This window comes from Dermabacter sp. Marseille-Q3180, assembly GCF_940792985.1.
GTDB lineage: Bacteria > Actinomycetota > Actinomycetes > Actinomycetales > Dermabacteraceae > Dermabacter > Dermabacter vaginalis.
In genome coordinates, this window is record NZ_CALNWU010000001.1 from 1,210,236 (window position 1) to 1,267,906 (window position 57,671).

General features: G+C 63.1%; 48 protein-coding genes and 1 pseudogene (2 of these 49 cut by a window edge). 22 read left to right on the top strand and 27 right to left on the bottom strand.

All coding sequences use genetic code 11. From position 1 onward, the window contains the following. Nucleotides 1–48 carry the 5' portion of a S8 family serine peptidase gene (locus NBW56_RS05440; protein WP_250258275.1) on the bottom strand. It extends 5,490 nt beyond the left edge of the window, so only the first 48 of its 5,538 coding nucleotides appear in the window; the start codon lies at nt 46–48; its stop codon lies off the left edge, out of view. Nucleotides 49–177: 129 nt separating this feature from the next. Then, nucleotides 178–1,032 carry a hypothetical protein gene (locus tag NBW56_RS05445; protein WP_250258277.1) on the bottom strand — a complete coding sequence of 285 codons (855 nt, stop codon included), beginning with the start codon at nt 1,030–1,032 and terminating at the stop codon, nt 178–180. A gap of 92 nt (nt 1,033–1,124) precedes the next feature. Between NBW56_RS05445 and NBW56_RS05450 the strand changes: the two genes are divergently transcribed. Further along, nucleotides 1,125–1,619: a hypothetical protein gene (locus NBW56_RS05450; protein WP_250258278.1), complete on the top strand. Its 495-nt coding sequence runs from the start codon at nt 1,125–1,127 to the stop codon at nt 1,617–1,619. Between the two features lie 90 nt (nt 1,620–1,709). Beyond that, the gene (locus NBW56_RS05455; protein ID WP_250258280.1) at nt 1,710–2,849 is read left to right on the top strand and encodes a methyltransferase domain-containing protein; all 1,140 of its coding nucleotides are present in this window, start codon (nt 1,710–1,712) and stop codon (nt 2,847–2,849) included. Here the strand turns inward: NBW56_RS05455 and glpK are convergent. Both glpK and NBW56_RS05465 read right to left on the bottom strand, forming a co-directional pair. Continuing rightward, entirely contained in the window at nt 2,846–4,396 is a 1,551-nt protein-coding gene (glpK, locus tag NBW56_RS05460) for a glycerol kinase GlpK (protein WP_250258281.1), read from the bottom strand. The genes NBW56_RS05455 and glpK overlap by 4 nt on opposite strands. Before the next feature lie 71 nt (nt 4,397–4,467). Continuing rightward, the gene (locus tag NBW56_RS05465) at nt 4,468–6,195 is read right to left on the bottom strand and encodes a glycerol-3-phosphate dehydrogenase/oxidase (RefSeq protein ID WP_250258282.1); all 1,728 of its coding nucleotides are present in this window, start codon (nt 6,193–6,195) and stop codon (nt 4,468–4,470) included. A gap of 155 nt (nt 6,196–6,350) precedes the next feature. On the opposite strand from NBW56_RS05465, the gene NBW56_RS05470 reads away from it, so the two are divergent. The 5 genes and pseudogenes from NBW56_RS05470 to NBW56_RS05490 form a co-directional block, all read left to right on the top strand. After that, nucleotides 6,351–7,343 (top strand): asparaginase, encoded by a 993-nt coding sequence (locus NBW56_RS05470; protein WP_250258283.1) that lies wholly within the window; start codon nt 6,351–6,353, stop codon nt 7,341–7,343. A gap of 107 nt (nt 7,344–7,450) precedes the next feature. Beyond that, nucleotides 7,451–8,608: an ATP-binding protein gene (locus NBW56_RS05475; RefSeq protein WP_250258284.1), complete on the top strand. Its 1,158-nt coding sequence runs from the start codon at nt 7,451–7,453 to the stop codon at nt 8,606–8,608. An 84-nt stretch (nt 8,609–8,692) separates the two neighbouring features. Then, entirely contained in the window at nt 8,693–9,598 is a 906-nt protein-coding gene (locus tag NBW56_RS05480; RefSeq protein WP_250258285.1) for a DUF2268 domain-containing putative Zn-dependent protease, read from the top strand. Between the two features lie 14 nt (nt 9,599–9,612). Next, complete coding sequence (locus NBW56_RS05485; protein ID WP_250258286.1) at nt 9,613–10,380, top strand: MerR family transcriptional regulator; 768 nt, start codon at nt 9,613–9,615, stop codon at nt 10,378–10,380. A 79-nt stretch (nt 10,381–10,459) separates the two neighbouring features. Next, nucleotides 10,460–10,947: pseudogene (locus NBW56_RS05490) on the top strand (integrase core domain-containing protein); the annotation flags it as partial. Here the strand turns inward: NBW56_RS05490 and NBW56_RS05495 are convergent. Next, entirely contained in the window at nt 10,944–12,392 is a 1,449-nt protein-coding gene (locus NBW56_RS05495) for a multidrug effflux MFS transporter (protein ID WP_250258288.1), read from the bottom strand. The pseudogene NBW56_RS05490 and the gene NBW56_RS05495 sit on opposite strands and share 4 nt — an antisense overlap. A gap of 105 nt (nt 12,393–12,497) precedes the next feature. Beyond that, nucleotides 12,498–14,012: an ATP-binding protein gene (locus NBW56_RS05500; RefSeq protein WP_250258289.1), complete on the bottom strand. Its 1,515-nt coding sequence runs from the start codon at nt 14,010–14,012 to the stop codon at nt 12,498–12,500. Between the two features lie 310 nt (nt 14,013–14,322). Between NBW56_RS05500 and NBW56_RS05505 the strand changes: the two genes are divergently transcribed. After that, entirely contained in the window at nt 14,323–15,723 is a 1,401-nt protein-coding gene (locus tag NBW56_RS05505) for a glycoside hydrolase family 15 protein (RefSeq protein WP_250258290.1), read from the top strand. Here NBW56_RS05505 and NBW56_RS05510 read toward each other — a convergent pair. The 3 genes from NBW56_RS05510 to NBW56_RS05520 all read right to left on the bottom strand — a co-directional run bounded on the left by NBW56_RS05510 (nt 15,720) and on the right by NBW56_RS05520 (nt 18,628). Further along, entirely contained in the window at nt 15,720–16,379 is a 660-nt protein-coding gene (locus NBW56_RS05510; protein WP_034371140.1) for an ABC transporter ATP-binding protein, read from the bottom strand. The two genes, NBW56_RS05505 and NBW56_RS05510, sit on opposite strands and share 4 nt — an antisense overlap. 15 nt (nt 16,380–16,394) lie before the next feature. Beyond that, a complete protein-coding gene (locus NBW56_RS05515; protein ID WP_250258291.1) occupies nt 16,395–17,783 on the bottom strand; it encodes a hypothetical protein in 1,389 nt (462 codons plus the stop codon). Between the two features lie 74 nt (nt 17,784–17,857). After that, complete coding sequence (locus tag NBW56_RS05520; protein WP_250258292.1) at nt 17,858–18,628, bottom strand: hypothetical protein; 771 nt, start codon at nt 18,626–18,628, stop codon at nt 17,858–17,860. Between the two features lie 467 nt (nt 18,629–19,095). Between NBW56_RS05520 and pdxH the strand changes: the two genes are divergently transcribed. After that, nucleotides 19,096–19,779, top strand: a complete 684-nt coding sequence (pdxH, locus tag NBW56_RS05525) for a pyridoxamine 5'-phosphate oxidase (protein ID WP_250258294.1) — start codon at nt 19,096–19,098, stop codon at nt 19,777–19,779. A gap of 63 nt (nt 19,780–19,842) precedes the next feature. On the opposite strand, the gene NBW56_RS05530 is transcribed toward pdxH, so the two are convergent. The 6 genes from NBW56_RS05530 to NBW56_RS05555 are packed head-to-tail and all read right to left on the bottom strand — an operon-like array spanning nt 19,843 to nt 25,292. After that, the gene (locus NBW56_RS05530; RefSeq protein ID WP_250258295.1) at nt 19,843–20,574 is read right to left on the bottom strand and encodes a DUF4097 family beta strand repeat-containing protein; all 732 of its coding nucleotides are present in this window, start codon (nt 20,572–20,574) and stop codon (nt 19,843–19,845) included. Nucleotides 20,575–20,588: 14 nt separating this feature from the next. Continuing rightward, entirely contained in the window at nt 20,589–21,098 is a 510-nt protein-coding gene (locus tag NBW56_RS05535) for an Arc family DNA-binding protein (RefSeq protein WP_250258297.1), read from the bottom strand. Between the two features lie 59 nt (nt 21,099–21,157). Then, the gene (locus NBW56_RS05540; protein ID WP_239378958.1) at nt 21,158–21,991 is read right to left on the bottom strand and encodes an energy-coupling factor transporter transmembrane component T family protein; all 834 of its coding nucleotides are present in this window, start codon (nt 21,989–21,991) and stop codon (nt 21,158–21,160) included. Continuing rightward, nucleotides 21,981–23,816, bottom strand: coding sequence for an ABC transporter ATP-binding protein (locus NBW56_RS05545; protein ID WP_250258298.1), 1,836 nt, complete (start codon nt 23,814–23,816; stop codon nt 21,981–21,983). Before NBW56_RS05545 ends, NBW56_RS05540 begins: the two co-directional genes overlap by 11 nt. 9 nt (nt 23,817–23,825) lie before the next feature. Next, nucleotides 23,826–24,422, bottom strand: coding sequence for an ECF-type riboflavin transporter substrate-binding protein (locus tag NBW56_RS05550; RefSeq protein ID WP_126846822.1), 597 nt, complete (start codon nt 24,420–24,422; stop codon nt 23,826–23,828). Nucleotides 24,423–24,434: 12 nt separating this feature from the next. Next, nucleotides 24,435–25,292 carry an SAM hydrolase/SAM-dependent halogenase family protein gene (locus tag NBW56_RS05555; RefSeq protein ID WP_250258299.1) on the bottom strand — a complete coding sequence of 286 codons (858 nt, stop codon included), beginning with the start codon at nt 25,290–25,292 and terminating at the stop codon, nt 24,435–24,437. A gap of 187 nt (nt 25,293–25,479) precedes the next feature. On the opposite strand from NBW56_RS05555, the gene NBW56_RS05560 reads away from it, so the two are divergent. The 4 genes from NBW56_RS05560 to NBW56_RS05575 all read left to right on the top strand — a co-directional run bounded on the left by NBW56_RS05560 (nt 25,480) and on the right by NBW56_RS05575 (nt 29,216). Next, complete coding sequence (locus tag NBW56_RS05560) at nt 25,480–26,427, top strand: ABC transporter ATP-binding protein (protein ID WP_250258300.1); 948 nt, start codon at nt 25,480–25,482, stop codon at nt 26,425–26,427. A 47-nt stretch (nt 26,428–26,474) separates the two neighbouring features. Further along, the gene (locus NBW56_RS05565; protein WP_250258301.1) at nt 26,475–27,293 is read left to right on the top strand and encodes an ABC transporter permease; all 819 of its coding nucleotides are present in this window, start codon (nt 26,475–26,477) and stop codon (nt 27,291–27,293) included. Between the two features lie 88 nt (nt 27,294–27,381). Then, the gene (locus tag NBW56_RS05570) at nt 27,382–28,602 is read left to right on the top strand and encodes a sensor histidine kinase (RefSeq protein ID WP_250258302.1); all 1,221 of its coding nucleotides are present in this window, start codon (nt 27,382–27,384) and stop codon (nt 28,600–28,602) included. Further along, a complete protein-coding gene (locus NBW56_RS05575) occupies nt 28,599–29,216 on the top strand; it encodes a response regulator transcription factor (RefSeq protein ID WP_250258304.1) in 618 nt (205 codons plus the stop codon). Before NBW56_RS05570 ends, NBW56_RS05575 begins: the two co-directional genes overlap by 4 nt. A gap of 91 nt (nt 29,217–29,307) precedes the next feature. Here the strand turns inward: NBW56_RS05575 and NBW56_RS05580 are convergent, their stop codons facing one another. Continuing rightward, nucleotides 29,308–30,168, bottom strand: a complete 861-nt coding sequence (locus tag NBW56_RS05580; RefSeq protein WP_250258305.1) for an ABC transporter ATP-binding protein — start codon at nt 30,166–30,168, stop codon at nt 29,308–29,310. Continuing rightward, nucleotides 30,161–31,087, bottom strand: a complete 927-nt coding sequence (locus NBW56_RS05585) for an ABC transporter permease (protein WP_250258306.1) — start codon at nt 31,085–31,087, stop codon at nt 30,161–30,163. The genes NBW56_RS05580 and NBW56_RS05585 overlap by 8 nt, the downstream gene beginning before the upstream one ends. Nucleotides 31,088–31,186: 99 nt before the next feature. On the opposite strand from NBW56_RS05585, the gene NBW56_RS05590 reads away from it, so the two are divergent. The 4 genes from NBW56_RS05590 to pseI are packed head-to-tail and all read left to right on the top strand — an operon-like array spanning nt 31,187 to nt 37,555. Continuing rightward, the gene (locus NBW56_RS05590; RefSeq protein WP_502799329.1) at nt 31,187–31,951 is read left to right on the top strand and encodes a glycosyltransferase family 2 protein; all 765 of its coding nucleotides are present in this window, start codon (nt 31,187–31,189) and stop codon (nt 31,949–31,951) included. A 26-nt stretch (nt 31,952–31,977) separates the two neighbouring features. After that, nucleotides 31,978–35,415, top strand: coding sequence for a glycosyltransferase family 4 protein (locus tag NBW56_RS05595; RefSeq protein ID WP_250258309.1), 3,438 nt, complete (start codon nt 31,978–31,980; stop codon nt 35,413–35,415). A 5-nt stretch (nt 35,416–35,420) separates the two neighbouring features. Next, the gene (locus NBW56_RS05600; protein WP_250258311.1) at nt 35,421–36,449 is read left to right on the top strand and encodes a hypothetical protein; all 1,029 of its coding nucleotides are present in this window, start codon (nt 35,421–35,423) and stop codon (nt 36,447–36,449) included. Nucleotides 36,450–36,484: 35 nt separating this feature from the next. After that, nucleotides 36,485–37,555, top strand: a complete 1,071-nt coding sequence (gene pseI / locus NBW56_RS05605) for a pseudaminic acid synthase (RefSeq protein ID WP_250258313.1) — start codon at nt 36,485–36,487, stop codon at nt 37,553–37,555. On the opposite strand, the gene NBW56_RS05610 is transcribed toward pseI, so the two are convergent. Beyond that, the gene (locus NBW56_RS05610) at nt 37,536–39,041 is read right to left on the bottom strand and encodes a bifunctional UDP-2,4-diacetamido-2,4,6-trideoxy-beta-L-altropyranose hydrolase/GNAT family N-acetyltransferase (protein WP_250258314.1); all 1,506 of its coding nucleotides are present in this window, start codon (nt 39,039–39,041) and stop codon (nt 37,536–37,538) included. The genes pseI and NBW56_RS05610 overlap by 20 nt on opposite strands. Further along, the gene (locus tag NBW56_RS05615; RefSeq protein WP_349815706.1) at nt 39,041–39,823 is read right to left on the bottom strand and encodes a cytidylyltransferase domain-containing protein; all 783 of its coding nucleotides are present in this window, start codon (nt 39,821–39,823) and stop codon (nt 39,041–39,043) included. Before NBW56_RS05615 ends, NBW56_RS05610 begins: the two co-directional genes overlap by 1 nt. Before the next feature lie 81 nt (nt 39,824–39,904). Here NBW56_RS05615 and pseB point away from each other — a divergent pair, with 81 nt between their 5' ends. Beyond that, nucleotides 39,905–40,894: a UDP-N-acetylglucosamine 4,6-dehydratase (inverting) gene (pseB, locus tag NBW56_RS05620; protein ID WP_250258318.1), complete on the top strand. Its 990-nt coding sequence runs from the start codon at nt 39,905–39,907 to the stop codon at nt 40,892–40,894. A 1-nt stretch (nt 40,895) separates the two neighbouring features. Beyond that, the gene (gene pseC / locus NBW56_RS05625; protein WP_250258323.1) at nt 40,896–42,026 is read left to right on the top strand and encodes a UDP-4-amino-4,6-dideoxy-N-acetyl-beta-L-altrosamine transaminase; all 1,131 of its coding nucleotides are present in this window, start codon (nt 40,896–40,898) and stop codon (nt 42,024–42,026) included. Nucleotides 42,027–42,078: 52 nt separating this feature from the next. Here pseC and NBW56_RS05630 read toward each other — a convergent pair whose 3' ends face one another. The 5 genes from NBW56_RS05630 to NBW56_RS05650 form a co-directional block, all read right to left on the bottom strand. Then, nucleotides 42,079–44,061: a DUF6541 family protein gene (locus tag NBW56_RS05630; protein ID WP_250258325.1), complete on the bottom strand. Its 1,983-nt coding sequence runs from the start codon at nt 44,059–44,061 to the stop codon at nt 42,079–42,081. A gap of 372 nt (nt 44,062–44,433) precedes the next feature. Then, on the bottom strand, nt 44,434–46,851 hold the full coding sequence (locus tag NBW56_RS05635) for a PhoX family protein (RefSeq protein ID WP_250258327.1): 2,418 nt from the start codon (nt 46,849–46,851) through the stop codon (nt 44,434–44,436). Between the two features lie 169 nt (nt 46,852–47,020). Then, nucleotides 47,021–47,692 (bottom strand): NifU family protein, encoded by a 672-nt coding sequence (locus NBW56_RS05640; protein ID WP_250258328.1) that lies wholly within the window; start codon nt 47,690–47,692, stop codon nt 47,021–47,023. Beyond that, nucleotides 47,689–49,635, bottom strand: a complete 1,947-nt coding sequence (feoB, locus tag NBW56_RS05645; protein WP_250258329.1) for a ferrous iron transporter B — start codon at nt 49,633–49,635, stop codon at nt 47,689–47,691. The genes NBW56_RS05640 and feoB overlap by 4 nt, the downstream gene beginning before the upstream one ends. Beyond that, a complete protein-coding gene (locus NBW56_RS05650; RefSeq protein WP_223845736.1) occupies nt 49,632–49,991 on the bottom strand; it encodes a FeoA family protein in 360 nt (119 codons plus the stop codon). Before NBW56_RS05650 ends, feoB begins: the two co-directional genes overlap by 4 nt. Nucleotides 49,992–50,225: 234 nt before the next feature. On the opposite strand from NBW56_RS05650, the gene NBW56_RS05655 reads away from it, so the two are divergent. After that, nucleotides 50,226–51,542 (top strand): ABC transporter substrate-binding protein, encoded by a 1,317-nt coding sequence (locus NBW56_RS05655; protein ID WP_250258331.1) that lies wholly within the window; start codon nt 50,226–50,228, stop codon nt 51,540–51,542. Between the two features lie 133 nt (nt 51,543–51,675). Here NBW56_RS05655 and NBW56_RS05660 read toward each other — a convergent pair whose 3' ends face one another. From NBW56_RS05660 to NBW56_RS05670, 3 genes are read right to left on the bottom strand one after another with little or no spacing between them, the layout of a single operon-like run. Next, entirely contained in the window at nt 51,676–52,614 is a 939-nt protein-coding gene (locus NBW56_RS05660) for a carbohydrate ABC transporter permease (protein WP_250258332.1), read from the bottom strand. Next, on the bottom strand, nt 52,611–53,495 hold the full coding sequence (locus NBW56_RS05665) for a carbohydrate ABC transporter permease (protein WP_250258334.1): 885 nt from the start codon (nt 53,493–53,495) through the stop codon (nt 52,611–52,613). The genes NBW56_RS05660 and NBW56_RS05665 overlap by 4 nt, the downstream gene beginning before the upstream one ends. Beyond that, nucleotides 53,492–54,817, bottom strand: coding sequence for an ABC transporter substrate-binding protein (locus NBW56_RS05670; RefSeq protein WP_250258336.1), 1,326 nt, complete (start codon nt 54,815–54,817; stop codon nt 53,492–53,494). The genes NBW56_RS05665 and NBW56_RS05670 overlap by 4 nt, the downstream gene beginning before the upstream one ends. Nucleotides 54,818–55,047: 230 nt before the next feature. Between NBW56_RS05670 and NBW56_RS05675 the strand changes: the two genes are divergently transcribed. Continuing rightward, a complete protein-coding gene (locus NBW56_RS05675) occupies nt 55,048–55,896 on the top strand; it encodes an MBL fold metallo-hydrolase (RefSeq protein WP_250258338.1) in 849 nt (282 codons plus the stop codon). Between the two features lie 621 nt (nt 55,897–56,517). Continuing rightward, on the top strand, nt 56,518–57,671 hold the 5' portion of the coding sequence (locus NBW56_RS05680; protein ID WP_250258340.1) for a pyruvate dehydrogenase. It continues 604 nt past the right edge of the window; the window shows 1,154 of its 1,758 coding nt (coding positions 1–1,154); it begins with the start codon at nt 56,518–56,520; the stop codon falls past the right edge of the window.

Sequence of the window (57,671 nt, forward strand, 5' to 3'; positions counted from 1 at the left end):
CGCTGCGACGCATGCGGCGGCGGCGCGCTTGAGTACTGGGAATCTCACCCGACACCTCTTCGGTAGTGACGATCCCGCGCCACGACTGTGACGCGCAGCCCAGTTAAGGGTTGCGCTTGATCATAAGCATGTAACGCGCAACACGCAGCCGAATCTCAGAATGTGTACAAAGATGACTCAGGGTTCCGACGGCGCCTCGCGAATATCGATCCCAAAGATCCGTTTCACCTGGGCCGTCACGAGTTGCGGGTGGCGCCTGTCGCTCGGGGTCGAGGCCCACGGGGCGAACAATCCCGGGAGGTCGGGATGGGTGATTTTGCCGTGAGTCGCGCCCGAGGTGGTGACCACGAAACCGTGCTCTTCGAGTCGGCGTTTGAGCGTGGCGCGATCGCCGGGATGGCGCGTGCCCTGCTTTTTACGATTACTCGGCCCCGCAAAATCCGCAGGATCGAACGAGTCGACGTCCTCGGGTCGAACCGAGAGGGCGTAGGCCGTGGGAAACGCGCCGATGATGTGATTATCGGAGCGCCTCACCTGCACGGTCCAGTCGCCGCGTTGGAAGTGGTCGCTCGCGCCGTTGTCGCTCGTCCACGCATCCTCGGGATCAGCAACGGTGAGCACGATGATGTCGTGGGTGATGCGCGCGAGGCTCGCTCCTGACACTGTGCGAACCTCCTCTTCGCGCACGGTCAGCGGGCGCGTAAAGGGGCGCGGGTCAGTGGGGTTGAGAGTCACGACGGCGCCTGCGGGAGGCGCACTGAAGCCTCGATCGATCTCGAGTGTCTCCGTTTCATCCGCGCTTGCGCGCGGCGCTCGTGCCGCCTCCTCGGCCTGGTGGCGCTGTGCCTCGCACCTCTGTTCGGCTTCGGCGAGAAGATCCGCGAGATCCTCCCCCGCTGCTCTGCGCCGCGCGAGCTCGGGGACAGCGTCGTAGTCCACCGCGCGTACTTCTCGCTTTGCGCGCGTACGCCCTGCGAGGGTCGCGGGGCTCGGTGCACCCGGGCGGGTCGTGTCTCGCGGTGAGTCTGCCATGTCCACCACCGTACCGCGGTGAGACGTCCACCTCGCGCGGAGCCGAGGCGGTTAACCTGGTACTCGTCTCATTTCACCCTAGGAGGACATTCGTGCGTGTTTCCACCTCGCTGCGGGCACTCGCGGCATGCAGCTGCCTTGCCCTTGCTCTCGCGGGCTGCGGTTCTTCCAACGAACCGGAGGCTTCGCCCTCCACGTCGAGTGCCCCCGCGGCGAGCGACGGTGGCGGCCCGAGCGTCGTGATCAATGAGTCCGAGGGCGACGGGGACGCGCCACCGGTCCCCGAGATCACCGCCGGAGGCCTCGATCATGCCGAGCTCGGCGATTCCTGCAGCGACGAGGGCATGGTGAAGATCCCGCTGCACGGTGCCCCTGATCCAGCGCTCGAGGGTTTCGACGGCTCGTTCACGTACAACGGGTGGAAGGAAAACGGCGGCTCCTCGGAAGCGACGTTCACGATTAACCAGGGCGGCGGCAAGCAGCAGTTCGGTCCGCTCCAGGTTGGGGATCAATTCGAACTCGGTGGCGCCATGTATTCCGTGACGAGCATTTGTAAGGACAACGCCCAGCTCGACGTCATCGGCTAGTTCATGGCCACACGACCGCACCCTCGGATCACCCCCGATAGCGGGATCTGCGAGTACTTTTCTGCCGGGCAATGCGAATCGTGCAGCCTCATGCGCACCCCGCACGATGTCCAGGTTCGCGAGGCGCATGCACAGCTCACAGAACTCCTCGCCGATGTGGCGACGCCTTCCACCGTGTGGGACGAGCCGCTCGTGAGCGCACCGTGGGGGTTTCGCACGAAGGCGAAGATGATGGTGCGTGGCACGGCGGCGGCCCCAGTCTTCTCCTTTCCAGGTTCACACGAGGGCGTTGACCTCGCCGATTGCCCGCTGTACCCCACGCTTGTCACCGAGGTTCTTGAAAGTGCCCGCGCGCTCATTCGCCGCGCCCAGGTGCCGCCCTACAATCTCGACAAACGTCGCGGCGAGATCAAATACGTGCTCGTCACCGCAACACCAACGGAAGCCATGGTGCGCCTCGTCCTGCGCAGCACTTCCGCACTCGAAAGGCTCCGCGAACACCTCACGCTCCTTGATCCTCGCGTGAGCGTTGTGAGCGCCAACATCCATCCCGAGCACGAGGCCCTCATCGAGGGACCTGAAGAGATTCACCTCGCGGGGGCCGATCGTCTACGCCTCCCACTTGGCAATATCGACGTTGACGTGCTCCCCCGCTCCTTCACGCAAACGAACACCGCCGTCGCGAGCGAACTCTACGCCCAGGTCGCACGCTGGATTCTCGACGCGGACGCCCGCACCGCATGGGACCTCTACTGCGGCGTGGGCGGCTTCGCCCTCGGCATCGCCCACGAAGCACGCGCCCGCGGCGCGCACATGGACATTACGGGCATCGAAATCACGGATGAGGCGATCGAAAGCGCACAAGGTTCGGCGAAGCGGCAGGGTTTCGCGGGCGCCGTCGGACCCCACACCGCCCCCGAAGCTCACGTTCGCGTGCGCTTCGAGACCGCCGACGCAACCGAGTGGGCAAGGCATCAGCCGAACCTGCCCGAAGCGGTCGTCGTGAACCCGCCGAGGCGCGGCATCGGCGAGGCACTCGCGACCTTCCTCAACGGCTCGGGGGTTCACACCATCGCGTATTCGAGCTGCAACCCGGAAACGCTCGCCGCGGATCTCGCGCGCATGCCGAACTACCGCATCGCACGCGCACGTCTCATCGACATGTTCCCGCACAGCACCCACAACGAGGCCCTCGTTCTTCTTTCACGCGTCGCGCCCGAGAACGATTAGCCTTCGTGGTCGAAGGCGTCCTCGACGTCGTCATCGACCCAGTCGAAGGTGCGCTCCACGGCCTTGCGCCACAGGCGCATGCTCCGCTCGCGCGTCTTGTCGTCCATCGACGGGCTCCAACGGACGTCCTCTTCCCAATATTTCTCGAGGTCATCGGTCGAATCCCAAAAGCCCACGGCGAGACCGGCGGCATACGCGGCCCCGAGCGCTGTCGTCTCGATAATCTTCGGGCGAATCACGTCCACGCCGAGAATATCGGCCTGGAACTGCATGAGGGTCTCGTTCACGGTCATGCCCCCATCGACGCGAAGCTCCTTGAGCGGCACCGTTGAATCCTCATTCATGGCGTCGATCAGCTCGGCGCTCTGGTAGGCCGTGGCCTCGAGAACGGCACGCGCAATGTGGTGCTTGTTCACGTAGCGGGTGAGGCCCACGATCGCCCCGCGAGCATCGTCCTTCCAGTAAGGAGCGAACAGACCCGAGAACGCGGGCACGACGAAGCAGCCACCCGAATCGTCGACCTTTGTCGCGAGTTCTTCGACCTCTTTCGCGCTCGAGATCAGGCCGATGCTGTCGCGGATCCACTGCACGAGCGAGCCCGTGACGGCAACCGAACCCTCGAGTGCGTAGACGGGATCGGCGTCGCCGAGCTTGTAGAGCACGGTCGTGAGCAGGCCGTTCTCTGAAGAGAGCGCCTCGGTCCCCGTATTCATGAGGAGGAAGTTACCCGTGCCGTACGTGTTCTTCGCGGTGCCCTTCTCAAAACATGCCTGGCCGAACGTGGCCGCCTGCTGGTCGCCGAGGATGCCCGCGATCGGCACGTTCGTGAGGAGGCCACGCTTGCGGCCCTTCCCGTATACCTCGGACGACGAGCGGATCTCGGGGAGCATCGACATGGGGATTCCCATCTCGCGCGCAATATCCTCGTCCCATTCGAGCGTGTGCACGTTCATGAGGAGGGTTCGCGAGGCATTCGTGACGTCGGTGACGTGAGCGCCGCCCTTCGTTCCGCCCGTCATGTGCCACAAAAGCCACGTGTCGATCGTGCCGAAGAGCAGATCGCCCGCCTCGGCCTTCTCGCGCGCGCCCTCGACGTGGTCGAGGATCCACTTGACCTTCGGGCCCGCGAAATACGTCGTGAGCGGCAGGCCGGTGACCTCTTTGAACCGGTTCACGCCCTCCTCGCCCGCGAGCTCGTGCACGATTCGCGCCGTGCGCGTGTCTTGCCACACGATCGCGTTATACACGGGCTTGCCGGTGTTTTTATCCCACACGACCGCGGTCTCGCGCTGGTTGGTAATGCCGACGGCTGCCAGGTCATCCCGGTTCACTTCAGCCCTGTTCAGTGCGAGCGCGATGACCTCACGGGTGTTGCTCCAGATTTCCATCGGATCATGCTCGACCCACCCTGAGCGCGGGAAGATTTGCTTGTGCTCGAGTTGGGCCTGCGACACCGCATGGCCGTCGTGGTCGAACACCATCGCGCGCGAGCTCGTTGTGCCCTGGTCGATGGCGAGAATGTATTTCTGGTCTGAGGTCTCTGGCATGAGCGGTCCTTTCGGCTCCCGCGGGCACCGCTGCCCGCGCTTAATCGTGGGTGCGCTTTCGCGCGCGATGGTTAGCGTGCGGGAATTTCGCGAACGTTCTCGAGGAGGGCAGCGGCTTCGGCATCGCTCGTCGTGTGCTCTGCCTCGAGGCGGGCGGCGATAAACGCCGAGTACGCCTCGATCTCGGCCTCGCGCCGCGCCTCGTCCCAGCCGAGTTCGTCCGCGAGGATCTCCGCGACCTCGCGAGCAGCGCTCACGCCGCGATCACGCGTCTCGTAGTCGAGGCGCGTGCGGCGCATGAGGGCGTCGGCGAGGTGAAGCACGCCCTCGCTCCGGGCGGCGTACACAATTTCGGCGCGAAGGTAGCGAGGGACGTCCGTGAGCGGTGTCGCGAGCTCGGGGTTCTCGTCCATGAGGGCAAACAGTTCCTCGAGTAGCGAGCCGTAACGGAAGAGGAGGCGCTCGAGGCGCACCTCGTCGATTCCGTACTTCCCCGCGAGCGCGGTTGCACGCACCCGCATCTCCTCGTAGCCGGCACCACCGATGACGGGGATGTCGCGAGTTTTGGTCTTCGGGGCATCGGGGGTCCCGCGGAGGGCGAAGTCGACGACGTCCTCGGCCATGACGCGGTAGGTCGTGTACTTGCCACCGGCGATCGCGCTCAGGCCCGGTGCGACCTCCATCACCGTGTGTTCGCGCGACACCTTCGTCGAGGCACCGTCGGACTTTTTCACGGGCTGAAGAAGGGGGCGCAAGCCGGCGTAGACGCCGATGACGTCCTCGCGCGTGAGCGGGCGGCGAAGCACGTCGTTGGCCTTTTCGAGTACGTAGTCGATGTCGCTGCTTGTCGCGGTGGGCACCGAGACGTCCTCTTTCCACGGGGTGTCGGTCGTGCCGATCAGCCAGTATTCGTCCCACGGGATGATGAACAGCACCGATTTCTCGGTTTGCGTGATGATGCCCGTATTGTCCTTCGCTTCAATCGCCTCGCGCGGAACCGTGATGTGGATGCCTTTCGAGGCGAGCACCTGAAGCCCTGAATCGGCGCCGGCGCGATCCTGTTCTTCACCGGTCCACACGCCACCAGCAAGAATGACCTCGCGCGCGTGCACCTCGTATTCGTTGCCGGTCTCGAGGTCCGTGATGGCAGCGCCCACGACGCGACCACCGTCTTTGAGGTAGCGCGTAACCTTCGTGTAGTTCGCGGCGGCGGCGCCGAGGTTTACGGCGGAGCGCACGAGCATCGCGACGAAGCGCGCGTCGTCCATGCGCGAATCGTAGAACTCGATCGCGCCCGAATTCTTTTCGGGGTCGAGTCCCGCGAAATCCTTCGCGAGGCCCTTGGAAAAGACGTGCTTGTGGATCGGGACCTCGCGGTGGCCGATCTGCATCGCGTCGTAGAGGGCAATGCCCGAGCCAATGAACCCGCGCTCAAAGAAGTTCTTCATGGGGAACATGAAGCTGATGGGCTTCACGAGGTGCGGGGCGGTCTTTGAGATGAGCAGATCGCGCTCGCGAAGGGCCTCGGCAACGAGCGTGAAATCGAGCATTTGCAGGTAGCGGAGGCCGCCGTGCATGAGCTTCGACGAGCGCGAGCTCGTGCCGCTTGCCCAGTCGTTCATCTCGACGATGCCAACGCTGAGGCCGCGGGTTGCCGCATCAAAGGCGGCACCGGCACCGTTAACGCCGCCACCAACGATGAAGATATCGAGGGGGTTGTTGGCGCTCGTCGCGGCAAGCTTCTCGAGGTGTGCGGCACGCGAGCTGGGATTGAGTGCGGAGCGGGCGGATGAGGACATAACCACTTCCTTCGTCGGGTGTGCTCGGTTCGCCGTTGAACCACATTTCGCAAGCTCCGGTGAGGCTAACACCGCTACATCACCGTTCACGGAGAGTCACCGGCCGGCTCGGTTCTACACTGATCTCACGCGCACCGGCACGCATAGGAGCACCCATGACCGCGACCACCCGCATTCTTGTTCTCGGCCTCGGCGGCACGATCGCCATGAGCCAAAACCAGCCGGGTGGGCACGCCTCACCCGCGGCACAGCCAGATGCGAGCATGTTCCCCATCCCCGGCATCGAGTTGGAGTTTCGGGAAATCGCGAACGTGGGTTCGCCCTCGGTCACGTTCGCGCACGTGCGGGAGGTTCTGCGGGTGGCACGGGAAGGGTCCGACGCCGGCTTTCGCGGCATCGTGCTCACTCACGGCACCGACACTCTCGAAGAGACGGCGTTCTTGCTCAATCGCTATTGGAACCTCGATACGCCCCTTGTTGTCACAGGCGCGATGCGCCCCGCGAATGCCCCCGGCGCGGATGGGCCCGCGAACCTTCACGACGCGATCGTTACCGCCGCGAGCGAGCAGGCGCGCGGCCTCGGCGTTCTCGCGGTTTTCGATGCGCTCGTGCACGCCGCCGATCGCGTCACGAAGGTCAGCTCTCGAAGCATCGACGCGTTCGATTCGGAGCCTTCAGGTCCCCTTGCGCTCGTGAGCGAGGAGGGGATCCGCGCGATGTATGCGCTGGAAGCGTCGGACTGCGTGATGCCCACCGTGCCCGCCGAGCTTCCCTCCGTGCCTCTCATTGGGACGGGCCTTTTTGATCGCGGCGAGGCGCTCGGGGCGCTCGTGCATCAGCCTGAGCCACCGGCGGGGATCGTGATCAATGGCGTGGGGATGGGGCACGTGCCCGAGGCTGTTATGCCGCTCGTGCGCGAAGCCCGCGAGCGCGGCATCCAGATCGTTGTCGCGACGCGAATCCCCGAGGGCGGCACGTCGACCTACCACTACTCCTACCCGGGTGCGGAAGTGGATCTCATCAATTCGGGCGCGTGCATGGCCGGCATGTTGAGCGCGCACAAGGCACGGCTGTTGCTCCAGGTTCTGCTCGCCGCCGGCGCGAGTCGCGAGGAGATCAGCGGCGCGTTCGCGGGCTTCGCCTACTGATGCTCTGTGGCCGCCACCCCGGCCCTACTTTTCATAAATTTCATAAATTTCAAAGCAATTCATAAAACTCATAGATCTTCATAGGCGCCGCGGCCTACTCTTGAGGTATGACCGGTGCACGCAACCCCTTCCGCGCAACCCTCGGCGCTACTCCCCCGCTTCTTGTCGGTCGCAACGAAGCGGTACAGAACTTTGCCTTCGCGCTCGATGACGGTCCCGGAGCTCACGAACGCATCTCGCTCATTGTGGGTCCAAGGGGCATCGGGAAGACCGTGCTTCTCAACGCATTCGAGGACACAGCCCAGGAGCGCGGGTGGTTCGTCATAAGTGAGACGGCAACACAGGGCTTTGTGGAGCGCATCCGCAGCGAGATCATTCGCCGTTTGGCACGTCAGCGCTCGCAACTCAAGGGCCTAGGGCTCTCTATCTTCGGCGTTGGCGGCTCTGTCACCTGGGACTCCTCCTCAATCTCGGAAACGTCGTATTCCTTGCGCAATGCCCTCGATGACTACCTCGCGTACAAGGCCGATCTCGATCGCTCTGCGGGACAGCCCGCGAGCGGCGTGCTCATTACCCTCGACGAAATGCACCACCAACGCACCGATGAACTGATCGAGTTCGGTGCGACCGTTCAGCACCTTGTGCGCGAGGGAAAAGACATCGCTGTCGCGATGGCCGGGACCCCCTCGGCGATCAAACCGTTGCTCTCCAGCCGAACGAGCGAGAGTGAAGGTCCAAACCCCATCACGTTCTTGCGCCGTGCCGAAAGAATTGAACTCGACCGGGTATCGGACGATGACGTGCGCCTGGCGCTCGAGAGTCCGCTAGCCGAAGCAGAGATCACCTGGACGGAAGAAGCACTCCAGACCGCGGTCAACTCGTGCCAGGGCTACCCCTTTATGATCCAGCTCGTCGGGCAGTGGGCGTTTCGCGAAGCTCAGGGGAGGAGTATCACGCGAGAAGCTGCCGAACGAGGGGCAGAGAAGGCCCGACGAAAACTCGGCCAACTCGTTCACGAGCCGGCGTTGGCAGACCTTTCCGATGTTGATCGCTCGTTTCTCATCTTTATGGCTCGAGACGACGGCCCTACGGAAATCGCCGATCTCAAGGCACGGTTCGGTCGCTCAGACTCCTACGTCAGCAACTACCGCAGGCGTCTTATCGATGCCGAAATGATCGTCGAAGCTGGGCGTGGTCGCGTTGATTTTGCGCTGCCGTACCTGCGCGAATATCTGCGCGAGCACGCCGCCAGTCTCGTGGACTAGGTGTACTAAGTGTACTGACCGGAAACGTTGATCGGCGGTCAGGAGCTTGACCTTGACGCAGCGTCAATGTTTAGCGTCGTGGGCATGACAGTGACGATGATTGACAGTGCCGCTGGGATGCGGGAGATGGTGAGCAGTTCTCCGGAGCAGTGGAAGGACGCAGCTCGCAGGCTGTGGGAGCCGATGGCGGGAATGTACTCCTTCATTCCCGGTGGACCTGATCTGGCCGCGGTTCACAGCCAGAACTTCGGTTTCGGACCCTCCGTAGCGGCAGACAAGATCCTCGGCGCGGTCGACGCTTTGGAACGCGCCGATGTTTGGGGCCGTGTCGAGCGAGCGCTCGAAACGGGGCTGCGGGAGCTGAACGCTGCCGATCCGACTGTGACGATGCCTGACCTGACGGTGTTGCTCGTGCTCGGGGATCCCACCAACAAGCACTTCATGGATGAGATCCGCGGCCTGTCGGCCTTCAGTGGGATCAGCGGGTACATCGCCATCACGATCTGGCCCACCGACGAGGTTCTGGCGCGGTTGGAGGGCATCGCCCTGCACGAGCTCCACCACAATGTGCGGTACTCGCCCGGAGGCGTGGTGTGGAACCCGCAGACGGTCACGGTTGGCGAGCACGTAGTGGCTGAGGGTCTCGCGGACCTGTTCGCCGCCGACCTCGTGGGCGAGCAGGGATTCACGCACTTCGTCAGCGACCAGACCCGTACCAGTGACGAGGTGCTGCGCCGCGTCACCGAAGGCCTGGACGTGACTGGCATGCAGGATTTCGCGGCTTGGGTGTTGGGCGATCCGAGCGCTTGCCTGTTCGGCGCAACACCGGTCGGGCTGCCCACCGGGGCCGGTTACGCTGCCGGGGCACGCTTCGTATCCGCCTATCGGGAGGTCACCGGACAGTCACCCGCCAGGGCCGTGGCCACGCCCGCCTCCGAGATCCTGGCCGTGGCACTGCCACAGTTGGGTCTGACAATGCCAGCCCGCTGACGAGAGAGGCCGAGATGGTGGAGTGGACCGTTCAAGAACTCGCTGACCGCGCCGGCATCAGCGCCAGGACATTGCGTTACTATCACCAGATCGGCCTGCTCGTCCCGGACCGGATCGGCGCGAACGGCTATCGCTACTACGGACCTGTCGCCGTGGCACGCCTGCAACGCATCCTGCTCCTGCGTGAAGCCGGCCTGGCCCTGGGTGCGATCGGCGAAGCGCTGGCAAGCGACGCGAACCCAGACGAGGAGATCACCGCCCTCGAGGCGCACCTGGTACACCTCGAGCACGAGCGGGAAGCGCTGGAACGTCGTATCGCGTCCGTCGAGCACACCGTGACGATGCGACGCGAGGGACGCCAACCGCGGATGGACATGGTACTCGAAGGCTTCAACGACCGCTATGAGGCCGAGGTGACCCAACGATGGGGACGCGTGGTCTTCGAGCAGTCCAACCGGTGGTGGCATAGCAAGAACCTCACCCAGCAACGTCAGTTCCAGGCCGACGCCGAACAGCTCCTGGCGCGGTGGGGCGAACTCCACCAGTCGGGTATCTCCCCATTAAGCGACCGGGCCCAACAGCACGCAGCCGCCCATGCCGCCTGGTTCGCCCAGATCCCCGGGACGCCCGGGCATGCTGGCGACCTGGACAAGACCCGCGCCATGCTCACTGGCATGGCCAACCTCTACGCCACCAACCCAGACTTCCATCCCGCTTTCGGTGGTGCAGAAGCCGCCGGCTTCGCCGCCCAAGCGCTGCGCCACTACACCCAGAGCCACTGAAAAGCACCCTTCGGGATGGTCGCTGCGACCGAAGGGAATGCCGCCATGACTCATGCCAATGCAGCACTCACTCCACGTCACCCCGGACAAGCAGAAGAACAAGTACCGGGACCCGTTGATGGGCAAGACCTACGTCCATACCGTCATTGACGACCATTCCCGTGTCGCCTACGCCGGGATCCACGACTACGAAACCGCCATCGCCGCCACCGCGGTCCTAGTGAGGGCTGTCGAGTGGGTCAACGCCCGCGGTGTGAGCGTCGAGCGAGTCCTGTCCGACAATGGCGGCGCCACCGGTCCCACCTGTGGCGAGACACCTGCACCGAACTCGGGATCACGCACAAGCGCACCCGTCCGTATCGTCCGCAGACCAACGGGAAGATCGAACGCTTCCACCGCACCTTGGCCGACGGCTGGGCCTATGCCCGCTGCTACACCTCAGAGGCCGAACGCCGGGGCGAGCTCGACGGCTGGCTGCACTACTACAACCATCACCGGCCACACACCGCCTGCGGCAACCAGCCGCCGTTCTCGCGATTGACCAACGTCCCCGGTCAGTACAACTAGGCCTGCGCGCGGCGGGCGATGAGCACGTGCGCGAACCAGAAGACGGCACCGCCGGCCGAAAGAGCGAGCCCGCCGATACCGAGCTTCACTAGATCGGCGCCGAGCATCGGCACCATGACGCCGGAGGCGATCGCGGCGACGATGAGGTTCACGAACGTCGCGAAGCTCGTCGCTGCGCCGCGCTCCTCGGGGAACATGTCGAGAACCTCGAGCTGCACGGGCGCCATCATGAGCGCCGCCCCCATGCCAAGAAGGCCCGGGCCAATCATGACCAGAAGGTGCCACACGCCGAACTGCGAGGTGAGTTCGGGGGTGAGCATGGGAATGAGCACCGAGAGCACCCCTCCGAGAACCGCGGTGATGAAGGCGATCGTGATGAGGCGCGAACGGCTCATGACGAAGGCGAGGCGCCCCACGAGGTAATTGCCGAGGATCATGCCCGCGATGATCGGGATGAACAGCACCCAGTAGTCCTGTTCGCCGAGGTGCATCACGTCGGGAACAATGATCGGGGCTGCCGAAATAAAGATGAAGTCTGCCTGGCTTGCAAGGCCAAGAGCGAGCGAGAGGCGCCAGATGACCGGCGAGCGCAGCACGCGCCCGAGCGATGTGAGGATGCCCTTCGCGTTGAAGGGCTGGCGCTTCTCGGGAAGGAGCGTCTCGGGGATGACAATAAGCATGATCACGAGCGTGACGAGCGCGTAAAGGAGCATCGCCCCGAAGATCCAGCGCCACGGCCCGAGCAGGAGGATCCAGCCGCCGAAGATCGGCGCCGCCGCGGGCGCGAGGGCGAAGATCATCATGACCTGACTCATGAGCTTTTGCGCTTTGCCGCCTCCGTAGAGGTCGCGAATCACGACGCGAGAGACGATCGTCGCCCCGCCCGCACTGAGCCCCTGGAGCACGCGGAAGGCAAACAGCATTGGGAGATTGACGGCGAGCGCCGCACCGAGCGAGCCGATCGAGAAAACGATGAGCGAAATGCTCATGACGCGCTTGCGCCCGATGGCATCGGAGAGCGGGCCGTGGAACATGCTCATGCACGCGAAGGAGATGAGATACAGGCTCGTCACCTGCTGCATCGCGGCCGCGTCGGTGTGGAAGTCGCCCCTCATCGCTGGGAAACCCGGGAAGATCATGTCGATCGAGAACGGGCCGAGCATCGCGAGCAAGGCCATCGCAAACGTGAAACCGAAGGTGACCTTTTCTGTGCGCCCCAGGTGGAGGCGGAGCGCGGCCGTCTCGGTCGCGACTTCCTCGACCTGCTCGATCGGGCCGGTCACGTGCGAGACGTTGTCGGTGGGGTTGGCGAAAGCGACCTGCGGAATTTCTTCCGTTAGCGGCCGCGGCTCCTCGGTCGCGAGGCTTTCGGCGGCGCGCTCATCGGCAAGCCGCGCAAGTTCGAGTGCGCTGGTGTCGGTTTTCCTCTGAGAATCGTCTGTCACTTGGTCAAGTTTATGGAAGTCTCGCGGCCTTCCAACCCCTCCCGCACAACATCACTCATGACTTCAGTGACACTCTTGCAACACTTCACCGCACAAGCGTGACCGTCAGTCGTTGAGGCGCAGATACTTTCTGTTTCTGCTTTGCGGCGGAGCAGTCGCCTTAACTAACCCCTCATCAACGAGCGTTCGTAGCGCCGGCCTGAGCGAGGCCGCTGGTCGCCCTGTCATGTCTTCGAGTTCACGAATTGAGCGCGCATCTCGCAGGTCAAGTGCGCGAAAGACCTCGCCTTTAACACCTTTCAACGGGAGACCTTCGCACTGTCTAAGCTCCTCGGACTCACGTACGTGTCTCGCGAGCGACACCGTCACGCGAGCGGTGGTGGAAGCGCTGTAGTCCGGCTCGGGGAGTCCACTCTCCCGCATCGCATTGATCATGCGAGGTACTCCCGACCCTTGATTCTCTCCAACGGTGTCCGAGGAATCCGGCAGCGGCACGTCTGTGAGCAGTCGAGAAAGAGCAGCGTTTCGTGAATCGGAACGCCCTTCTCCCACATTTTCTTTGGAGCGATCCCCCCAAAAACCGCCGGGATTCGAGATATCAATTCGATCGGGATATATATCGACCGACACCTGCTGCCCAAGAACGAAAGCGGAGTAGTCACGATGCGTCACGGCGTTAGTGATAGCCTCGCGAACCACTTCCTCGGGAATCTCTGGGACGTCTTCACCTCGCACCCCATTCACAGTCCGCGCGGTGATGAGATTCCGCATGACCGCGTGCACAGCATCGCGAATCGCCACAGGGATTGGGCCGTCGCACACCTGGCGATCCAGGAATCTGACTGCTGAGGAAGCCGACTTATTGCTCCGGGGGTGGGCCGTCACATCAATCGTGAGTTGAGGGAATCGCTGCTGAGGGTATTGCCCCAGCGCGAGGTAGCCCGCAAGAGTCGCACGCCCCTCGTTATCAAGCACGTTCAGTCTCGTTAGCGCCTCAGTCACATCGTCCTCACGGACACCGGCAAGTGCGTTGGAGCGGCTCGAACGTACTCGATCAAGCGTGCGGCGAACGCTAACGGAGTCCAATGAGTCGGCGTTCGTTGCCTCGACTGGTTCACGATCCGTGTAGTCGCGCCGGTGCGAATTTTGCATCGTGTACACCTCGTATGCGGTGAGATGCCTGTCGGCGTCGCCGAGACGTATGTAACTACCGCGCCCGATTCCTTGCGCAGTGACATAGCACGGTCCGATTTCTCCGAGACTCGCATTGAGCGGTTCGACGCGTATTCGCACGATGGGCGCCCCGTCGATCTCGTCGATATCCACATCGCAACTTGGCACCGGAGAGACCTTCGCGTGGACAGATCCATGCCGTTTGTCGACCCCCGAGAGGAATTCGTCACGCACGCGTTTGGCATCGAAACCCGGTGCAGCTTCAAACCTCTTTTGCTCATCTAGCCCGAGAATGATGAGACCACCTTCACCGTTGGCGAACGCTGATACGGTTTCCCACACTGTTTTAGGCAGTTTCCGGGAAGAGGCCTTGATCTCAACGCGCGCATCGTCGGTTCCTAGGCGTCGCGCTCGTTCGACTTCTTCACGCCAGTCACTGTCAGTCATGCCCTCACTGTACATCACTGAAGCAGTCACTTATGTAAGTGAGAATGTCACTCATGTAAGTGAGGATGTTACTGAGTCCTCCTGATATGCCGAAACTCGGGGTGCCCGCGCCAATCCCGAACGCCGAAAACATTGATATCGCCGCACTTCTCAATGCGACTCGTTTTCACGGGCAGGCGAGAGAGGGAGCGCTCTAAGGTCCCGCGAGTGATGCAGCGGACCTCACGGTCGCGCACGAGCGCACTCACGCGTTGCGCGAACAGCTTGTTAAGCTCGAGCCACACATCGCAGCGGAAGAAGGAGGAAAGCCATGCGGCGTCGCGCTCTTCTCGGCGGCGGCCTTCTCGCCGCGCTCGGCGCCTCGGCCCTGTCTGTGGAGCGCGACAGCATCGCGGGCCTCTTCCCGCACGACGCGCACGAGGACCTCTTTTCCCTTGGCGTTGCCTTCTCATCCGTGCCGGATTCACTCGCGCGTGAGGTGGAGGCGCATGGCGCAGCGTCCGTTCTGCACGCCGGGAGCATCGCGGGCGTGAAGCGCACGTTCGTTCAGCCTGATTCACCCCCGCTCATTGCGGGCACGCGCACCCTGAGCACCGCACACGGCGCCGAGACCCTCACCGCGATCACGCAAGCATTCCTCGAGAAAGCTTCACGACCCGCGCCCACTCCCGCGCTCACGAGCCTCGACCGCTCGGCGCTCCTCGATATTTTCACCCTCACGTGGGCGCTTCCCTCCCCCATCGCGGCACTCAGCCCGAACTGGCGTTACACGTGGCCGCGCGATACGGCCCACGTGATCGTGGCCCTCGCCGAGCGCGGCTTCGACGACTGGGCGCTGGGCCTTCTCGAACACCTCGCGCGCATTCAGCGCCCTGACGGCACATTCGAGGCTCGCTACCGCCCCGGCACTGCACGCGCGCCCGATGCCCGCTCGCCGCAGTTCGATGGAATCGGCTGGTTCCTCTGGGCGGCGGCATCGCTCGCCAGGCTTGGGGTGTTGGCCTCCGACGCCTCCCCCGCTTCCTTGAGCCCAACTCTTAAACGAGCACTCGCGCGCTCCGCCCGCGCCGCCGTCGACGCCACGAGCACCCAGAGCAGACTTCCGAAGCCGAGTCCCGACTATTGGGAGGTACCCGAGCGGCGCCTCACCCTCGCAACGGCGGCCATGACGCTCAGCGCGCTCGAGAGCGCGGCGCAACTTTCAAAGCTGGGCTTCCTTGAGGGCGAGGCAGGCGTCGGAACGGAAATGCTCGAGAGACGTGCCCGGGAAACCGAGCGCGCCCTCCTGGAAACTTTCGGCTCCGGCGCCTTCCAGCGGTACGCGCACGGCGGAGGTTTCGACGCGGGGCTGCTCATGCTCCTGCCGCCGTACCAAACGCAGGGGTTTGCCGAGCGCAACCCAGCGATTGCCGGCCACATCGACGAGGCTTTCGAGGCGATGCAGCGCCCCGAGGGCGGTGTCGCTCCGGGCGCGCGCTGGAAACGCGACGGCATCAGTTGGACCCCGCAAACGGCGATGTTCGCCCAGGCCTATGCGCGCCTCGGGGAGCGCGAGCGCGCTCTCGAGATCCTCGAATGGCTCGCCGCCCACCGCACGAGCGCCGGGGCGATCAGCGAAAAAATCCTTGCCGACGGTAGCCCCGCCGCCGTCGCGCCCCTCTCGTGGCCAGCGGCGCTCGCGCTCAGCACGCTCGAGGCGCTGCACAGTTAGGAAGCGCTTGCGGGTGGACGCACACGGTCAAACTGCATGCGATCGAGCTCGTACACGCTTGTGCACAGCTCGTCGATGTCCTCTTGGTTGTGGCTGGTCATCACAATCGTGCGCCCTTCTTCATGGAGCTCATGGAGAAGCGCACGAATATCGCGAACGCTCGTCTTATCGAGTCCGTTGAAAGGCTCGTCTAAAAGTAGAAGCGGTTGCCCTTCCATAAACGCTTGGGCAAGAGCGAGCTTTTGTTTCATGCCGAGAGAATAGTGGCGAACAGACTGGCGTAGGTTCGGCGCAAGGCCCACGCGGTGAAGCGCCTCTTCTATGTGCTCGTCTCCAATGAGCCCGCGAATAGACGCGAGCCGACGCAGGTTGTCGAACCCCGTGAGACCACCGATGAAGCCTGGGCGATCGATAATGATGCCAATTTTGGAGGGGAAGTCCTCGCCCGCACTTTTCAGCTTTGGTGAGACGACGACGCGACCCGAATCCGGCTTGAGGAAGCCGACGATAAGTTTGAACAGCACGGACTTACCCGAACCGTTAGGACCTTGCACTCCCATGAAATCGTGTTCATCGATTGCAAGCGAGGCATGACTCAAGACCGGAGTCGAACCGAAAGCGATCGAAACGTCTTTTACATCAACAAGATTGACCATTCGGCACCTCTACAATCATGAATCAAACTGAGGAATACGGGTATTGCTCTGTACGAACCGGAGAAACACAACACTGGCGACTCCTACTGTCGCCGTTACGATAATGGCACCTGCCGTAGCCGGAAAGGCCCCATAAAAGCCCAGGGCAAATGGGGCCGGCCACAGCGGGTTCAACCACGGCAGCGTGAGCGCCGCGCATACGACCAAAGTTATGGCGGCTACCGCCATCGACCCAAACCTCCACGCAGCGGCCATTGAGAGCAGTGTCGTCACCACTACGGTCACGATCGAGCCCAGCCATACCTGCAGGGCTGGCAAGAGCTCCGTGGGGTGATGAGCCATGCTGCTTGAAACACCACCGAGCAACACAAGCACAAGGGAGAGCGCAGCGATCGCAGTGACAAGCGAACCCCCTATTGTGCGAGTGAAGAGTTTCCACGGGTCTCCCGTGCGGATCGCCACCAGCGATGCTGCGGGTGCCGTCTCACCCGCAAAACGTACGAGCGCGGCATATGAAGACCCGAAGACTAGCACCATGTACATGAACCATGCCGTAAAGGAAAACTCTTCGCGCGCCGAACCGTAAGTGAGATACATGAAAAGGTCGGCACCGTCGGGCCGCAAGAAACTCATGAGAGTCGCCGCACCTACGGTTGCGATACACCAAAATCCGAACGGCCCTGTCCGCACGAAGACTTTCCGAGCGCGCATCAAGACTGACGATCCACTCACACCAATAGTCAGGATCGTCGCGGCGGCGAAGAAAAGCGGAACACACCATAGGGCGCCAAATTCTTTGACACCCGCGAAGGGCAAAAGGGCCACATCGGGATTGCTCCACTGCGGAAACGGCCATACATGGGCGAGCACAAGCGGCACAAAACCTACCCCGACCCCAGGGATCCATGGCTTCACTCGAGTATTCACGATAAGGACCCCTAGTAGGGTCGCCGCAAGCCCAGCGAGCCCGACCTCGAACGCGATTCCGTACGCTATACAGGCCACAGGGCTTAGGTGTCGACTGGCATAGGGCTGCAGAATCCCCTGCCATATTGTCGCCGGCTGCAAAGAGAGCACTTCCGGGGTCCAGGACATGCGCCACGTGTATCCAGACGACGTCGCCAAGACCCCTAACAATTTGCTCGCTCCGAGCAGCGCTGCTATCCCGGCGCCGCGCATCCACAGCGCAAGAAGTCCGTGCCGTTTTGACCCGAAACGAGACAACGCAAGCGGGTTCGCCACAAAGGCACACTGCCGCAAAAGCAGAATAATGAGCAGAGGCCATTGAAAGTAATGGAAGTAGTACGGGTCTTGCCCGAAGGCAAGCTCTCGTTCCCACAGCGAGATGCCGACGACCGCATCGAAATCGACGTCGCCTTTGAGCAGGGGCTGCGACGACGTCACGATAGCGAGCAGTGCGCACATCCCGCAGATGAGCCCCCACCCAGCTACCGGACGCAAACGGTTCACAGCCCCCATCAGCACAAGGCCTTCGGCAGCTTCGCTGAGAACGCGGCATAAGCAGCAACGACTCCAGCGATGAGGAAAACAACAAGACCTACGACCACGGGGATGAGAGGATCTTGTTGGGTGACACCAGTTGGAATGAATGATCGTATAAGGCTGAAGTGGTCAACCCGAAGAGCCCCCGCGACAAACTCGGAGAGAAGCACGACGACAGGAAGCCAGAGGAGTGCAACAAATCGATTCTCAAAGAACATCGCTCCTACCGCTGCCAGCGTCGATAATGCCGCACCGCCGATCCCCACCCATATCGACTGGAATGCAAAGTACAGCACCGGGGAGACGGCATAGAGCTGCGAGAATGTTAGACGTTCTGCTACCGGTTCAAGATCGTCACCGAAAGGGTTGAAGAAATCGACGGGGATGAGGTGCGGGTGGATTCCGTATGACATGACAGCGACGAGAGCGACACTTCCCGCGAAGACGATAAAACCAGCGCACGCAGCGCGAACCGCGTGGCGAACAACGTAGGGGCTGCGCCCTCGCCTTGCCATGATAGGCCCCCACGCACCCCCAGTGCCGGCCTCCTGCATCACCACTGGCGCGTACAGCAGGGCGGCAAAAATTGGCATGAAGAAGGGCAGAAAATCCGATATCCCTAATGTGAATAGGGAGAATTGATCGGCGACCGCACCATTAGCGCGGGAGACCTCCATAAAAACGCTGGGACTCAAGAGGACAACTATTGACATAAGAAACGTGGAGGTTTTGACAGGATTTTTCACGGGTGCCATTCCTGAAGCAAGCCGAATCACAGTTCACATCGCCGTTTCAGTTATTACGCCGCTTCTCGCCAGTGCGCCCAGCATAAGTTTTCCATTGATACGACGCGTACCCCTCGCCACTGAGTGGTGCAGCCGTCGAACTAAACATTGAGAGGAAGATCCCGCATCGGCGGATGTTGCCATAGAACCAAACCCCGTCACGATGGCCCGAAGCAACCTTGCACGTCTACGCATCACAACGATCCTCCTCATCCTGGAACACCACTTAGACAGCAAGGATCCTACCCCCCCCAAGTGGTTTACGCCATACGCCGTGCCCTCCGTCATCCCTTCGGTTGCTGGCCCTCAGCACGCTCGAGGCTCTCGAGCATTGATGCTTCCCTTAGTCCCCGCAAGCGGCCAGAGGGCGGGGCTAGAGTGGTAGATCGGGATCGAGGACGATCCGCATCGAGTTTCGAGGAGAGGTCATGAACGAGAAGGCTGGTGCGCCCGATCTTCGCGCGGAACGCGTGAATTACACGAAGGGCCAACTCACCAAAACGCTCGCGGGCAACGACCCGCACGCGCTGTTTGACGAATGGATGAGAGACGCGATCGAGCGCCGCGACCGCGAGGGCGATGTGCTCGAACCCAACGCCATGGTGGTGTCCACGATTAACCCGGAAACGGATTGGCCGGATTCGCGCGTGCTGCTGCTCAAGGAACACAAGAACAAGAAGTTCGTGTTCTTTGGCAACTACGAGTCTCAAAAAGGGCACGACCTTGACGTGAACCGCAAGGCCGCCCTGAACTTCACGTGGCTGCCGCTTCAACGTCAGGTGCGCATCCAGGGCAAGGTGCGCCGCATCAGCCCCGAGGAATCCGACGCCTACTTCGCGGTGCGCCCGCGTGGTTCGCAGATCGGCGCCTGGGCAAGCTCGCAGTCGGACGTCATCGACTCACGCGAAGACATTCAGCTCGCGAACGAGCGCGCCGAAAAGCGCTTCGAAGGTAAAGACGTTCCTCGCCCGCCGCACTGGGGCGGCTGGGCACTCACCCCGCACGTCATCGAGTTCTGGCAGGGCGGTGCTTCGCGCCTGCACGACCGCATCCGCTTCACGGCCTTGGATTCGGAAGAAGGACGCTGGCAGGTTGACCGCCTCGCTCCGTAAACACTCACGCGAGGTGACTGTGAGGGCCGGGATGATGCTGAGCGTCATCCCGGCCCTCGCGCGTTAGGCGACCTCGTTGAGTTCGAGCGAGGTGCGCTTTCCGCCCACCTTGACGCGGAACACGGGCGCTCCCTCCTGCGGGACCCCGCGCGGAGTAAGGCTCGAATTGAACGACGAGGCAAGGCCGTCAAAATCAGTGTGGACGTGTACGCCGGGCAGAACCGCGATGGTGCACGTGGCCTTGAGGCCCTCGACTTGAAGATCACCGCGGTGGACGCGGGCGATATCGACAGTGATCGAGGCACCCTTCGCGTCGAGCGCGCCCGAGAAATCACCGATGCTCACCTTGGCCGCGGCACCATTCACCTGCACCGGGGAGGAGACGGCATCGAGCTCAGCCTTCACCTTGAACCCCTGGATCGAAAGAGGCGCGGACACGGAAGAGGCTTTTACGGTGCTCGAGACCGCATCGAACTGTGCCTCGCGTGAGACCTCCTCAAGCTCGATCGTGCTCGCGACGCTTGCGCATTCGAGGGCCGTCGTGGTGGGCAGTGACATTCTCACCGTGAGGCGCGGCCGCGTGCGGTGAAGAATGTCGAGCGCCTTTCGGTCAGGACTCTTGATTTCGAGGCGCCCGAAACGATACTTCACGCTCGTTCCCGCGGCTTCTTCGCCCTCGAGATCGATCGTGATCTGGTTCGTGGTGTTTGTCGTGATCGCGACGTCGGCATAGTTCAACTTGAGCTCGGCACGCACATCGCCGGTGGCGTCGTAACGATAGGTTGTGGTGCTCATGGCGGGATCCTTCCTTAGATCCATCCCTTGACGGGGTTCGTGCCTTTCGGCGGGTTATCGGGGGTGAAGCCCCAGTGCTTCGTGAATGGCGAAGTGCGGGGTTCGACAACGGCATCGCGGATCACCTGGACGAGCCAGGCATTGAGACTCTGGCCCGAGGCTTCCGCACGCTTCTCCGCGCGGGCCTTGAGCCCCTCGGGCAGGCGAAGAGATACCCGCGAAATATCGCCTTCATCGAGTCCCTGATCCGCCGCGGCGGCCGATTCAGGCGCGGGAGTGGCATCAGGATGCTTTGGAGTGACATCAAATTTGACACCTTCGGGGGCGAGGCGCGCGCTCACGCGCTCGAACGTGAGCGACTCGCTGATCTCGGCGGTCGCCGTCGTGACCGTATCGAGAAGGGCAAGCTTGAGTAGGGGGCGGGCAAGGGGGCCCACTCGCTTCATAGCGGAGCCGAGATCGTCGCCACCGACGTTAGCGACATGCTCGAGATCCTCAACAAGAGCGTCGGTTTTCTGTGACATCTCCACAACCCAAGTATGGCGTCTTTTTGACGCCACCGCAAGGTTTTTGACGTCGTTTCTTAGGCGAAGGGGTTCCAGAACCTTCCGCCATTGACGATCGCGAGCACGATCGGCACCGCGAGCACGGCGAAGGAGAGGGCCATGATGAGCCAGTCTCGCCACGTCAGGGGCTTTTTGCCGTACCACGTGCGCCGCTTGCCGCGTCCAAAACCGCGCAGCTCCATCGCACTCGCCACTTCCTCGATGCGGTCAAATGCGCCGAGCAAAAGCGGGATGATGACGCCCACGATGTTGCGGGCGCGAGTCGCGATACCCGCTTTCGACGAGGTCTCGAGACCGCGCGCCTGATGCGCCTTCGAGATCGTCACGAAATCACGCTGAATATCGGGGATGTATCGAAGAGCGATCGAGACGGAGTAGGCGATCTTGTAGGGAACGCCGATGCGGTTCAGCGACTGCGCAAACTCAGGCGGGCGCGTCGTCGCAATGAACAAAAGCACGGGTGGAAGCACCGCGAAGTACTTGAGAGTCACAACGAGCTGATAAAAAAGCTGCTCACTCGTGATGTCCCAGTGCCACGGCCCATCGAGAAGCACGGTGCGCGTGCCATACAGTTCGGTTCCATAGCCGGGCGCGAACAGGAAAATGAACACGTTGTTGAGCAGCATGAGACCCGCAATAATCACGAGCACAACGGCGAGGTCGCGCAGCTTCACGCGGCTGAGAATCCACAGCACGATGTTGAGCACGAGCATCGCCGCAAGGTAACGCGCATCGAATCCCACGAGCGCACCCACGACGCTCGCGACGGCGAGCATAAGCTTCGAGAGCCCCGAGACTCGGTGCAGGAACCCCGGCCGATCGACGTACCCGAGAACGGACTTAGCGGGCATCGCCCACCTCCCGCCTCTCGCGATCAACCGCGATCACGGCCTCCACAAACTCGCTGCGGCCAAATTCTTGGGTGCCGCGCTCATCGGTGGAAACGGGAAGTCCGACGGTTGCCGCGAGCGCGTCGAGGCTCGTGCGCACGAGGTTCGCGCGCCTCGTCACGTCATCGTCGACGAGGATTCGCGCGGGCGAAGAATCCGCGATGATCTCCCCTTCGCTCAAAACGACCGCGCGCGGCACATACTCGAGGGCAAGGTGCATGTCGTGTGTGATGAGCAGGATCGTCGTGCCCGCACGGTTGAGGCCGCGGATGAACTCCATGAACTCCGTGTAGTGGCGGAAGTCCTGGCCCGCGGTCGGCTCATCGAGAATAAGGACTTCGGGCTCGAGCGCAAGCGCGGCCGCGATCGTCACGCGCTTCTTCTGGCCGTGACTGAGGGCGCTCACGGGCCAGGTTTTGAACGGGGCGAGCCCGCACGTCTCGAGGGCAGATTCCACGCGCCGGCGCACCTCTTCCTCGTCAAGGCCGTGGGCGCGCGGGCCGAGCGCGACCTCGTCGAAAATGAGCGGCTTCGAGATCATGTGGCCCGGTTCTTGAAGCACGAAGCCCACGCGCGTACCGATCTCGGCGATACTCAAGTTCAGAACATCGTCGCCGAGCACCTCGACGGTGCCCGAATTCGGCTTCGCAAAACCCGTGATCGCGCTCGCGAACGTCGATTTTCCAGCGCCGTTGTTGCCGAGGACCGCGAGCATCTCCCCGCGCCGAACCTCGAGGTCGATTCCCCGCAGCGCGTGCACGCCCTCGTGGTCTTGATCGTGGCCGTGCAACACGTGCAGATTGCGCACGCTGATGGCCGCGGTGGCGTCGGACCCCTCCGCCGGCACTTCCTGAGCCAAGACCGAGCCGAACCTCGCGGACCACTGCTCGCGCCCCCACTCACGCACCCGTGCGCATTCGCTCTCGCTCAGGCGAAGAGTCTCGAGCCGAGCAGGGCGCGCTTCGGCTGCCGGTTCGATCCCTGCATAGTTGAGGGCCGTGAGGTGCAGCGGACGGCGAATGCCGTGCTCGGTGAGGAGACCGGAGGTCATGAGCTCATCGGGGGTCGTATCGGCGACGAGACGACCGCCGGCCATCATGAGGATCCGGTCGACTCCCCTGTGCAGTACTTCTTCGAGGCGGTGCTCGATGATGACGACACTCGCGCCGCTTTCCCGATTGAGGTCGTCAGCCAGTTCGATCATCGCGCGACCCGTCGCCGGGTCAAGGTTCGCTAGCGGCTCATCGAACAGGAGAATCGGCACGTCGTCCACGAGCACGCCTCCAACTGCGACGCGCTGCTTTTGCCCGCCACTCAGCTCGTGTGGCGAGTGCTCGAGAAGCTCGGTGAGGCCCACGCGCTTGGCGACCCGCTCGACGATGCCCGGCATGTCGCCCGACGCAACCTCCTGGTTCTCGAGCGAAAAGGCGATGTCCTCCGCAACCGTGAGCGCCACGAACTGCGCGTTCGAATCCTGGAGAACCGTGCCGGCCACACCGGCGGTGCGCACGAGCGGCGCGCGCACCGGATCCACGCCACCGACCCTCACGCTGCCACTCACGCTTGCCTCGAAGCGATGCGGCACGAGGCCGTTCATTACGTGCAGCAGGGTCGACTTTCCCGAGCCACTCGGCCCCACGATCGCGACCTTCTCACCCCAGCCGATCGTGAAGCTCACGTTCTCGACCGAGGGAAGTTTTTGGGTGCGGTAATGCACGCTCACGTCATCGAACACGATGGCGTGAGCGGCACGGTTCGCCTCGGGCGAATGGGAGGGAAGAGCCATGCGGAACGCTTAAGCGCCCACCTCGAGCGAGCCCGAGCGGGTGCGCGTCTTCGCATACAGTGCGAGGATGATGGAGCCAAAAACGCAGGTAAGAACAGAGTTCGTAACGAATGCGACGAGGCCCTGAACAATGACCTTGTCGAACGGTTCACCCATGAGCGTCACGTCCAGAATCCACGCAAGAACACCCCACGCCACGAAGTGGCCCACGATGACCGCGAGGTTGAAGCGCACAAGATCCCGGCGCGAAAACTCCCCCTCGTTCACGCGGTTACGAAGCATGAAGAAGCCTACGATGAGACCGAAGACAGCCGTCGGAATTTCCCACGAAAGCCAAATGAGGTAGCCGGTGGCATCCGCGAGAATGTGCCCAACAAAACCGGCAACGCCCGCAACGTACGGTCCGTACAGCACCGCGAGGACCGCGAGCAGGGCGTACTGGAACGTGATCGCGAGGTTCGGCACGGGAACGGGGATCGCAACGAATCGACTCAGCACAAAGAACAGCGCCGCACCGATGCCGATCGCGACGACCTGCGTCACGGGCGAGACCCTGCGGGTCACGGGAAGCGGTGCACTGGACGTGGGAGTTTCAGGGGTAGACATGGTGGGGATCCTTTACTTTTCGACCTTCTCGAATGCGACGTGCCAGCTGTTGCCGCGCCCGAGGTGGAAAGCATTCGCGTACGAGCCGCGATTGATCGCGACAGCCACGCGATCGAGAGAATTGACGTAAATGAGGGACTCGCCGACCTCGACGTGCGCGAAGCTCGGCGCGTACACGAGGCTCGTCGCGTGGACGGTTTGCCCGTTGTGGGTGATGGTGAGGCGCGCGTAGTCGCCGTGACTAATGCCGGCCTCCTCGAAAAGGGTGCGCGGGATCGAGGTCCACAGTGAGCCGTAGCGGTTATCGTGCGCGTCGATCGTTCCAGTGAGCACGTGGCCTTCGCGTTTTGGCTCAACGATCGGCAGAGCCACAACCTCGCTCACGTCGAGGCGCGGGCCCACCTGCTCGTAGGTGATCGTGCCACTCGCGAGCCGCGCACCCGTGAATGCGTAGATGTCACGCCCATGAAAGGTGTAGGAGTGCGCCGAGCCCTCGCGGCGGTTGAATTTTTCGTCGATTTCGCGAAGCTCCTCGATGCCGAAGAACTTCTCGATGTGAGTCAGCGTCCCGTTGTTCGGGGTCGCGACATAGTGCCCGGTTGATGTGCGGGCGACGACGCTCAGGCGATCGGAGCCGACCCCCGGATCGACGACCGACACGAAAACGGTGCCCTCAGGCCAGTACGAGACGACCTGGGCAAGGCGGTAGGAGCCCTCCCAAATGTCGTACGGGGGAATGTTGTGGGTGATGTCGTGAACGCGCAGCTCGGAGCTCACGCCCGTGGCGACGCCGTACATCGCGCTCACGGCGCCGTCGACGTATCCGAAATCCGATTGGAGAACGAGTGGCTTCACTGCGGGGCCTCCCATGTGACACAAAAGTTCATGACCTTCGTAAGCGTACCGATACCAGGAACGGGAGCGAATGCACGTGGCGAAATATGAACACCGAGGCGAGACGTCAGTGACATGTGTCATTCACACTCGTGACAAAGCGCCGATAAGCCCCTGACGTTTTCCACTACTACCCGGGTCCCGCGTGCCGAAGAGTAGAAGCATGACCACAGCACACGACTCCATCACCGTCTCAAACCTGACCCGCACCTACACGGGCGCGAAGAAAAAGAAAGCTTTCACCGCGGTGGACGGCATCTCCTTCCGCGTACGCGAAGGCGAGGTTTACGGCCTGCTCGGCACAAACGGCGCCGGAAAAACCTCGACCCTCGAAATCCTCGAGGGCCTCGCCCCCGCAACGAGCGGGAGCGTATCGGTCCTCGGCATGGACCCCACGAAGGACCGCGCGAAGGTTCGCGCCCACACGGGAACCATGCTCCAATCCGGGGGCTTGCCCACCCAACTGACCGTCGCCGAAACGATCCGCATGTGGGCAGGAACGTGCTCGAACCCCATGGCCCCCGATCAAGCCCTCGCCGCCGTCGACCTCACGCACCGAGCGAAGGTCAAGGTCGGTTCGCTTTCCGGTGGCGAACAGCGCCGCCTCGACCTCGCGTGCGCTCTCGTGGGGCAGCCCTCGATTCTCTTCCTCGACGAGCCGACGACGGGCCTCGATCCCGAATCCCGCCGCGGCGTGTGGGCGCTCCTCGAAGACCTCAAGGCGCGCGGCGTCACGATGATCCTCACGACCCACTACCTCGAAGAAGCCGAGCGCTTGTGCGACCGGATCGGGATCATGCACCGCGGAAACATCGTTCTCGAGGGCAGTCTGCGCGACATCGTCGCCACGGAGGCCTCGGTGATCAGCTTCAAGATCGGGGAAAAGCCCGACGCCACCGGCGCCAGCGCCGAGCTCAGCCTTCCCGCCCTCGCCGGCGCAAACGTGACGCGCACCGGCAACACCTACGAAGTGCGCACCGACGAGCTCCAAGACGATGCCCTCGCGGTTCTGCAATGGGCAAAAAGCGAAGATCTCTCCCTCACCGATTTTTCCGCGACACCGGCCTCCCTCGAAACCGTGTTCATGCGCGTCGCGGGCGAACAGCGCTAACGAACGCGCCGACCCGCCTCCACAAAACTTTGACGAAAGGACACACCGTGACCACAGCAGCCGCGAATGCCTCTAAGCCTCGCTCGAATCACCTCTCGCGCACGATTGCCCTCGCGCGCTCCGAACTCGCCCAGTTCCTGCGCAACCCCACCCTGATCGTCATGGGAGTCGTGTTCCCCCTCGGTCTCACGGTGGGAATGTTCTTCCTTCTGAAACCAGCCTCCGGCACCGCGAGCGCAGCCGCTTCGAGCGCCATCGAGATCTGCATCCTCATGACCATGCTGCTCGTCGTGTATTACTCGGTTCTCTCGATGTCGACGACGCGCCGCGACGAAAAGGTCCTCAAACGCTTGCGCACGGGCGAAGCCACCGACGCCAACATCCTCCTTGGCATCACCGCCCCGAGTGCCGTGCTCGCGACCATCACGATGATCGTGGCCCCCGCCCTGCTCGTGGTGTTCGGCGCGCCAATGCCCGTGAACGTCGTGCCGCTCATTGTCGCCACAATCGGCGGAATCGCGGTGAGCGCAGCGTTCGGGTTCCTCACGAGTGGCTACACGAAGAATGCCGAGGCCGCCCAGATCACCTCGCTGCCCGTCATGATCCTCGCGATCGCCTCCCAAAGTTCGTTCCGCACCCTCATGCCCGAACAGATCAGCAGCATCGTTGACCGCACTCCCTTTGCGCTCATGGCCGATCTCGGCCAGCTCGCGTGGATCGGGAAGACAGCGAGCGGTACCCACGAGCCACTCGATTCCGGTGCGGCGCTCGCGGCTGCAACTTCGCCAATGCTCATCCTCGCGCTGTGGGTGGTCGTGCTCGTCGCTCTCGTGCCGATGTACATGAAGTGGGAATCCAACCGGTAAACCACCGGCTACGACCCGTGGGACACTGGTGGGGTCTCTCTAGGCCCCGCCAGTTGCCCCTTTTTCGCCGACAAACAGAGGACACCGCATGAGCACCGCCCCGAGCGTCCACGCCGCAGAACCGGCGCGCGCCCGCAGCATGGAGAAATATGCGCTCTACACGAAGTGGTCCGTCACGCTTGCGGCACCCCTCATGTGGCTCATCTTCACTATTCCGAGTATGACGGCGACAACCTCGACGCATGCGGGTATCGCTCCCCTCCTGTGGGCAGTCGCCTCGGCCGCGCTCACGCTCTTCGTCAGCATCATTCTTTTCCGCGAACCCGCACTCGAACTGTTTCCTGAAAGACGGGGACGTGCGCGTGGGGCGAAGGTCAGTTTCATGTTGGTGCTCGTGGGCTGGATCGTGTGCATCCTCATGGCTGTGCTCGCACCCGTTTCGATCGGGGCGTGGGCTCACCTCTACGCGATTATGTGCACCGCGCTCTTCGCACTCGCCCACGCACCGTGGATGCGACACAAGTGGATTGCCGTCACCGTCGCTGCCCTCCTCACGAGCGCAACGCAGCTCACGGTCGACGCCAGCACCGCCTTCACATCGCTCTGCATTCCCTTCATCTTCCTCACCGCCACTCTCTCCGGCTTCTGGGGCCTCAACGTTCTGCGCGACGCTGATCGCGCCCGTCAACTCGACGCCGAACTCAGAGTCAGCGCGGAACGACTCCGCTTCACCCAGGAGCTTCACGACACCATGGGCCAGCGACTGGCGGCGATCAGCCTCAAAACACAGGTGGCAATCGCCCTCGTCGAACGTGGCGATAGGAACGCTATGAAGGAACTTCGCGAACTCCAGGAACTCGTGAAGGCCAGCACCGCCGACATGCGCGCCGTCGCCCACGGCTACCGGCGCATCAATCTTGCCACCGAAATCGCCGAAGCCCGTGCGCTCCTTGGCGCCTCGCACATCAACGTCCGCGTCGACGGCGACTCCCTCGACGTTCCCGACAACCGTCGAGAAGACGCCGCCTGGTTCGTCCGCGAAGCCACCACCAACATCCTCCGCCACTCCCACGCCACGAGTGCGCGCCTCACTCTTGCCGAGGACAGCGTGGCTACGACGAACGACGGCGCACTCGAAAGCCCCGGCCCACTCTCGGGCCTCGAGTCGCTCCGCCGCCGCGTGGCCGCAGCGAGCGGAAGCATCACCGTCGAGCATGACGCCCCGCACTTCACCGTGCGGCTAAGCTTCGACGAGGGGCCGGCAAGCGTCGGACCCGCCCCCACCCACGCACCCGAGGAGAGCGCATGATCCGCATCGCCATCGCCGACGATGAAACCCTCGTTGCCTCTTCCCTCGCGACCCTGCTCGGGCTCGAAGAGGATTTCGAGATCGCCACCGTGTGCGGCTCGGGCGAGGAGATACTCGAGTGGTGGGCGCGAGATTCCCGCGGAGCCGACGTTCTCGTGTGCGACCTGCAGCTTGGCGGGATCGACGGCATCGAAACTGCGCATCGCGTGCGCGCGAAACACCCCGGTGTGCAGGTCCTCATCGTGACGAGCCACGCACGGCCCGCAGCCCTCAAGCGCGCGCTCGAACGCGGTATCGCGGGATTCCTCCCGAAAACGTCGGACGCGAAAGAGTTCGCCGCGGCCATCCGCACCGTCCACGACGGGCGGCGCTACCTCGACCCCGAAACAGCGGCCCTCGCGATCAACCAGGGCGACAGCCCCCTCACGGTTCGCGAGCGGGAACTACTTGAACTAGCGGGGCGGGGCCTCTCCATCGACGACATCGCCTCCGAAGCGCACCTCGCGGCCGGAACCTGCCGAAACTACCTCTCGAACGCGATGGCAAAAGTCGGCGCGGCCAACCGCTTCGAAGCCTTCACCGTGGCGCGCGACCGCGGCTGGCTCTCATCATGACTGCACGGAGCGTGCGGATCGAGAACGACACGGTCACGAGGCCCGCAGGCCCTTGGACCCCCACGGTTCAAGCTGAAGGCGCGAAACGCGACTACTTGAGGTTCGCTCCCGAAGACGCATTCGTGCGGCGATCCACGAACTCCTGGTAGGCGTCGGCAACTTCATCCACGTCGCCGTCGGCTACGAGCACGCCTTTCTCGATCCAGAGCGCACGCGTGCACATGGCGCGCACGGAGGCGAGCGAATGGGACACGAAGAAGACCGTACCGGCCGACTCGCGGATCTCCTCGATCCTGGCCATGCTCTTCTTGCGGAAGGAGGCGTCGCCCGTGGCAAGTGCCTCGTCGATCATGAGGATCTCGGGGCTGCGGATCGTGGAGATCGCGAACCGTAGGCGCGAGGCCATGCCCGAGGAATATGAGGTCATCGGCAGGTAGAGGAAGTCACCAAGCTCGGCGAAATCAGCCACGTGCTCCACGCTCTCACGCACCTCTTTGGAGGAGAGGCCCAGGGCGAGGCCGCCAATCATGATGTTGCGCTCGCCGGTGAGGCGCGGCAGCATCGCTGCATTGACGCCAAGTAGTTCCGGCTCGGCAGAGGTGTAGACACGACCTTCAGTAGGCGGCAGCAGCCCAGCGATCGCCCTCAGGAGAGTCGATTTACCCGAACCATTCGTGCCGAGAATCGCCACGGATTCACCGTGATGAGCTACGAACGATACGCCTTTCACCGCGGGCACATGGGTGATGGGGCCAGTGCTGGGGCGCCCCAGGCTAATCGCCTTATCCCACAGGCTCTTGCGCTGCTTTGCCGTACCGCCCCGGCGCCCACCGAACACGCGATAGGTGATGTAGAGGTCATCAGCGATCACCGACGGCGGCCCAAGGGGCTTGCGCTCGACCTTCTTCGGAAGAGTGCTCGGGTCAATTTCGAAGTCAATATCCTCAGTCACGTCCGTACGTCTCCTCGACTCGCCAGAAGAACACAAAGCCGATCGCGAAAGTGCCCACAGCCCACACAATGGCTTCGAGCCACAACATCGGCGTCATGGGGATCAGGGCCTCATTGCCGAAAACAGCGCGGAACAAATCCAGGTACACCGTGAGCGGCTGATGAAGGAGAATCGGCTTGATCCACATGCTATCGGGCACCATGGCGCTCAGGAGAAACATACCGCCTGAGGCGTAACGGCCCAGGGTGAGGAAGAACGGCAGAGCATTAGCGATGTCCGGGGCACGTGCACCGAGTCGGGCGAAGATCATAGTCACGCCGGCAGAAAAGGTCGCCAAAAGCACCGCGGCAAAGGGCAGCAGCAGCCACGACCACGTGGGCCACACCGCACCCATGCCAGGTAAAAGCCCGGTGACCATGGTCATGATCATCATGGCGATGAGGATCGGCACGAAGAGCACGAACTCGGTCATGACGCTCGCCAAAGGGACGATCGCCCGCGGAAAGCGGTGCGAGCGTATGAGCTGCATATTCGTGGGAATCGAGTTGATTCCGGACATCACCGACGTTTGGAAAAGGGTGTAGCTAAAGGTGCCGATGGTAATGAAAGCCGCGCGGTTATCGATTCCGGGTGCACTGCCATGAAACAGGAAGCCGAAGATCACTACGTAGATTGAGGCGTCCAAGATCGGACGCAAAATCGCCCAAGCCTGCCCCAGATAGGAACCCTGGTTACGGGAGTAGGCACGGGAGGCGGACAGGTGCCAGATGAAGGAACGACGTTGCCATACCTGAGCGATGTAGCGGCCTAGAGGGGGGCGAACGCCCATCTCCCTTAGACCCGATTCACTCGCGAGCTTTGCGGCTTCCGCAGAACTCAAACGTGGAGATAGCTCCACTTGGGGCTTGGTCTCGGCCAAAATCATGCTCCTAAGGGCCTGATGTTGCGTCTCATTTTTGTCTCGCGCTGTTCGCTATGATCTGTCGGTGTGAACCACCGTGATCCATCGTCGCCGCTCGTGAGTGTCATCATGCCGGTTTTCAACGGCACTGCGACTTTACACCAGTCGATGATAAGCGTTCTAAACCAATCGATACGGGATCTCGAGCTCATCGTTGTCGACGACGGCTCGAATGATGACTCCGCAGAGATCGCTGAGCGTCTTGCACAAGAAGACGACCGAGTGCGCCTCGAACGTCGAGCGAAAAGTGGTGGCCCGGCAGCAGCTCGCAACTCGGGGATCGCACAAGCAAAGGGCCGTTACCTGGCGTTTTGCGACGCGGACGACATGTGGTTACCGCACAAGCTTGAGCTCCAAATTGCGTGTGCTGAACGCACCGGGGCCCCATTGATTTACAGCTCCTACCACCGAATCGCACCAGACTTCCACGAGAGCGCGGCAGACTTTACGCCGGAAGGGCGCCTGGTGTCCGTACCTCCGAAAATCACATACAGGGACCTCCTCGCGGGCAACAAGATCGGCAACCTCACCGCCGTAGTCAATCTTTCGGTCACCGGCCCAGTGACGATGGCCGATCGCTCAGGGGCGGAAGATTGGGCCCTCTGGCTCGAGATCACTCGGAAGTTTGGGGCTGCGCGTGGGATTGAGGAGCCTCTCGCGCTCTACCGCGCCGAGCAGAAGGGCTCGCACTCCGATGATCGGCTCCGGGTCATCCGCGCGGTGTGGCGTGTGCTGCGCGAACAGGAAAACGTGCCACGATGGAAGGCCGCCTGGTACCTGATGCGAAGTGCTGTTGCCGCGCTGAGGAAGTCCAGGATTTAGAAAACCGCATGGTGAGGTAGCGAAACATGATTCTGATTTGTACGAACGAGTTGGCGGGGCCAACGGGTTACCACAAATCGGTGGTGCAGCTCGCGAACGGCCTGCATGAGGCGGGCTACCCCGTGGCGGTGATGGCGTTTCTTGGCGGCGGCGATGTGTGGGAGCGAATGCTTCCGTCATGGCCGCTCGACGAGAGCATCCCTGCCTACACGGTACGCTCCCTACCCGCCGACGGAGGCTCGCTGCTGCATCGCGGCGTCTACCCGGAGTATTCGGGCAACCTCGGAGCTTTGCGGTTCTCCTTCACAGCCAACCAGGTCGCGGTCCTGCGCCAGCTCAACGACGTGCTTGATGACGGCGACACGATTGTGTTCACGAACCCCGCCCAGGTTCTCGCCTTCCAGTACGCGCTGGGCGATGCGAAGCGTCGCCCACACACGGTTCTCCAGATTCACGGCGACTACGCCCACCACAAGGAACTGTGGGAACCCCTGAAGTCGGTACGCGGCAGCATCGACCGCCTGCAGACCGTGGCCGATGGTCTGCGCACGCAATTCCTCGACCTTTTTGGCGAATCCAACGTCGTGTTCATTCCGAACTTCCCGGGCGAGGGAAAAACGACCGTCCCGCGCGTAGCACACGAGGGCGTAAATATCGTTCTCCCGGCATCGCTTCAGCACCGCAAAAACCAATTGGACGCGGTACGCGCACTCGCAAAGATCGATGACGACTCAGTGCGGCTCAGCCTCTGGGGTTCGGCACATCCGCTCAACCCCTACGTGAGTGCGGTGCGCGAGGAAATCGCGCGGCTCGGCCTCAACGAGCGCGTCAATATTTGCGGGTACGGCTCTGAACAAGACGTGTACTCCGAAGCGGACATCGTGCTTATGACGTCGCTGTCCGAAGGTTTCCCGTACCCGTTGCTCGAGTCAATGAGTCATTCGCTGCCCGTGGTCGCCTACGACTTTGACTTCGGCGCACGAGAAGCCATCGAGGACGGCCGCAGTGGCTTCCTCATTCCCATGCTCAACGTGGACCTCCTTGCGCAACGACTCGGCGAACTGAGCGCCGACGCCTCCATGCGCGAGCGTTTCGGTGCTGCGGGCCGTGAACGCTACAACGCGTACTTCTCGCAAGAGGCAGTGGGCAAGCGCTACGAGGAATTCCTCGGGCCGAGGGGCAAGGCTATCGATCTGACCGAAGTCTTCGCCGTCGAGGGCAGCGAGCCCATCTCCACAGAGCAGATCAGCCACCGCGTGACATGGCGGGGCCTCTCGCGCTATCACCAGATCACCGTCAAGGGCGATGCCCCTCTGCACGAGGTACAGATCGATAACTCTGATCGCGTGACAACGCCAACGGTCAAACAGCGCACGTCGAAGCGAGGAAAGTCCGGGAAGGCTGCTCGCGAGACCCTGATTCAGTTCCCCGCCTTCGGTAAGGAAGTGATTTCCTACGCCCCGACACCCGGTTCGAAGGAACGTCACTACCTCGGACACACCACGACGCGTCACGAGCTCAAGATTTACGGGCACCTTCGCCGCGATGCCGACTACACCCCCGTGGACGTGCTACACGCCGCCCAGGGCGGAGCCCAGCACGTGTCGTGGTCGACCACGCCAAAAGCCCTCGCAAGCTTTGTGGACAAAGGCGCCGAGGCCGTCTCGTGGAAGGCACGCCAAGTCGCCACGGAACTCAAAAAACACCTGCAAGCGTCGGGCACGAAAGACCAACCCACCCAGGCGATCACGCCCGCTGCTCCTGCAACCAGCCCAAGCGCACCCGCCAAAACCGCGGAGGCGAGCGCTCCCGCGGCGAATTCCACGGCAAGCGACTCGCCTCGGCCTGCGCAGGCCGAGGGTGGCCTCGGCCAAGGTCTTCGTGAATTCGGCAAGACTCTCGGTCTCTCCAACAAGGTTTTGACGAGCGCGACAAACATCGCGAAGTCGTATGCGGGATCGGGCATGAAGTTGCTACGCAATGCCGTTGCCGTCAAAGAGCCCATTGCCCCCCATCGCGAGATCGGCACGCACCCCTGGTTCCCGGTGACCGGCGGCATCGATAACTTTGGCACCCCGGTGAACACCGCCGGCGCCGTTGAGGTCAAGGCTGGCACCCTCACGCACGCACCTTCCGTGCTCATGCGAGGCGAATACGACCAGGTGAGGCTCCGCGACGGGCTCTCGACCCGCACCGTCTCCTCCCCCTTCACCTACGGCGAATTCTTTGATCGGCTGTGCGAAGCCGAACGCGAATACGGTCTTTTCGACATCACCACCCGAAGCGGTGACTACCTGTGGGAACTCGGTCGCTCCGCCCTCGTCATTCAGCTCGCGGAGGCACTCGGCCTGTGGGGCGCCGCGGATGCGATCGGTACCCCGGTGAAGGCCGATTACGATGGCCCGAAGCGTCTCACGACGGCCCCGCACGCGAAGACCGTGGTGTTCGACTACGTGCGCCGCGGGCAGAGCGGGTACCGCACCGCCCCGTTCGTCAACGACACCACCCTGTTCGTGGTGCAAGCCGATGCCAACGGCTACCCCGGCGTTGAGGATTCGCCCCTCGTGTATCCCTTCGCGGAGTTCACCGAGTGGAGCCGCCATTGGCACCAACGCTGGTCGCACCTACGAGTGCCAGAAGTCGATGCGCGCCCCTTCGAGGAAGCCCTCGGCAAGGCGTTCAACATGCGCGTGGACCTCGGCGATCACTTGCGCAACCGCCTCGCGAAGTTCCAACTCGAGCGGGACTTCTTCACCCCCGTCTTCGAACGCGTGCAGCCCGAAGAGGTCATGATTGCCTCGAGTCACTGGCGCGCGGGCATCGTGCACGCCGCACAGCGCTCCGGTGCACTCGTGGGCGACATCCAATACGCGCTCACGAGCCGCTACGCGCCGAGCTTCTGGTTCGGGGATACCCCGCACTACGGTGCGACCCGCTTCCACGCATGGTCAAAGATGTGGGCCGAACGCACCAACGTGTACCGCGAAAGCGTGATCGTGCCTCGCGAACAGAGCGACTTTGAGGCCGCCAAGGAAGCCGTCGGCAGCGCCGAACCACGCTGGGACGTGTGCGTGGTTTCGCAGCCGCGAGTTCTCCGACGGATCCTCGCCTTCGTAAAGCAGATCGTGGAGCAGCGGCCCGAGCTCTCGATCGTGATCGCGCCCCACCCGGCACAGCGCGCCATCATCGGGAAGGAAATCGCCGCCGCTGGGCTCGAGGGGAAGGTCGATATTGCCAGCGAGAACACCCTCATCACCGTAAGCAAGTCCCACATGAGCGTGGGTACGTTCTCCACCTCGCTGTGGGAATCGGCGGCGCTCGGCAAACCCACCTTCGTGATCGAAGTTCCCGGTTACGAAGAGACGCTCCAGGACGTGGAATCGGGCCTGTTCCGCCTCGCCCAGTCCCCCGCCGATCTGGTGCCCTTCACGGTTCCCGAATCGCGCCACCAGATCTTCGCGTAGCGCCCATGGACATCCAAAATCACTACTACGGGCACAGTGCCGCTCTCGCGCGCTATGTCGGCGAGCCAACGGTGAGGCACATCAACGGTTTAGTCCAGCACGGTTGGACCGTGGCCTCGCCCACGCTCGTACATTTTTCCGACTTCGCGACACTCCCCCGCACAGCCCGCCGCCTCGTGTGGAGCCATCATTCCCGCGCGTGGGATCCGGGGAGCGACGAGTTCCCCACCACGGCGATCGGCTCGCCGTGGCTGTACCTGAGCGCCCTCACGCAGGGCGTTCCGGTCAAGCCGCTCGGAAAATCGGTCGCGTTCCCCGTGCACTCCACGCACCTCGTGAAAATCGAAGACGCAAACGCCGGTTTTGCGGAGGAGCTCGCCCGCCGAGAAGGCCCCGCCGTGGTGTGCGTACACCCTGAAGACCTGGCCGATCCCGCAACCGTGGGCTTGTGGCGCGAGCACGGCCATGACGTGGTAAGCGCTGGCGATAGGCGCGACCCGAACTTTCTCGGCCGCATCCTCTACCTCGCTCGCGCGGCGAACCGCGTGGTGTCGAACCAGCTTTCCACGGCCGTGGTCTACGCCGCGGCCGAGGGTACCCCAACCGAGATCTACGGCCCTCCCGTGGCTGTTGGCTCACTCGGCACGAGCGTTTCCACCCGCACGCAAGAGGTGTGGCCCGAGTTCTTCGATGCCTCTGCGGCCGGGCAGCGCGAAAGCATCGCGCTCGCAGAATTGGGCATCGACAACATGCGTGAGGCCGCCGAGCTTCGCGAATTGCTCGGGTGGGAAAAACGGCGGGTAAGGCCCTGGTTCGACTATTGGGGCGGAGCGCCACTTCGAAAGGCGGGTGCGGTACTCGGGATCGTCAAACGGCCTGACGGCGCCCAAGATGCTGGATCCCACAACTCCCCCTTGGCGTTCCTCAAGCATCCTCTCAGTCACCTACCCGGCCCTCTCCCACGATTCGATCAAACCGCTCTCTTGCCAGCCCCCATCACCGATGAGCGCTCGGCGTCACTCCGCAACACATAAAAATCGATATTCCAAGCGGCGGTATGATCGAGGGCATGTCGCAACATCAGCACACACCTAAGACGCTTGAGCTCAAAGACCACACAATCGGCGAAGGGCACCGCCCGTTTGTTGCCGCGGAGATGTCAGGCAACCACAACGGTGATCTCGGCCGCGCACTCGCGATCGTCGATGCGATCGCTGAAAGCGGCGCCCCCGCGATCAAACTCCAGACCTACACGGCAGACACCATCACCATCGATGCCGACGGACCCGCTTTCCAAATCAGCGCCGACCACGACCTGTGGGGCGGGCGCAACCTCTACAGCCTGTACCAAGAAGCGCACACCCCGTGGGAATGGCACGAGCCGATCTTTGAGCGGGCCCGCGAGCACGGCCTGGTTCCGTTCTCGAGTCCGTTCGATGCCACCGCCGTGGATCTTCTCGAAGACCTCGACGTTGAGCTCTACAAGATCGCCTCCCTTGAAATTGGTGATATTCCGCTCCTGCGCACCGTGGCGCGCACGGGTAAGCCGATCATTCTTTCCTCGGGTGCCGCGAATGCCGCCGACATCGACCTCGCCGTGGCCACGATTCGCGCCGAGGGCAACGACAACATCGCCGTTCTTGGCTGCACGTCCTCCTACCCGGCAACCGCGGACGCCTCGAACCTGCGCACCATCGAGGTGCTGCGCGACACCTGGAACGTGGTGAGTGGGCTTTCCGACCACACCAAGGGCATCGGCGTGAGCGTCGCTGCCGTAGCCTTCGGTGCCTCAATCTTGGAAAAGCACGTCACCCTGCGCCGTGCCGACGGCGGCGTCGACTCCGACTTCTCCCTCGAACCCGAGGAGCTCAAGGCGCTTGTCGACGAGTCCTACGCAGCGTGGCTCGCGATCGGTGACGTGCACATTGGCCCCGTGGCGAGCGAGGCGGAGAGCCAGCGACTTCGCCGCTCCCTGTACGTGGTCGAGGATGTTCGCGCAGGCGACGTCGTCACCGAGAAGAACGTGCGCTCGATTCGCCCTGCTGGCGGCCTCGAACCCCGCTACTTCGATACGGTCATGGGCCGCACCTTCCGTACCGACGCCGCTAAGGGAACCGCGCTCAGCTGGGATCTGATTTAACGAACGCCGCGAACTCCGGTTCGTTTCGATCGGGCCACGGCTCATAGCCGGCCCGATCGAAAAGGCGCATAGAAGGGGCGTTCTCGGCGCGCACAAACGCCATCACGCTCGAGCCCGGGTGGCGTCGGAAAAAGAGCGATTCCGCTTCCGAAAGAACCTTTCGGGCAAGCCCGCGCCCCCGCGTTTCCGGTGCTAAGTTGATCGACACCTCCCAGGCGGAGCCGTCGGCATCGAAACGCACCATGCCCACGGGCCGCCCCTTCACTTGTGCAATGAAGAGCTCGCGGTCGTGTCGCTCGAGCGTGCGTTCGAGCCAAGGTGCATGAGCATCGAGTCCAATAGCCTCGGTTGTGCGAGAAACCGCTCGCGTTTCCGGGTCGTTTCGCCAGCGCAGCAGATGGAGGCAGTCCCCCATCGAGGCATCACGCACGGTAAGCGTCTTACTTGGCGCGGCGTCGCGTGCCAAAGTCGACTTCTCGGCGAAGCGCTCATCGAACAACGTGGTCCAGGCTTCCACAATGCGCTCCGCACCGCGCCCATCGACCTTGGCCATGGCTTCGCGAGTGCTGACGGCGCCTGCGGCTAATGCTTCAACGAAAGAATCGAGTTGGGCCGCAGCTTGGGCACGGTGAGCGCGAATCTTGTCAATCGTGCCAAGACCCTTCGCAATTCCCGCGTCAAGAGCCGCGGCATATCCCGCTTTTTGGTTGTCCACGACCGCCACGAGCAGCGTGGGAACGCCGATGCACGCGAGCTCCCACGCACTCGTGCCGGAAGCACTCACCACGAAATCCATCGTGGAAGCAATCTCGAGGAACGCGGGCGTTGGCTCGAGCAACTGCACACTCGGCCCCGCCGCTTCTGCGACAGCCTCCCAGTGGCGTGTGGGGGCGATCACCGTGAGCTCGATGTTGCGAGGAAGGCCGGCGCAGAGGCCCGCGATCGTGGCGGCTGCGCCCGTTGCGTCGGTGCCGCCCATCACTATCAGGGCGCGTGGGACCGGTGAGGGGGCGAAGTCGTGTTCGCGTTTGTGTCGGGCAGCGAGCACCTGCGGGCGCATCGGCGCGTAGGCGATTCCTCGCAGCACGCGCCCCCGCGACGCGCGCCCGCGTTCAGTGAACTCCGCGCCGATCGTCGAATCGACGACGAGATCGGCATCGCGCCGCCCGTAGCTGCCGTCCTCCATCGAGGAAAGAAGCGCTCCGGCGGCCCGCACCTGCTCCAGGGCCTCGTTTCCCACCGTGTAGTCATCTACGTGCACGATCGAGGCGCCGTGCTCTGCCGCGAGTGCGCCAAGGTCACCCGGCGCGGGCACCACCGTCAGTTGCGCCTCCTCGACCAGCTGCCGCGCAAGAGGTGACTGGATGTCACCGGCGACACACACCGAATGCCCGGCGTTCACGGCGGCATCAGCTACCGACACCACCCTGACGAGATGCCCGATGCCGCCTTCCTCGGTGGCATCACATCGGAACAGAACATGCATCAGCCATCAGCCAGCTTCTTTTGTCGAATCTTGGCGTTGATCTGAGTGATGTCAGGCCGCGAACGCAGCACATTGACGACGTCCTGCCATGCCGGAGGCTCATCGCCGAGCTCCGAAACGACAGCATCAAGGAGCTGGCCGTCCTCGGCAGTGTCCAAGGTGACCCGCAAATCATTCGCTGCTGGCTGCACCACGAGTCCCATCGTGCGGAACGAGCTTTTGCTGTCGTACAGGTACGACGTGACGTGAATGCGGTGAAAGCTCTCCGCCTCCTCATTCGCAACCTGCAAGGCGCTGCGCGAAGCGAGCTCGACATCGAGGCCACGCGGCAACGTGCGAATCAGCGTTGTCGCCACGTAATCAAGACTTGGATCAACTCGCCACATGCTCACGATCGCGGAGATCAGCTTGGGGTCGCACAGTGGGCAATCAGCGGTCAAGCGCACCACCGCATCGGCGTCGGTGGCATCGATCGCCAGCATGAACCGCGAAAGCACGTCGTCTTCACTGCCGCGCACGACCTTCACGCCGAGCCGCTTCCCGAGAGTCTCGACGTCATCATCCTTGTCAGAAGTCGAGGTGGCGATCACCACATCGTCGATCCCCTGTGCCGCGCGAGCAGCCCGCACCATCCACTCCAAAACTGGACGTCCAGCCAGGGGACGAAGCACCTTTCGGGGCAAACGCGACGAGCCCGTTCGGGCCTGAATGACGGCTACAATTCGCTTTGAACTCACTGCGCCATAATGGCACATGCAGTTGGCGCCGTGCCATAATGGCATCCGCGATCACGTCAGTTCCAGCGGCTGCGACCGCACATAGGGAACTCGCGTATAGACATCGATTAACGAAAGAGAACCTCAATGTCAGTGCTCAGCGGTTCATCCATCCTCATCACCGGTGGAACCGGTTCCTTCGGTAAAGCATTCCTCAAAGAGGTGCTCGAGAACCACGACCCCCGACGCGTGGTGATTTTCTCCCGCGATGAACTCAAGCAGTACGAGGTTCGTAACCAGTTCAACAACGACCCGCGCCTGCGTTGGTTCATCGGCGACATTCGCGACGAAAAGCGCCTTCGCCGCGCCCTGCACGGCGTGGACTACGTGGTGCACGCCGCGGCGCTCAAGCAGGTCGATACGGCCGAATACAACCCCTTCGAGTTCGTGAAGACCAACATTCTGGGAAGCCAGAACGTGATCGAAGCGTCGATCGACGCGGGCGTGAAGAAGGTCGTGGCGCTCTCCACGGACAAGGCCTCGAGCCCCATCAACCTCTACGGCGCCACGAAGCTCACGGCCGACAAGCTCTTCATTTGCGGCAACCACTACGCGGCCGCCTACCCCACCCGCTTCTCCGTTGTTCGCTACGGCAACGTCATGGGATCGCGCGGCTCGGTGATTCCGTTCTTCCGCAAGCTCGGCGAAGAGGGCAAGCCCCTTCCGATCACGGATCTGCGTTGCACGCGCTTCTTCATCACCCTGCCCCAGGCCGTGAAGATGGTGACCGAGTCCTTCGAGTTCATGCAGGGCGGCGAACTCCTCGTTCCCCGCATCCCGTCGATGAAGGTCGTCGATCTCGCCCATGCCGTTGTTCCGGGCGCGGAACTCGTGGACGTTGGCCTGCGTCCCGGCGAGAAGCTCCACGAGGAAATGATCAGCCCCGAGGAGGGCCGCCGCGCCGTCAAGATTGCCGGCGGTAAGTACTTCATCATCCAGCCGGATCTCGCGACCTGGGGTTACGAGACCCCGGCAGATGCCGAACCGGTGGAAGCCGGCTTCGCCTTCCGTTCAGATTCCAACGACGCGTGGTACACCCGCGAGCAGATCGCCGACATTATTGCGGAAGGGATCTAAGATGCTCCCCTACGGTCGTCAATCAATCAACGAGGACGATGTAGCAGCGGTCACCCGCGCGCTCGGTAGCGACTGGCTCACGACTGGCCCTGAGGTGGATCGTTTCGAAGAGTCGATTGCGAAGCGCACCGACGCCTCGCACGCGATCAGTGCGACTTCCGGAACCGCCGCGCTGCACCTTGCCTACGCCGCTGCTGGCGTTGGCGCCGGCGACGAGGTGGTCACCACCCCGCTGACCTTCGTGGCGACCGCAGCCACGGCCGCCGTTTTTGGGGCAAAGATCGTTTTCGCTGACGTCGACCCAAAAACGGGCAACCTCGATCCTGCCGCCGCGGAAGCCGCCGTCACGCCAAACACCAAAGTCATCGCTGGCGTGGACTACGCCGGCGTTCCCGTGGAAGCCGACGCGCTCAGAGCTCTTGCTGAGAAGAACGATGCGCTCTTCTTGGAAGACGCCGCCCACTCGATCGGCTCCCGCCGCAACGGCAAGCCCGTGGGCTCGCTCGCGCACATGACCAGCTTCTCGTTCTTCCCGACCAAGAACCTCACCACCGCTGAGGGCGGCGCCCTCGTGACCGACAACGAGGAACTCGCCACCCGCGCACGACGCTTCAAGAACCACGGTCTTGTGCGCGACAAGAAGCTTCAGCGCTATCCCGATGAGGGGCCGTGGCACCAGGAAGTGCACTCCTTCGGCATCAACTACCGCCTTCCCGACGTGCTGTGCGCGCTCGGCAGCTCGCAGCTGCAGAGGCTTGACTCGTTCGTGGCCCGCCGCGCCGAGATCAAGCGAATCTACGACGAAGCGCTCGCAAACCTCGACGGCGTTGATATTCCCTTCGCCCCCGAAGAGGCCGAGCCCGCCTGGCATCTGTACCCGCTCAGGGTTCCCGCTGAGCGTCGCAAAGCGATTTTTGAATCCCTGCGAGAGCAGGGGATCGGCGTCCAGGTGAACTACATTCCTGCCTACTGGCATCCCGTTTTCGAGGATCTCGGCTACAAGCGCGGAATGTGCCCGGTTGCCGAGGACTTCTACCGTCGGGAAATCTCCCTGCCGATGTTCCCTGATCTGCGCGATAGCGATGTCGAGCGCGTGATCGATGCGGTTCGCAAAGCCGTAGAGACTGCTTAACATGGGGGGTGTCGCCGCTCCCCACTCGAGCAGCGACACCCCACTCTTCTCGTTAGCGGCAATCGATCTCTATGAGTCGGGAATGGTCGGTTTCAAAGATGGTTGCTCCGGGCACGGGAAGTGCCACGTTTAAGGGATTGAACGACGGGTCGTACTGATAGAGATCCCTCTCCTGGTACACGTACCCAATTCCCGCCTCCTCGAGCAGGGCACACGCACGAGGATCGGAAGCCGCACGCGGCACCGCATCGATCACGGCGCGGTCTTTCGTGGAAAGCGCCATCCCCGCCACCGGAAAATACACCTTGGCGCCCTCTAACGCATACATGTGGGCCGCTCCCGAGTAGGGGCTTGCGAGAATCGAACGGTCGGCGTTCATCTCGGGCAAGGCCGCGGCAAAGTCTTCGCGCTCCCCCACCTGCAAGAACCTCCCGCGGCCCGGATAGTCGGGTTGGAGGTTCTTGGCCGCGTCCGCATGGCGGAAGGGAATCGAACTGAGCGCTGCCACGACGGCAAGCACGAGCGCCGTCCCTTGCACGAGCGTGAAACGCCCGCGGGGTCGCGCGCCCAGTGCCTTGCGCAGCCACGCAGCAATCACCTCGATTCCAGGAATCATGAGGGCGATCGAGAGCATCGCGAGTGGGATTGAAAGTCGATCTTGGCCGCGGAAGTAGAGGGCCGAAAGATTCAGCGGCGAATCAACGGCAGCATCGAAGTACAGGACCGCCACGGCGACCCAGCAGGCGGCGAGCCAACGTTCGCCGCGTACAAGGCTCACAACAAGCCCCGGCAGCCACAGGAGCGCCATGACGACCCCGAGCGGCATGGGCCACACCGTAAGGAGACCGAGGAACACCTCGCCGAATGCCGTGCTCATCGGCACCTGCAAACCACCGGAAAAGCCAGTCGCACGCGCGCCGATCGGCGTGAAGGCCACCGCGAAGACGGGGGCAAGCGCAAGCACCGGAATCGCCCACAGCACCCTCCGTTGCTTTGGCGCGCGCAGAATCCGTACGGCGCTCAGCACACCGAGAAGCAGAAGCAGTGTGACCGCGGTGTTCGGGTGCAAAAGTGCGAGGCCCACGAGTGCGAGGAAGGCGACGCCCCCCATGCACACGAGCGGCTTCACCCACGCCGCAGCTTTACGCCAACCGGAAGGAGCGTGCGAAGAGCTCGAGGCTCGCGCACTCAGAATTCCACGTGGGGCTTGTGGCTGGACAGCATCTTCGAGGGTGAGCCACAGGGCGTAGGCAGCAGCGAGCAGCCCCGGGAGGATCGCGAAACCAATGAGGTTGGGGATCGGCGAAAGGTGGATCCACAGGTCCACGGGGCTCGCTGGAACGAGCGCTGCGCCGATGGCTGCCGTCGGACCCGCCCACCGCACGCGCGGAAAAACCACCGCCGCAAGGAGGGCATTGCCAACGACCCACGGCACCACCGCGAGCGCGAGCACCGAGCCGTTCAGAACGATAGGGATATTGGCGATCGGGACGAGCGAGGCAAGATCGTGGAAGCCAGCCGGATACGAGGCCGCCGAAAGGTCGGTGCGCGTAAGCGCATTCATGCTGAGGCTCGAGCCGTCGCCACGATCGCGAATGAACGCGAGGGCATTGAGGTGATAGAGCGCGTCGTAACGTTCAAGAATCGCCCCTGGGGTGCGCGCGACGACAAAAAGTGGCACAAGGCAGACCGCGAGCGCAGCAAGCAGCGCGGCAGCCCACGCCACAGCCTGCCGTGTCGACGGGAGCGCCAGGTGGGAGGCGTGCAGGCGCGTGGGCGGTAGCGTGATCCCAAGGGCTCGCGCCGCACCGCACGCCGCGATCAGGGCCGCGCAGGCCAAACCAAACGGCACGAGGTTCCATCGCAGCCCCACGAAGCTCGCGCCGATCGCTGCGAGGCCCGCAATCGCCATACTGATGGCGGGGGCGAACGCCGTGGCGAGGAAGGGGGAGCCACGCAGGATCCTCATGCAGATGTAGCCGGGCAGGTACGCGAGCACCAGGGTGAAGGCGATGACGGCAATAAGCAACAGCATTTCAATCAAAAGGGGCGCAGCTCCAGTTCTCGTTGTCGAGGCTTTTCCAACGCCCCGATATCATGCGTGTCCCGCACGCAAGACTACGCAAGGTACACCCTTCGGCGGTCCAAACATCGTGCAGTATCAGATCCCCGGTGCACACTCACGATAGAGCATTGCAGCGTCTTGCTTCCTGTCACATGCTGACCGCTGGGATCGCGTTTCAGATCCATGCGGTGTCGTCCTGCAGTCTCGGGAAGGCTTGAAATACTGCCCTGCCAAACACTGCAGCACCGCGGGGTCCTACGAGCGGATCGGGAATAGCAGAGGGGCCCCGCGCCGCAGCGCGAGACCCCTCCCGTTCAAGCCCTAGGGCTCAGCGGTTCATGCTCAGGCGTCGGCCTGGCCGTCACCTTCAGCCTCGGTTGCAGGCCCCGCATCCTTGGCGGACTTTGCCGCCATCATGCCGCCGGCTGCGAGCAAAGCTGCGGCGCCTGCGGCAACCGGAGCGGCCTCGAAACCGGTGCGCGGAAGCGGGCCACGGTTGTTTTCTGCATCCTTCTTAACCTTCTTGACCGGCTTCTTCGGCTGCTTCTTCTCCGGCTTCTTGGGAGCGGGCGCAACCGGAACAGCCGCGTCGCTCGGGTCCTTGCCGGGCGCAGGCTGTGCCGACGGCTCCTCGGGCTTGGGCTCCTCAGGCTTCGGCTGTTCCGGCTTCGGCTCGGGCTTGGGCTCTTCAGGCTTCGGCTCCGGCTTCGGCTCCTCAGCGTCTTCCCAAATCGGCAGAACCTGCACAACCGTCGGGCGCGGGCCGGTCTGGTTGTACTCAGGGAAGAAGGAGTGCTGCTCGCTGAACTTGCCGTCTTCACCCGGGTGCTGAACCGACACGAATGCCGAGTAATCCTCGTCGCGAACGATCGGACCACACGTCTCTGCCTCGCGAGGCACAGAGAGGAACTGCTCGACGTTGCCGCGCATGTCTCCCTCGAGGGTCACGCGGAACAGACCGTCGTTGTAGCCGATCCCGCTCGGGGCACCGTCGGTCGAAATCCAGAGGTTGCCCACCGAGTCGAACGCGAGGTTATCCGGGCAGGAAATGGGCGAAACCGACTTCGGATCGACGTTGCCGTAGAAGGTCTGGTCGCCACCGTTGGGGTCGCCGGCCACGAGGAGAAGATTCCATGCGAACTCGGTGCTCGTCTGGTCGCCGCGCTCGTCGAGCTCGAGCACCTGACCGTCGCGGTTCTTCTGGCGCGGGTTGACCTCATCCACCTGGAAGATCTCACGCTTCGAGTTGTTCGTGAGGGCCGCGTACACCTTGCGCGAGTGGTGCGACGGCTCGACGTCCTCGGGGCGGTCCATCTTGGTGGGCTCCACCTTGTCGGCAGCGGTGCGGGTATTAACCGCGATCTCCTCGACGGTCATGCCCTCAACCTGCGACTCGCCGTCGAGGATCAGCGGAACCCATTCGCCGGTGCCGTCGAACTGGCCGTCCGAAGGAACGGCGCCGCTGCCGTCGATTTCTTCCTTGGGCGAGTTGCCGTAGAAGCGCGCGACGTAAAGATCGCCCTCGCTGAGGAGCGTCATGTTGTGCTTGCGATCGCCCTCGACGTACTTCTCCTTGGAGACGAACTTGTACATGTACTCGAAACGCTCGTCGTCACCGGAGTAGACAACCGCGCGGCCATCCTCGGCGATGATGACGTTCGCGCCTTCGTGCTTGAAGCGGCCGATCGCGGAGTGCTTCTTCGGGGTCGAGGTGGGGTCCCACGGGTCGATCTCGATAGCGTAACCGAAGCGGTTGACCTCGTTTTCGTAGCCGGGGTTCGTCGCATTGAAGCGAGGGTCAATCATTTCGAAGCCGTACACCGACTCTTTCGAGTCGATGCCGAGGCGGGCGTTCGACTGAATGTTCTCATCGGCAACGAAGTAGCCGTGGAAGTTTTCTTCGCCCGAAAGGAGCGTGCCCCACGGGGTGAGGCCACCCGAGCAGTTCGCGAAGGTGCCGAGGATCGTGCGGCCTTCGGGGTCGTCCTTCGTTTTCACGAAGTCGGAGCCCGCGGCGGGGCCGGTGAGTTCATACTCCGTGTCGAGGAGGAATCGGCGGTTGAGTTTCGCACCCTTCACGTAGGTGTAGGGCGACTTGCGGTCCTTGCGCTCGAGCTCCACGACGGTGAGGCCCTGAGCTGCCATGGTGATGGCGACCTGATCATGCTTCGGCATGTCCTCCGGGAACATGATGTTCGCGTTCGTGTACTCGTGGTTCACGAACATGACGGCGCGCAGGCCATCCGAGCCGGGGATCTCCTGGATCTCCGTGTAGTCGTTGTTGTACCCGAACTGCTTTTTCTGCGCCTCGACGCTCTGCTTGTTCCAGTCGAACTCGGGCGAATCGTCAAAGAGGGGGTCACCCCACTTGATGACGGGCTCCCAGCGGTAGCCCTCGGGCACGTTGAACTCGTCGACATCCTTGTTGACGGGGGCAATCGGGGTGAAGCGGAGCTTCGAGCCGTTCGGCGCTTCAGGAGCGGAGCCGATCGTGGGGTTCGGCGCGGACGGGTCGGCAGCGAAGGCGGCCTGACCCATGCCCTGCGTGCCGCCGGCGGCGATCACGAGGGCGCTCGCGGCAGCACCGCCGAGGAGCGAGCGGCGGCTGATCGCGGCGGAGACGATGTCACCGAGGTAGGAGTTGTTGCTCGTGTTGCATGCGGGCTTCGCGCACTGGTTATCGCACTTGAGTGCGCAGGTCACGGCGGAACGCTTGCCGCGAACGTGATCCTTCATGAGGAGGGGGAGGTGGAGCACCATGGGAGGCATCCCTTCAATGTGGTTGGTGATCGGACGCAGTTACAGTGCTCTACAAGAGGGACCAACATCCGCAATAAAAGTGACGCCCACGTGAATTTTTTTCCAAAAAACAGCCAAGACGTGCGCGTGCCGCCCGCCACGAGGGCGGATGAGGCGCCTGCCTATACCCTCACGACGAGGACGCTGGCGCGCGGCGAAAAAGCCCCTCGAAGAGCCGAGGCCCGGTGCGTGGCGTCACATCCCGCACCTGAGCAAGTGTGGGCACGCGCTTCGCGAGCGCCTTCTCGATACGCAGGTGCAGCGTGACCTCGGAGAGCTCACACCCTTTGCACGCCCCCGCGAACTCGACGCTCACCACTCCCCCGGCATCGCCCCATTCCACCTCGACGATGCGGACCTCTCCCCCGTGCGAGGCGATGTACGGCGCGAGGTCGCCGTCGATCACGTCGGTCGCGGCGAGACGCAAGGCCTCAGCGCGCCTGTCCGCCCCGATCTGCGCCTCCATTTTCGCGAAGTGGGGCGCTGCCTCGTCAAGCATGCGGGCAAGTCCCTCGCGCACCGAGTCTGCGTCGTCGCGCCATGAGCGTCCCGCACGTAACCACACCCAGAGCCCGTACGGCTCCGCCACAATTCGCTCAAGCTGCGGCAGCGCCTCCGGAACTGGCTCCCAGCCAAGCGGCAGCGGCGTCCCCTGCACGCTCCACCTGAGCACTCGCTCCGCCCCGGTCACGCTCGCCGGGACGGGGGCGGCATGGCCAAGAGTTGGCGCGAATCGCTCGGCTTCAGTGGGCAAGGCGTCGGGTCCGACGCTTGCCGAGGAACCGTCGGACCCGTGGCTCACGCGAGCGCCCCCACCGCGAGCTTCGCGATCAACGCTCCCACCCACGCGAGCGCGAACATGTAGCAGAAGGCGAGGGTCGGCCACCTCCACGACCCGGATTCGCGGCGCAGGGCCGCGATCGTGCTCGTGCACTGCAGCGCGAACACGAAGAACACGAGGAGGGCTACGGTGGTGCTCGGCGTGAACAAAAGCTGCCCTTCGTGCGGCCCGGGCCCCCACGTGAGCGAGGAAAGGGCATCGCCCGGGTCTTCCGGATCCGAGGCGCTCGCGATCTGGCCGAGGGTGGAGACGAAGACCTCACGCGCACCGAGCGAGGCCACGACTCCGACGCTCACGCGCCAGTCGAAACCGAGCGGTTCGAATACGGGCTGCACGGCCTTCCCGATGCCCGCACCGTAGGAGTGCTCAAGCTGGTAGGTCGCCACGGCCGCCGAATCGGACTGGTCGATGCCCGCGGCCGCGAGCTGCGCATCACTCGTGGCGGGGAGATTGAGCAGCGCCCACAATACGAGCGTGAGCACGAGGATGATGCGCCCCACCTTCGTGAGGAAGCCCTTGACGGGGATCCACGTATTCGTGACCAGCTCCCGCAGCGTGGGGATGCGGTAGGTGGGCATCTCCATGTAGAAGGGCAGGCTTGCGCGGCCGCGCCCAAAGATCTTGGAGAACACCCACGCCGAGGCCATCGCCGAGCACGCACCGAGCAGGTACAGGGCGAAGAGCGCCGCGCCCTGCGCACCGATCACGCCGCCAAGGCGGGCATCAGCGGGGATGAGCATCGCAATGAGCATCGTGTACACGGGCAGGCGCGCCGAGCACGTCATGAGCGGGATTGTGAGCATCGTCGCGAGCCGATCCTTCGCCGAGGGAAGCGAACGCGTCGCCATAATCCCGGGAATCGCGCATGCGAGGCTCGAAAGCATCGCCACGAACGCTCGCCCCTCGAGACCCGCCCCCGCCATGACACGGTCCATGAGGAATGCCGCTCTCGACATGTAGCCGGATGCCTCGAGAATGGCAAGCGCGAAGAACAGCAGGAAAATCTGGGGAACGAACGTGAGCACGCCGCCCACGCCACCGATCAAGCCATCGGCCACGAGACCGGCGAGCCACTCGATGCCAATGCGGTCGCGAGCTATATCGCCGAGGAGCGCGAAGCCTTCCTCGATCCACCCCTGGATCGGCGCAGCGACCGTGAAAATGAGTTGGAAGAGGGCGAACATCGCCGCGAAAAACACGAGGCTCCCCCAGAGCGGGTGCAGCAGCACCGCGTCGATGCGGCGAGTACGCGTGTGCGTGCCGGGTGCGCGGTAGTGCGCGGCTTTCAGCACCGAATCAATCCACGCAGCGGAGCCCTTCGGGTTGGTGGGCGCCGGTACGGCGGGGCTAGGCCAGTCCTCTTCCGACGCCAGCTGGGCTTTCAGCGCGTCGAGCTCTCGGTGGTTTCCGGCCGTCACGACGAGAACGCGGTGGCCAAGCGCCTTCGACAGTGCCGCGACGTCCACACTGCCGCCGCGCTCAAGGAATTCATCGGCATGAGTGAGCGCCACGAGGATCGGCAGACCCGTGCGCTGAAGCTGCGCGATGAGCCCGAGTGAACGACGCATACTCGTCGCATCGAGCACGGCGATGAGCGCATCAGCGCGGTTTTCATCGCTGAGCGATTCGAGAACCACCTGCTCATCGGGGCTGATCGGGTCGAGTGAATAGGTGCCGGGGAGGTCTTCGATCTCGGCGTCGAGTGGGGCTCCGGAGGCGTCGTGCACCGCAACTGCGCCCACGAACCTGCTGACCGTGACGCCCGGGTAGTTCGCGACCTTCGCGCGCATGCCCGTGAGGGCGTTGAACACCGTGGATTTACCGGCGTTCGGGTTGCCCACGAGCGCAAAACGGCGCGCGCCGGTCTCGCGCGGCGCTTCCGGCGCCGCATCGTGGCAGGTCATGCGGCCTTCTTCTCGACAGTGTTCGTGTCGTGTTCGTCCCCAACGTGTACGAGGATGCGCGCGGCATCGCGCTTGCGCAGCACGATTTCACAGTCGGCAACGCGGAACACAAGCGGGTCGCGCATGGGCGCCTTGCGCACGAGTTCCACCTCGAGGCCGGGGTGGAAGCCCAGGTCAAAGAGACGCCGGCATAGCACCGAGTTCGCCTCGCGATAGGCGGCGATCACCGCGGTGACCCCCTTCGGCAGCTCATTGAGCGCAATGGTCGAAGCGAAGGGGCAATCGAGAGTGCACACAAGCGCGCGGGAGGTGAGCTCCTCGGCGAGCGCGTCCATCTCGGTGTAGGCGACTGACATATTTGCAAGGTTAGCATTGCCTAATCTCACGAGGAAGAGATGTGCGGCACGCCACCGCCCCCCCCTGCCCGCACACCCGTCGCGTTCACCGATCTGAATACTCAGTGAACGAGCTGCAAAATTTACCTCTCTGTCTTGCCGAAAAATCCCCACGATTGGTCTTCTTAAAGTGGTTTTAGAAAACCGCTCACTTCCGCCACTCTCCGCAATCCCTACACCCCAAAGGAGACCATCATGGCTACATCCCCAATCGCCCGCCGATCCCTCCTCGCCGCTGGCGGGGCCGCCTTCGCCGCCGCCGCCGCAGGATGTGGCGGCGGAAACAAGGCCGTCATCAAGGACGCCACGAACGAAATTGGCGACGACCCGAAAAAGATCGAAGGCACGATCACCTATGCCTACTGGGACATCAACCAAGAGGCGATGCTCAAAGACGTCATGAAGGCCTTCAATGAGAAGTACCCGAACGTCAAGGTTCAGCTGAATATGGTGCCGTTCAAGGACTACTTCACGAAGCTTCGCGCGCAGGCTTCGTCGAAGGCTCTCCCCGACGTGTTTTGGATGAACGGACCGAACTTCCGCTCCTACGCCGAAAACGGCCAGCTCGCTTCCCTCAAAGCCCTCGTCGACGACGGGCTCATCGACCCGAAGAAGTACCCGAGCGCACTCGTGGAGATGTACACGGTCGACGGCGAGCTCTTCGCGACCTGCAAGGACGTTGACTGCGTGGGCATCTGGTACAACAAGAAGCTCTTCGACCAGGCCGGCGTTGCGTACCCCGACGAGACGTGGACCCTCGAGACCTACAAGGAAAAGGCACTCGAGCTTACCGACAAGCTTCCCGACGGTGTGTGGGGCTGCGCCGAGGTGTTCTCTCGCACCGCGTCCTACTACCACTCGATCGCCATCAACGGCGGCTGGGTCATCTCTGACGACAAAACGAAGTCCGGCTACGACGATCCTAAGACGATCGAGGGCGTGAAGTTCTGGCGCGACCTCATTGAGATCGGCGCATGCCCCAGCCGAGAGTTCCTCGCCGAAAACTCGTGCTACGGCATGTTCGAAGGCGGGCAGGTGGCCATGCAGTGGTCGGGCAACTGGCGAGTCGGCGCGCTCATCGGCTCCTCCGTCAAGGACGATTGCGCCGTCGCGTACCTGCCCGGCGGCGACGACCGCAAGACCGCCGTGCACGGCCTCGGCCACGTGATCTCTGCAAACACCAAGAACCTCGCTGCCTCCCAGGCCCTCGTCACCTTCCTCGCGGGCGAAGAAGCCGCAAAGATCAGCGCAGAATCGGGCATCGCGCTGCCCGCCCTCGAAGGCACCCAGGATCCGTACGTCGACGCCCAGCCCGGTTACGACCTCAACGTTTTTGTTGACCAGGCAGAAAACTACGCCGTGCCGTTCCCCGTCTCGAAGACCTGCCCCGAATGGGAAGAGCTCGAGGGCGAACACCTCTCGAAGGTCTTCGACGGAGAGATCTCCGCAGAAGAAGGCTGCAAGGCACTCGCGAAAGCCATGAACGAGGTGCTCAAGAAGGAAAATAGCTAAGCCTTCGAGCGCGAGTGCACGCGCACTGGCCCGCCTCCCCGGTTGGGGAAGCGGGCCAGTAGCGTAAAAGGAGGTGCCGCATACAGCATGCAACCGTCGGACCCCCAAGCCCTAACCGGGCTCAGACGCGCAGCTATCCCTTAACCGAACCCTCCGTGAGGCCACCGCGCCAGAAGCGCTGCAACACGAGGATGAGGATCGCGAGCGGGATCACCGACAGCAGCGCGCCGCCGGTCGTGAGCTGGAAAAACTCCGGCAAACGGTCTGTTTGCGCGCGCCAGTTATCGAGGCCCAAAGTGATCGGGTAGAGCTTCTCATCCGCAAGCATCACGAGTGGAAGGAAGTAGTTGTTCCAGATCGCCACGAACTGGAACAACAGGATCGTCACCACCGCCGGCGTGAGCTGGGGAAGGGCAAGCCTGTGGAACAGCCCAATCTCGCTGACGCCATCAATTCGCCCCGCTTCGAGCATCGAATCCGGTACAGCTGCACTCGCGTAGATTGACGCGAGGAACAGACCGAACGGGCTCACGAGCGAGGGAATGAGCACCGACCAGTACGTGTTCGTGAGACCCACGCTCGAGAACAGGAAGAACAGCGGGAGCGCGGTTGCGGTGCCCGGAACGAGCACGCCGCCGAGCACGAACGCGTACACGGCCCTGCGGCCGGGGAAGCGGTATTTCGCGAGCGCATACCCCGCGGCGACCGCGAAGTAGGTGGCAAGCACCGAGCCAATGCCCGAATAGAGCAGTGAGTTCAGCGCCCAGCGAGAGAAGATCCCACCGTTTGCCGTGAACACGGCCTTGAGGTTGTCGAAAAGAAGGAATTCTTTTCCGAACCAGAAACCACTCGTGCTGAAGAGATCCTCGGTCGATTTCGTCGCGTTCACGATGACCCAGTAGACCGGGACGAGGAAATAGATCGCGACGATCGCGAGGAGCGCCGTCACAATGATCGTCGTCGCCGGCTTGCGGCCAGCCGAGCGGGCACCCGAACGCTGATCCCGTTCGAGGCGAGCCGCGCGCTTCTTCCGCTCGCGTGCGCTCAGTTCAGTCGGGTGAATAGTGCTCATCGCTTCCTCTCCGCCCACGAGGACACCCCGAGAGCAATGGCCGAAAGAACAAAGGCCGAGACCGCGATGATCACGGCCTGCGCCGCCGCCATCCCCACCTCGTTGTACTGGAACGCGTATGCGTACGCACTCATGTTGGGCGTGTACTCATTCGTGATGCCCGAGCTCATCGTCATGAGCAAGCGCGGCTCGGCAAACAACTGGAGCGTGCCGATGATCGAGAAGATGATCGTGAGCATAAGCGCCGGCCTGATGAGTGGCAACTGGATCGACGTCACGATCTTGAGCGGGCCCGCGCCATCGATGCGCGCCGCCTCGTACAGCTCACCGGGAATGGCCTTGAGCTGGGCGATGATGATGAGCATGTTGTAGCCCGTGTACGTCCACGTCACGATATTCGCGATCGACCACAGCACCATGTCGGGGCTCAGGAAGTCCACGTTGAGCCCCACGATCTGCAGCGCATCAACGATGGGGCTCAGGCCCGGGATGTACAGGAACGACCAGAGGATCGTGGCGATCACGCCCGGGATGCCGTAGGGCAAAAAGTAGGCGCTTCGAAAGAATCCAGGCCATTTCGCGGCGGCGCTCTCGAGGAGGAGCGCGAGCACTGTCGCGGCAACGATCATGACCGTCACCTGGACGACGCCAAAGAGGATCATGCGGCCGATCGACGCGACAAAATTTTGATTGGCGAGGGCGGCGATGTAGTTATCAAAGCCCGCGAACGAGCTTTCGATCCCGCCTTCGCCAAGGAGACCGCGACGCTCGACGGTGGTGAAGCTGTAGCCCACGGCCATGATGATCGGCACGACCATCGTGCCGATGAACAGCACTAAGAACGGTGCCATGAGTGCCCAGGGTGCCCATTTCGCTTTCATCGCGCCTCCTCAGCGTTGAGGCCCATGCCTTGCATGATCTCGGTGATGTCTTTTTGCGTGACCGCGAGGAGATCCACGAGGGGCTGCTCACCGTTAATCGCCTTGGTCATGCCGGTTCCCACGACGTCCATGAAGCGTTGCATGAGCGGCGCCCACGTCCATTCGAGGTTCTGCCCCTTAGCCATGGGGGTGATGACGTCCTGGTTGTAGTTTTGACCCGAGAAGAACTCGGAGGGCTGAGTGCGAGATTCACCGATGTACTCCGCCGACGGTGACCAGCCAATACCGCAGTTCTCAATCATCGCGTCGATCCCCTCGGGAGTCGTACACATCCACGTGCAGAACTCGAGGGCTTCGGCCGGGTGCTTACTCGTGGAGAGGATCGCCGCAGATGAGCCGCCGTGGGCACCCGAGGCGTAGCCATCGTCCCACGTGGGCATGGGCGCGACGGCCCACTTACCTTTGGCGCCAGGCACCGCTTCGATGAGGGCATCGCTCCACGATCCGGAGATCGTGCTGAGCACCTTGTCGTCACCGGTGGCGGCCATCCATGGCGTCGAGAAGGCTCCGTAACCGGTACCCACGAGTTTGTCGGCGAGAATGCCGTCCCAGAACTCGGCGACCTTGAGTGACTTCTCGTCGGTCATGTTGATAATCCAGCCATCGCCCTCCGGCTTGAACCACGTGGCTCCGGCTTGCATGGCCCACATCACGAAGTAGGAGCCGTCGCTCGGGTCAAGCGTGAAGATCGATTTTCCTGCGTCCTTGACGGCACCCGCGACCTCGCGAAACTCGTCCCATGTGGACGGTGGCGTAAGGCCAAGCTCCCCTTCGAGCACTTCGCGGTTGTAGAAATTTGCGACGGGGCCCGTGTCTTGCGGAACGGCCCACACCGACTCGCCCACTTGGGCCTGCGCGAAGGCACCCGGATCAAATTTGTCTTTGACAATCCCGTAGCGCGAGAGGTCCACGAGGGCGCCCGCGAGCGCGAACTCGGGAACGGAGCGAAGCTCAACCTGTGCGATGTCGGGGCCGCCACCCGCGGCGACGGCGGAGAGAATCTTCGCGTAGCCGCCGGCCCCGCCGCCCGGAATCCACGAGGCTTCCACGTGAATGCGGTCTTGGCTCTTATTGAAGACGTCCGCGACCTTCTGGAGGTCCTTGACCCACGCCCAATAGGTGAGCTTCACGCGGTCTTTCGAGGGTGGGATCGTGGCTTCGGCGTTGACGGAGCCTGGGTTGGGTGGGGCGCAGCTCGCGAGCACACCCGCGAGGGCAGCGCCACCTCCCGCGAGCGCAGTGCGCCGGGTGATGGGTTTCATGAGACCTCCTTGTCGATCCGCAACGGTGCGGCCCTCGACTTCGGGTCGGCCCGCACCCCTGCGGCCTGCATCACAGTGATGTCATCATACGTCCGCCTCGAAGGGACAGCGGTGACTAGCTCACTATTCGACCGCGCGAGCGGAAGAAAACGCCCTAGGTATCGCGATCTTCGGGACCTTTCACACGGTTACTTTCTCCGGGAGGGCGATGCGACTGGAACAATGGGGCCATGGCTGAACTGGTGGACATCGCACCCGGGATTCTCGTGCACACTTCGCGCAAGGACGCACTCAACAGCGTCGTTCTCGCCTCGATTAGCGAGGCGATGCTCGTAGATCCGGGCTGGGAGGCAGAGGAGCTCGACGACCTCGCGGCGCAGCTCGCCGAGCGGGGCCTCGCCGTCATCGCGGGCTTCGCCACCCACGCCCACCACGACCACGTGCTGTGGCATCCCTCTTTCGGGGACGGGCCTCGTCTTGCCTCCGAGGCGACGGCGCGCCTCGCCGAAGCGGAACGCGAAGACCTCCTCGCCCGCGCCACCGCCGATGACGCCGCGCTCGCTTCGAGACCCGAGCTTCTCGGATCTCTTGGGCGCCTCTCCCCCACCCCGCAGGCCCCGGCCGATCCGCACCGCACGTGGCTCCCCAAGGGTGCAGCTCCAGATGGTTTCGCGCCAGAATTGCTCACTCACGACGCCCACATCCCGGGTCACACCGCGCTGTGGCTTCCCGAGCAAAGGATCCTCATCGCGGGTGACATGCTTTCGAGCACCGAGCTTCCCTTGCCCGACCTCGAGCACTCCGACCGCCGCGCGCGCACGCTCCAGACGCGAAGGCTCGACCCCTTCACCGCCTACCTCGAGGCCCTGAACCTCCTCGAGCCCTATGCGCGAAAGGCACGCCTCGTTATCCCTGGCCACGGCCCCCTCGGCACCGATGCCCTCGAAAGACTCGAGCGGGATCGGGCCTACCTCACGGCGATTCTCAACGGGGATGACCCTCGCGATGAGCGTCGGGCAACGCGGGGCATGGAGGCGTGGCATGCGCGGCTCGTGGAGGCGGCGGTGGAGCGCAGGTAACCGTCGGATCCCTCCCCAACCGAGGTGGAGAAAACTGCTGGTGCGCGCCCACAATCACTCTCAAAACCCGGTTATCGACGCCCTCGATTGAAAGCGAGCAGAAAAAGGAAACCCCCGGCCCGCCACAAACGGCGGAACCGGAGGTCAATCCCTTTACCCTTATCCCCGCGCGAAGGAGTCACGTTTCACCGTGATCCGTGCGCGATGAGTTAAGGCAACTACGTCTTCCTTGGAAAATCCGGAATGCGCGCTCACGATTGGCTGCAATTCCTGCAATCTTGCTCAAAACCCGCACAAAACACCAGGCCAGAGCGTTGCATTTCCGCCGCCACGCACGGCAGTTCACACGAAAAAGTTCGAGCGGTTCCGGTGGCACGCCGCAGGCGTAAGCACATCGCGGCACGGGCGAGTGCGAAGGCCCCAGTCCGACGCCACCTTGTCCCAAAAATTGCTAATTTCATCAATATGTGCGCCGGCTCACGCCAATAACGTGACCTTTGAAACCTCAAGCTGCAATGGACCAAAGTCCCGCCTACGCTTAAAGCGTCACAGACTCAACGCTGGTCTTTTCGGCGTTTTCGCCGCTGGCCAGACGAACATCCGCGAAAGGGATGAAACTCCATGGCGAAAAAGACACTCGCCCAGCACACCGTCGATCAACTCGTTGCTATGGGCGTCGAGCGCATTTACGGCGTTGTCGGCGACTCCCTCAACCCCATCGTGGATGCCGTGCGCACAACCAAGGGCATCGAATGGATCCACGTGCGCAACGAGGAAGCTGCGGCTTTCGCGGCAGGCGCCGAGGCCCGCGTGACGGGCAAGCTCGGCGTGTGTGCAGGCTCGTGCGGGCCGGGCAACACCCACCTCGTGCAGGGACTCTACGACAACCATCGCGACTCGGTCCCAGTTCTCGCGATCGCCTCGCACATCCCGAGCGAAAAAATCGGCACGGGCTTTTTCCAGGAGACCCACCCCGAACTCCTTTTCAACGAGTGCTCGGCCTTTTGCGAAATGGTCAATTCCGGCAATCACGGTGCGCAGATGCTGCATAACGCGGCACAAACCGCACTCGCGAAGAAAGACGTGTCGGTTCTTGTGATCCCTGGCGATATCGCAAGCCAGGACGTCACGATCGAGGCCACCCGCACCCTCACCACGACTTTCGGTGCGGTTCAGCCGCAGGCTTCGGTCGTTGAGGAGTTCGCACACCTCGCAAACTCGGCCAAGAAGATCACGCTCTTCGCAGGCGCGGGCATCGAGGGCGCACGCGCGGAAGTCCTCGAGCTCGCCGACACCCTCAAGGCCCCGATCGGCCATGCGTTCGGTGGCAAGGAGTTCATCCAGTACAACAATCCCTTCGACGTGGGCATGAGCGGCCTGCTCGGTTACGGCGCCGCCTACGAGGCCACCCACGAGTGCGACCTGCTGATTCTCCTCGGCACGGACTTCCCGTACTCGGAGTTCCTCCCGCACGAGGGGAAGCCGAAGGTCGTGCAGATCGATGCGGACGGCTCGCGCCTTGGCCGCCGCGTGCCGCTCGATCTGGGCATCCACGGCGATGTCGCCCTCACGATTCGCGCACTCCTTCCGCAGCTCAAGCAAAAGAAGAACCGTTCGTTCCTCAACTCGATGCTGCGCAAGCAGGAGAAGGAACTCACGCACGTCGTGAACTCCTACACGAAGCGCGCTTCGCGCCTCAAGCCGATTCACCCGGAGTACGTCGCGAGCCTCCTCGATGAATTCGCCGACGAGGATGCCGTGTTTACGGTCGATAC

Coding starts and splice junctions, on each gene's coding strand:
- NBW56_RS05445 (WP_250258277.1), bottom strand. CDS start 1,032: ATGGCAGACTCACCGCGAGACACGACCCGCCCGGGTGCACCGAGCCCC.
- NBW56_RS05455 (WP_250258280.1), top strand. CDS start 1,710: ATGCGCACCCCGCACGATGTCCAGGTTCGCGAGGCGCATGCACAGCTC.
- glpK (WP_250258281.1), bottom strand. CDS start 4,396: ATGCCAGAGACCTCAGACCAGAAATACATTCTCGCCATCGACCAGGGC.
- NBW56_RS05465 (WP_250258282.1), bottom strand. CDS start 6,195: ATGTCCTCATCCGCCCGCTCCGCACTCAATCCCAGCTCGCGTGCCGCA.
- NBW56_RS05470 (WP_250258283.1), top strand. CDS start 6,351: ATGACCGCGACCACCCGCATTCTTGTTCTCGGCCTCGGCGGCACGATC.
- NBW56_RS05475 (WP_250258284.1), top strand. CDS start 7,451: ATGACCGGTGCACGCAACCCCTTCCGCGCAACCCTCGGCGCTACTCCC.
- NBW56_RS05480 (WP_250258285.1), top strand. CDS start 8,693: ATGACAGTGACGATGATTGACAGTGCCGCTGGGATGCGGGAGATGGTG.
- NBW56_RS05485 (WP_250258286.1), top strand. CDS start 9,613: ATGGTGGAGTGGACCGTTCAAGAACTCGCTGACCGCGCCGGCATCAGC.
- NBW56_RS05500 (WP_250258289.1), bottom strand. CDS start 14,012: ATGACTGACAGTGACTGGCGTGAAGAAGTCGAACGAGCGCGACGCCTA.
- NBW56_RS05505 (WP_250258290.1), top strand. CDS start 14,323: ATGCGGCGTCGCGCTCTTCTCGGCGGCGGCCTTCTCGCCGCGCTCGGC.
- NBW56_RS05510 (WP_034371140.1), bottom strand. CDS start 16,379: ATGGTCAATCTTGTTGATGTAAAAGACGTTTCGATCGCTTTCGGTTCG.
- pdxH (WP_250258294.1), top strand. CDS start 19,096: ATGAACGAGAAGGCTGGTGCGCCCGATCTTCGCGCGGAACGCGTGAAT.
- NBW56_RS05530 (WP_250258295.1), bottom strand. CDS start 20,574: ATGAGCACCACAACCTATCGTTACGACGCCACCGGCGATGTGCGTGCC.
- NBW56_RS05535 (WP_250258297.1), bottom strand. CDS start 21,098: ATGTCACAGAAAACCGACGCTCTTGTTGAGGATCTCGAGCATGTCGCT.
- NBW56_RS05540 (WP_239378958.1), bottom strand. CDS start 21,991: ATGCCCGCTAAGTCCGTTCTCGGGTACGTCGATCGGCCGGGGTTCCTG.
- NBW56_RS05545 (WP_250258298.1), bottom strand. CDS start 23,816: ATGGCTCTTCCCTCCCATTCGCCCGAGGCGAACCGTGCCGCTCACGCC.
- NBW56_RS05550 (WP_126846822.1), bottom strand. CDS start 24,422: ATGTCTACCCCTGAAACTCCCACGTCCAGTGCACCGCTTCCCGTGACC.
- NBW56_RS05555 (WP_250258299.1), bottom strand. CDS start 25,292: ATGGGAGGCCCCGCAGTGAAGCCACTCGTTCTCCAATCGGATTTCGGA.
- NBW56_RS05560 (WP_250258300.1), top strand. CDS start 25,480: ATGACCACAGCACACGACTCCATCACCGTCTCAAACCTGACCCGCACC.
- NBW56_RS05570 (WP_250258302.1), top strand. CDS start 27,382: ATGAGCACCGCCCCGAGCGTCCACGCCGCAGAACCGGCGCGCGCCCGC.
- NBW56_RS05575 (WP_250258304.1), top strand. CDS start 28,599: ATGATCCGCATCGCCATCGCCGACGATGAAACCCTCGTTGCCTCTTCC.
- NBW56_RS05595 (WP_250258309.1), top strand. CDS start 31,978: ATGATTCTGATTTGTACGAACGAGTTGGCGGGGCCAACGGGTTACCAC.
- NBW56_RS05600 (WP_250258311.1), top strand. CDS start 35,421: ATGGACATCCAAAATCACTACTACGGGCACAGTGCCGCTCTCGCGCGC.
- pseI (WP_250258313.1), top strand. CDS start 36,485: ATGTCGCAACATCAGCACACACCTAAGACGCTTGAGCTCAAAGACCAC.
- NBW56_RS05610 (WP_250258314.1), bottom strand. CDS start 39,041: ATGCATGTTCTGTTCCGATGTGATGCCACCGAGGAAGGCGGCATCGGG.
- NBW56_RS05615 (WP_349815706.1), bottom strand. CDS start 39,823: ATGCCATTATGGCACGGCGCCAACTGCATGTGCCATTATGGCGCAGTG.
- pseB (WP_250258318.1), top strand. CDS start 39,905: ATGTCAGTGCTCAGCGGTTCATCCATCCTCATCACCGGTGGAACCGGT.
- pseC (WP_250258323.1), top strand. CDS start 40,896: ATGCTCCCCTACGGTCGTCAATCAATCAACGAGGACGATGTAGCAGCG.
- NBW56_RS05630 (WP_250258325.1), bottom strand. CDS start 44,061: ATGCTGTTGCTTATTGCCGTCATCGCCTTCACCCTGGTGCTCGCGTAC.
- NBW56_RS05635 (WP_250258327.1), bottom strand. CDS start 46,851: ATGGTGCTCCACCTCCCCCTCCTCATGAAGGATCACGTTCGCGGCAAG.
- feoB (WP_250258329.1), bottom strand. CDS start 49,635: ATGACCTGCCACGATGCGGCGCCGGAAGCGCCGCGCGAGACCGGCGCG.
- NBW56_RS05650 (WP_223845736.1), bottom strand. CDS start 49,991: ATGTCAGTCGCCTACACCGAGATGGACGCGCTCGCCGAGGAGCTCACC.
- NBW56_RS05655 (WP_250258331.1), top strand. CDS start 50,226: ATGGCTACATCCCCAATCGCCCGCCGATCCCTCCTCGCCGCTGGCGGG.
- NBW56_RS05660 (WP_250258332.1), bottom strand. CDS start 52,614: ATGAGCACTATTCACCCGACTGAACTGAGCGCACGCGAGCGGAAGAAG.
- NBW56_RS05665 (WP_250258334.1), bottom strand. CDS start 53,495: ATGAAAGCGAAATGGGCACCCTGGGCACTCATGGCACCGTTCTTAGTG.
- NBW56_RS05670 (WP_250258336.1), bottom strand. CDS start 54,817: ATGAAACCCATCACCCGGCGCACTGCGCTCGCGGGAGGTGGCGCTGCC.
- NBW56_RS05675 (WP_250258338.1), top strand. CDS start 55,048: ATGGCTGAACTGGTGGACATCGCACCCGGGATTCTCGTGCACACTTCG.